The sequence below is a fragment of the Pseudomonas sp. ABFPK genome, from assembly GCF_001586765.1.
GTDB classification, from domain to species: domain Bacteria; phylum Pseudomonadota; class Gammaproteobacteria; order Pseudomonadales; family Pseudomonadaceae; genus Aquipseudomonas; species Aquipseudomonas asiatica.
In genome coordinates this window covers 56274-111748 of record NZ_LQXW01000011.1, presented here as the reverse complement: position 1 = coordinate 111748, position 55475 = coordinate 56274, and the positions used below count along the sequence as shown (strand labels likewise).

Below are 55475 nucleotides of genomic sequence, written 5' to 3'. Positions count from 1 at the left end.
GTTTCGGCACTTCCGGCTCAGTCACGGGTGGCTCGGTGACCGGATCATCGTGATCGGAACCACCACCGTCGAAGCAGCCTGTCAGGCCGGTACCGGCAATCATGGCGATGGCGGCGCCCAGGCTGCCACGCATCACGCTGCGGCGGCTCAGGTAGGCGTCCATGACGCTGGCCATCGGCAGGTTGCCGCTTTGGTTCCGGTCCAGGTTGTCGCCGGTATCTCGACTCATCAGGGTGTCCTTATGTTGGCTGAGTTGGAGGAACCGCGACTTTAGTGCGCAAATATGATGATTCATTGGCAGAAATGTTAAAGGGGTTTTAAAACAACTCGCTCTTAGAAGCGTGCTCTACAGATCAATTTGGAATGGCTGTCGGATTTCTGCCATCAAACTGTAATGCCAACGCCGCAACATCCGGGGCCCTGAATGAACATGGATAAGGATGGCGGGTTCGATGGCAAGCAGTGTGCACAGGCGCGAAGTGATCAGCTGGATGGGTATCGGTGCCTTGGCACCGTTGCTCGGCGCCTGCTCCGCCCTTCCTGGGCAGCAGGGCGGCAACGCCAGCCTCGATCTGCTGTACGTGGCCGACACCCTCGATGCCCGCCAGCCTGGCCAGGCCGTGGTGCCGGCCACCCGCCTGGGGCCGGTCAGCCACCTGGGCCGCGCCCCATGGATGACCGGCAGCAGTGCCAGCATCGCCTACCCGCAACTGGCGCCATTGCTCGATGCCAGCCAGGCTGCATCTGCCCAGCTGGGCGGCTATGCGGTGCTGGCGGCGTTGCTCGAGCAACTGCGCGGCGAGGCTGGGGCGGGCAACAGCCTGACCCTGGAAAACGGCCAGGGCTGGAATGGCAGTGGCCTGGCCTACCTGACCCAGGGCGAAAGCGGCCTGCAGGGCAGCCAGCTGCTGGGCAGCGAAGCGCGGGTCAGCAGCGACGAGCGCGTGCTGTGGCCACAGCGCAGCCCGGCGCTGTATCGCCAGGCTGGCACCGTTACCCTGGGCGCCGGGCTGGCAGACACACAACGCCGGGCTTTGGGCCTGGAAGCCTTGCACGTCTTCGAACGTGGCGGTGCACGTATTGCTGTGGTCGGCGTGACCGACCCCTACGCCCAGGACCAGAAAGCCTCTCTTAAACAGTGGTACCAGTCATTGCAGCCGGTGTTCGAACAAGCCCGGAGCGAGGCCGACCTGGTGGTGGCCATGGCCGATGTCGGTACCGGGCCGGGTCTGTGGCTGGCCGAGCGAGTGCCGCAGATCGACGTGCTGCTGTGCGCCCGCGGCCAGGACCTGTGGCCGGCGCCGGTCGAGGTTAGCCAGGCCAGCGGCCGCCGCGTGCCGGTGCTGTTCGCCGGTTGCCGGGGCAGCGGCGCCTTCCGCCTGCGCTGCCAGCGCGTGGCGGGGTTGTGGCAGTTCGATGGGCGTTTCTACCCGGCCTTTGAGCACCAGCTGGCACCCGCCGCGCAGCAGCGTATCGGGGCATTGCAGGCAGAACTGCGCCAGCAGCGCGCCGGCCACGCGGCCTGGCTCGACCAACCGCTGGCCCGCGCGCCCCAGGCGCTGTGGCGCCGCGACACCCGGGGCGGCAGCTGGGACCGTCTGCTGCATCAGGCCCTGGCCGATGACAGCAGCATGCCGGTGCTGCTGCCGGGCCTGCGCTATGACTACCCGCTGCCCGCCGGGGCGGCCATTACCCGCGAACACCTGATCAGCCTCACCGGTGGCTACCCGGCACCGGTGGTCGAAGCGCCGGCCCGGCAGGTCGAACAAGTGCTGGAAAACGCCGCGGAGCAACTGTTCGGCGACCCGCTGCTGCTGGACAACAGCCAGGACCTGCCGCGCTGGCAGGGCCAGGCCTGGCGTGTCAGCTACAGCCCGCAAGGCAAGCGCATCAGTGGCCTGGAACCGGTGCAGGGCCTGTGCCGCACCTTTGGCCTGCAATTCGAAACCCAGGCCGGCGAGCCGCTGTGGCAACGGGTCGAAGCCTGGCTCGCCCGCCAGGCGACCGACTGGCAACTGGCGCCGCTGCAACTGCCCGAAGTGCGCTATGTGCAGGGGCACCCGGGCTGGCACCCAAGGCAACTGGCCTCGTGATGCTCGCCTCGCGCCTGCTGACTGGCGCTGGCCTGACCCTGGCCGGCTGGCTGGCCGCCCAGTGCGTGCTGCAACTGTGCCGCCAGCCGCAACCGGCCACTGCGCCTGCCGTGGCCGACAAACCGTTGCCTGGCTTGATGGTCGGCCATTGGCAGGTACCTGTCGACGACGGTGCCATCGCCATCACCCGCCTGCCGTTGCAATACCTGGGCGGCCTCAAGGCCCAGCCGCTGGGCTCCAGCGTAGTGGTGCTGCGCTATGGCGAGCAGGTGCGCACCTTGGCCCGCGGCCAGCGCCTGGCGCCAGGGATCGTGCTGCAGGACATCGACAGCGATGGCCTGATTTTCAACAACCAGGGGCGGCGTGAACGCCTGCCCTGGCCGCCACGCCCCGCCGTGACCGGCTTCAAGCGGCAAGGATGAACGATGCCTGTTAGATATTGTGTGGCGGCCGCGCTGAGCCTGGCCCTGTCCATGGCTTGTGCTGAAGAGCCGGTGTTCGACGACAACGGCACGCCGATGTACGAGGTGAACTTCGTCGACACCGAACTGGGCGAGTTCATCGACAGCGTGTCGCGCATTACCGGCACCACCTTCATCGTCGACCCCCGGGTCAAGGGCAAGGTCACCGTGCGCACCGTCGACCTGCACGACGCCGATGCCATCTACGACATCTTTCTGGCCCAGCTGCGCGCCCAGGGCTACGCCACTGTCGACCTGCCCAACGGCAGCGTGAAGATCGTTCCCGACCAGGCCGCCCGCCTGGAGCCTGTGCCGGTGGAGGCGGGAGGGCAGCAGGGGGAAGGCAGCGACAGCGTGGCCACGCGGGTATTCAATGTGCGCAACGCTGCCAGCGAGCAGGTGCTGGGCATTCTCAAGCCCCTGATCGACCCACGGGTCGGTGTGATCACACCTTATCCGGCAGCGCACCAGTTGGTAGTTACCGACTGGCGCAGCAACCTGGAACGTATCGCCAGCTTGCTGCGTCAGCTCGACCGCCCCCAGGATGCACCAGGCAGTGGCAGTACCCAGGTCATCTACCTGCGCCATGCCAATGCTGGTGAAGTGGTCAAGGTGTTGCGCGGGCTCAGCCAGGAAGGCATGGCGCCCTCTGAAGGTGCGGGCGAAGGAGAGGGCAAGGAAAGGCCCGTAGTGCCTGTCGCCGGAGGCTCGGGCATCCGCCTGGAATACGAAGAAGGCACCAACGCCGTGGTCATGGTCGGCCCCGACAGCGAGCTGGCTGCCTACCGCGCCATCGTCGAGCAGCTGGACATCCGCCGTGCCCAGGTAGTAGTCGAAGCGATCATCGCCGAGGTATCCGACAGCAGCGCCCAGGAACTGGGCGTGCAGTGGCTGTTCGCTGACGAGAAGTTCGGTGCCGGCATCGTCAATTTCGGCAGCAACGGGGTAAACATCGCCAGCATCGCCGGGGCCGCTGCCAGTGGCGACAACGAGGCCCTTGGCGATTTGCTGTCCAGCACCACCGGCGCCATGGCGGGTATCGGCCATTTCGGCGGCGGCTTCAATTTCGCCATGCTGGTCAACGCGCTGAAGGGCAAGAGCGGCTTCAACCTGCTGTCCACGCCCACCCTGCTGACCCTGGACAACGCCGAGGCGTCGATCCTGGTCGGCCAGGAAGTGCCCTTCGTCACCGGATCGGTGACGCAGAACAACGCCAACCCGTACCAGACCATCGAGCGCAAGGAAGTCGGGGTGAAGCTGCGCATCAAGCCGCAGATCAACATCGACAACAGCGTGCGCCTGGACATCGTCCAGGAAGTGTCGTCGATTGCCGACACCACGGCTGCCAGCGACGTGATCACCAACAAGCGCGAGATCAAGACCAAGGTCATGGTCGAAGACAACGGCCTGGTGATCCTCGGCGGCCTGATCAGCGACGAACTGAGCACCAGCGACCAGCGTGTGCCGCTGCTTGGCGATATCCCTTACCTGGGCCGGCTGTTCCGCTCCGACGCCACGAAGAACACCAAGCAGAACCTGATGGTGTTCATCCGCCCGCGCATCCTGCGTGACGGGCCGAGCCTGGCCGGGCTCAGCGAAGACAAGTACCGCACCTTGCAGCAGACCACACCGCTGCAGTTGCCCGACCTTGCGGATGCGCAAAACGCTAAGCCGCTGTTGCAGGTGTTCCCCTCCAGCCGCGCACGGCTGGAGGGCGGTGACTGGTGATGCTGCCTTATCGCCAGGCACGGCAGAGCGGGGTGGCCATGGCACCGGCGGAGCACGGCTGGCAGCTGTGGCTGCGGCCCGACGCCGACAGCGCCCAACTGCAGGAGCTGCTGCGCGTGCACGGCCAGCCCAGCCTGCTCGAATACCTGGAGCCTGCACTGTTCGACGAACGCCTCGGCCAGCTGTACCAGGCCGGCGATGCTGCCACCGAGGCGCTGATCGAGGGCATCGGCGACCAGGTCGACCTGGACAGCCTGATGAGCGAAATGCCGCGCATCGAGGACCTGCTGGAAAGCGACGACGAAGCCCCGGTGATCCGCTTGATCAACGGCCTGTTCGGCCAGGCCCTGCGCCTGCGCGCTTCGGACATTCATATAGAAACCTTCGAGCAGAGTCTCGTGGTGCGCCTGCGGGTCGATGGCCACCTGCGCGAAGTGTTGCGCCCACCGCGTGCGTTGTCGGCCATGCTGGTGTCGCGGATCAAGGTCATGGCCCGTCTGGACATCGCCGAAAAGCGCCAGCCCCAGGATGGCCGTATCACCCTGCGTGCGGCGGGGCGCGAAGTGGATGTGCGGGTCTCGACACTGCCCGGCATCCACGGCGAACGGGTGGTGATGCGCGTGCTCGACAAGCAGGCCAGCCTGCTGGCGCTGGGCAACCTGGGCATGCCGGCGGCGGTGTTGCAGGGCCTGCGCAGTTGCCTGGCGCGGCCCAACGGCATCGTGCTGTCCACGGGGCCGACCGGTTCGGGCAAGACCACTACCCTGTATGCCAGCCTCAACAGCCTCAACGACGGCAGTCGCAATATCCTCACTGTCGAGGACCCGGTGGAATACGCTATCGCCGGCATCGGCCAGACCGCCATCAACCCGCGTGCCGGGCTGACCTTTGCCAGCGGCCTGCGCGCGATCCTGCGTCAGGACCCGGACGTGATCATGCTCGGCGAAATCCGTGACCAGGAGACCGCGCAGATCGCCGTGCAGGCCAGCCTCACCGGCCACCTGGTGTTGTCCACGCTGCACACCAACAGTGCGGTGGGCGCGGTGACCCGCCTGCGCGACATGGGTATCGAACCGTTCCTGATCGCCTCGTGCCTGCGCGGCGTACTGGCCCAGCGCCTGGTGCGGCGCCTGTGCAGTTGCGCCGTGGCGCACCCGCTGCAGCCGGCGGAACGCGACCTGTGGCCCGAGCTGGCAGCGCTGGGCAGCAGCTACCACGCGGTGGGCTGCGAGCAGTGCCAGGGCAGCGGGTATGTCGGGCGCCTGGGCCTGTATGAATTCGTCGAACTGGATGCCGGGCTGATCGGCCTGTTGTACGACGGCGCCAGCGAACTGGCCATGCAGGACTACCTGGCCGGGCGCCGGCAGAGCCTGGTGGCGATGGCCAGTGACTGCCTGGCCCGTGGCGAGACCAGCCTGGCCGAAGTACTACGCGTGGTGCAGGGCTGAGCCATGCCGACCTATCGCTACCAGGCCGTCGACCTCGCCGGCAAGACCCACAAGGCCAGCTTGCAGGCCGACAGCGAACGTCATGCCCGCCAGTTGTTGCGTGAGCAGGGCCTGTTCGCCCGCCGCTTGCAGCGTCACGAAGCCGGCACCCGGCAACCCCGGCGCCAGCGCCTGAGCCGCGTCCAGCTATGCGAACTGACTCGTCAGCTGGCCACCCTGACCGGTGCCGGTATCCCTCTGGTCGACGCCCTGGCTACCCTGGAACGGCAACTGCGCCAGCCCGCCTTGCACAGTGTGCTGGTGGCCTTGCGCGGCTCGTTGGCCGAAGGCCTGGGCCTGGCTCGCAGCCTGGCACGTCAGGGGGCACCGTTTACCGGCCTGTACTGCGCGCTGGTCGAGGCCGGCGAGCGGTCCGGCCGCCTGGCCCAGGTGCTGACCCGCCTCGCTGACCACCTGGAGCAGGTTCAACGACAGCAGCACAAGGCACGTACCGCGCTGATCTACCCCACCGTGTTGATGGGGGTGTCGCTTGCCGTGGTGGTAGGCCTGATGACCTTCGTCGTACCCAAGCTCACCGAACAATTCGCCCATGCCGGGCAGAGCCTGCCGCTCATTACCTCGTTGCTGATCGGCCTGAGCCAAGGGCTGGTGCAGGCCGGGCCCTGGCTTTTGGCGCTGGCCCTGTTGCTTGGCGCGCTCGGCGGCTGGTTGCTGCGCAAGCCGCACTGGTGCCTGCGCCGTGACCAGCTGCTGCTACGCCTGCCACATATAGGCAACCTGCTGCAGGTGCTGGAAAGCGCGCGCCTGGCACGCAGCCTGGCAATCCTCAGCGGCAGTGGCGTGGCCCTGCTCGAAGCCCTGCAAGTGGCCACCGAAACCGTCGGCAACCGCCGTATCCGCCTGGCCATGGAGCAGGTGCGCCAGCAAGTTCAGGGCGGCACCAGCCTGCATCGCGCGCTGGATGCCTGCCAGCAGTTCCCGCCGCTGCTGGTGAACATGGTCGGCAGCGGCGAGGCCAGCGGCACCCTGGCCGACATGCTCGAGCGCGTGGCCGATGACCAGGAGCGCGGCTTCGCCCGCCAGGTCGATACCGCCATGGCGCTGTTCGAACCCCTGATGATCCTGGTGATGGGCGCCGTGGTGCTGTTCATCGTGCTGGCGGTGCTGTTGCCGATCATGCAACTCAACCAGGGCCTGCAACTGTGACGACAAGGAGTACTGCCATGCAGCATCGACGTAACCGCCAGCGCGGTTTCACCCTCATGGAAATCATGGTGGTGATTTTCATCATCGGCCTGCTCATCGCCGTGGTCGCGCCCAGCGTGCTGGGCAACCAGGACAAGGCCATGAAGCAGAAGGTGATGGCCGACCTGGCCACCCTGGAGCAAGCGCTGGACATGTACCGCCTGGACAACCTGCGCTTCCCCAGTAGCGAGCAGGGCCTGGCCGCGCTGGTGAGAAAGCCGGCCCAGGAGCCGCTGCCGCGGGCCTGGCGCAGCGACGGCTACGTGCGCCGCCTGCCGGAAGACCCGTGGGGCACCCCTTACCAGTACCGCATGCCCGGCGAACATGGCCGGGTCGACGTGTACTCGCTGGGTGCCGACGGGCTGCCGGGCGGCGAAGGCCAGGATGCCGACCTGGGTAACTGGGAACTGTAACGGGTGCGTCGTCAGCGGGGCTTCAGCCTGATCGAATTGCTGGTGGTGCTGGCCATCGCTGGGCTGATGACCGGATTGGCGGTGGCCGGGTTCGGCAACAGCCAGGCCAGTGTCGACCAGGCGCTGCAACGGCTGGCGAGCGAGGCCCGGTCGCAGGCCGCGCTGGCCCGGCATGCCGGGCAGCTGCGCGGGCTGCGCTGGAATGGCCAGCGTCCGGAGTTCGTCCGGCGCGAGGGTAATGGCTGGGTGGTCGAGGCAGTCGCCCTTGGTGACTGGCCCAAGGGGCTGCGCCCGGACTGGCCGGCCAGCCCGCAGCCGCGCCTGTTGTTCACCCCACATGGCTGGGCGCAACCAGGCAAGGTGCGCTGGCGTTGGGCCGATGGCAGCCAGCAATGGGCCTGGAGCCGCGATGGCCGCATGCAGGTGGTGGTCGCCCCATGAAGCGGCATCAGCGTGGCTTCACCCTGCTGGAGGTGACCGTGGCCCTGGCGATTGCCGCGGTGCTGGCGGTGATCACCAGCCAGGTTTTGCGCCAGCGCCTGGCGGTGCAGGACAACCTGCAGCAACACCGCCTTGGCCTGCTATGCGCGCGAGAACTGCAAACCCGCTTTGCCGTCGAGCAGTACTGGCCAGCTGAAAACCAGGTTGGCGGTGAACTGAGCCAGGGCGGCCAGCGCTGCCACTGGCAACTGCAACTGCGCCGCACCCGCGTACGCGACCTGCGCCGTGGCGAGCTGCTGTTGTTCGCCGACCGCGACCAGCGCCTGCCGCTAGGCCAGTACACCGTGTTTCTGGAGCGGCCATGAGTTACAGAGATCGTGAAGCGTGCGCGGTCCCTGTAGGAGCGGGTTTACCCGCGAAGCAGGCACCGCGGTGCATGGCACCGGCTTCGCCGGTGTTCGCGGGTGAACCCGCTCCCACAGATGCCCAGTTCAACCCCCCGCGCAGATGTCTACCCACGAGGCACCGCCAGGCCGGCCTTACCCTGATCGAGCTGATGGTAGCCCTGGCACTTACCGCCGTGCTCGGCATCATGCTCGCCGCCCTGGTCAACGGCTGGCTCAAGGTTCGCGAACGCCTGCAGGTCACCAACCAGGAAACCTCGGTATTGGATTTCTGCCTGGCCCTGGAGCGTCGCTTCGACAGCCCGGTAATGCGCCGTGTCTACGACCAGCGCCTGCCCTTGGCCAGCCGCTGGCTGGACTGGCAACCGGCAAGCAACCAGTTGCTCTGGGTCGCCATCACTGGCATGCCGGAAGCCGAAGGCGGCTCGCGCCTGCAGCGCCAGCGCCTGCGCTTCGAGGCGCGTGAGCAGCGCCTGCTGCTGGAAAGCTCGGCCGATCTCTATGCCGCCGCCGCCCCACGCTGGGTCCAGCGCGAGCGGCTCGACCGGGTCAGCGCCATGAATGTTCTTTATTACCAGGGCGGCCGCTGGCTGGCCTGGCCTTCCGACCAACCTGCGCACCCCGGCCGTGGCGTGCGTCTGGAACTGCAGCGTGACGGAGCACCCTATGTCTGCACTTTCGCCCTCCCTTGGGGGCGCTCATGAAGTTTGAATGGCGGCGGCGCAGCCCGGCCCAGTCGTGGCTGTTGCTGCGACCGGGCGTTGTCTGGCACTGGGCGCTGGCCGAGGGCGGCCTTGTGCAACGCCATGGGCAGGGCGAGCCCCCGGCGAACCTGCAAGCCCGTGTGGCGTTGATCCTGCCTGCCGAGACCTGCAGCTACTTCCGCGTGCCGGCACCGCCGGGGCTCAAGCGTGAAGAATGGCCGCTGTTGCTCGAAGACCGCTTGCTGCAGGCAGTCGACGAGGTGACATGCGCCTGCCTGGCCCGCGAGCCCGGCCATCTTCGGTTACTGGTAGTGGCTCGTCAGCAACTGGAGGACTGGCGCGGGCAGTGCGCCGAATGGGGCTTGCAGGTGGCACGTTGCTGGGCAGAACTACAGCTGCTGCCGCCGCCCGAGGCGGGACGTGCCTGGCAATGGCAGCGCACATCCGGCATGTATTTGTACAAAGGGCTGGCCGAAGGCGGGCAGGAGCACTGGCTGGCCTGGCCGGATGCACTGGGCGAGGTGCCACGGCAACCGTGGGCGGAGCTGCAAAAGGTTTCGCTGAGCGGAGACTGGCCCAGTACGCTGGCACCGCTCGATTTATTGCCAGGCCTGTTCGAGCGTACCCGCAAGGTGCGTTCGCTGCCGGTGGTTTCCCGGCCACAGCAACGGCTGCTCGCGGCCTGCCTGGTACTGGCTGCCGTCTGGGGCGGGCTGTGGTTGAACAAGCAGTGGGCCCAGGCGCAACTCTGGCGCAGCCAGGTCATCGCCGTGACCGGTGAGCAGGCCAGCCCCCGGCACGCCGCGCAGGCCCTCAAGCGCCTGCGCGAAAGTGAACTACAACAGCAACTGCGTACACGACAGCTTGAAGACTTGCAGGCGGCGCTGCAGACATGGCTGCGTGACCATCCCGGCTGGCACTTGCAAGCGGTACGTTTCGACGGCCAGCGTTGGCACCTGCGGCTGGAGGGTGACGGCAGTACGCCGCCATGGAGCGACATGGCGACAGCTGCCGGGGCCTCCGTTCAGGTGCAGGACGGCCAAGTGATGTTCGACCTGGGAGCCGCCTCATGAACCGGAACTGGATACAGCGTCACCGTTTGAAGTTCGCCTGGCTACTGATTGCTGTTTTGCTGGCTTTCCTGGCCCTGCGCGCAGGCCTTGCGCAATGGCGCGAGCTCAGCCAGTGGCGCGGGCTGGCCGAACAGGCCGCCAGCCTTCAAGGCGGCCCGGGGTTGAGCCTGGAGCGGCTACACCAGTCGGCCCAGGCGCGGCAGATCGAACTGGCCGAGGTCGATGCGCAGGGCAAGACCTGGCAACTGCGTGGGCAGGTGGCCGACGAGCGAGTGCTGCAAGGCTGGTTGCAGACCCTGCGTGCAGAAGGCGTACAGCCATTGCAGTGGGGGCTGGAACAGCATGAAAAGAGATTGCGCTTCGACCTGGTGGTGCGGCCATGAGCCGAAGAAGTGTGGTGTGGGTGCTGTTGGTATTCACCGTGACATTGCTGGTGGAACTGCCGGCCAGCTGGGTGGTGCGCGGGATAGGCCTGCCAGCGCGTGAGGTCAGCGGCAGCCTGTGGCAAGGCCAGGCGCAGCAACTGGGGCCGGTCGGGCCATTGCGTTGGGCGGTGCAGCCCTGGCGCTTGCAGGCGGATGCACAGCTGGGCTTTCAGGGCCAGGCCTGGCAGTTGCGCGTCGAAGGCTGGCCATGGCGCTGGCGGTTGGAGGCGACGGCCATGGGGGCCCAGGCGACGGTGGCGACGGATTACCGTTTGGCCGGCCAGTGGCAGGGCACGTTGCGGGTGCAGGGGGCAGGGCGGCAATGCCGTGCCAGCGAAGGCCGCATGACGGTAACCGACCTTGCCCTGAGCGAGCCTTGGTCACTGGGCCTGGGGCAGGGCTGGCTGGAAATGGACTGCCGCAGCGGCTGGCACCTGCGCGGGCAGTTGGCGCAGCAGGGGCAGCATCAGTTGGCCGTGGATGCTGACCTGCCCGCGCGCCGGGCGCAGGTGGTGGTCGAGTTGCAGCCGGAGGCGGCGCTGACGCCTTTGCTGCGTGGGGTGCAGTGGCTTGGACCGCAGGCGCTGGCAGGGCAGCGGGATTTGCGCTGGTAGACAGATGTTGTCGCCGGCAAACTGGCTCGGTTCCTACAACTTATCCAATCGACTCTGACCCGTCCTTTGTAGGAGCAGCCTTGTGCTGCGAAGAGGCCGGTACGAGCAATAATCAGGCTTTGTCAGTACCAACCTCTTCGCAGCACAAGGCTGCTCCTACAAAAACTCACTGAACCAATGAGTTCCATGAGAGCGGGTTTACCCGCGAACACGGGCGAAGCCCGTGCCCTCCAGCGCGGCGCCTGCCTCAGTTTTTCTTGCCCTGCACACTCGAAGCCCACTGCTCACTGCGATTGTGCCCGCTGGTCCTCAACAACCCCAGGTCCAGTGCATTTTCCCCATCCGCCGCGCCCTTGCCCTTGGCCATTTCGGCCACCGCGGTGCCCAGGTCCACTGGCGAGTTGGACGCATCGATCGACACATCCCGGCGATAGTCGTTACCGCTCAGTGTTTCCCGGCTAACCGAGTTGGCGTCGAGTACCACATCGCCTTTGGCCGACTGCAAGCGTGCCCCCACCAGCTGAGCGTTGCCACCAACCTGCAGGTCGATGCCGTCGCTACCTTTGAGCGTGGCCTGCTGGCCTACGCTGTCGCGCTGCGCGTGCGACACGTCGAGGCTGAAAGTGGGCGACAGCCCCGGGTCTGCCTTGCTCAGGGCGGAGCCAGCTTTTTCATTCACCTTGCTCCCCAGCGGCCCTGCCATCGAAGTGGCCGCGTTGACGTAGCCCCGCGGGTTTTTCTCCTGGCTCAGGCGGGCATCGCCTTTAACGCTCAGGGTATCGACGCTGTCCTTGCGGCTGGCGATACGCAGGTCGCCATCGATCATTCCCTTGATATGCCCAGCTTCCACGGTGGCGCCTTCGAGGCGGGTATCGCCGCGGCTTTGCAAGTCGATGCGCTCGGCGCGCAGGTCGCTGGCATTCCAGGTGAGGTTGTCGCGCTTGTCGAGCTCCACCTTGAGGCGGCCATGCAGGCCGCGGGTGTCGAGCGCGCCCTTGGCCATGTCGAAGCCGGCGCCGGCGGTGATGTCGAGGTTGTCACGTCGCTCCTGGCTGGAGGACGCTTCCACCAGCATGCCGCCATTCGATGCGTCGAGGGTTATCTGTTCGGCCGAGGCCTGCAGGCCCTCAAGGTGCAGGGCGACATTCTCGCGGGCGCTGCTGCCCAGGGTCACTGTGCCGTTGCTTGCGAACAGGGCATTCACCGCCTGGCGTGCCTCTTCGTCCTGCTTGCCGTGGCTGAAGTGGCCTCCGATGGCACCGCCCTTGGTGTCGCCAGCCTTGACCGCCAGCTCCACGCCGCCGCCCATCTTGGCGCCGGTAGCGTTCTGGGTGTCGCTGGCCGCCTTGACCTGCAGCCGACCGCCGCTTTGCAGTTGAATGTCGCCGGTCTTGGCCTCACGGCTGCCAATGCGGGTGCCTTCGAGCAACAGGTCGCCGCCACTGCTCAGTTGTACCTGGCCCTTGGCGTCGATCTGCGCCACCTGGGCCTTGCGCTGTGTGCTCTGGTTCTGGCCATGGTCGAGGTAGCCCCGGCCATCGACGCCGGTGCTGCCCGGGCGGTTGCCGACCTTGGCCCAGGCATTGCCGTCGAGCTGGCGTGACTGCTGTTCGACCTGGTCGGTTGCCTGGGGCAATGTCAGCGAACCGGCACTGCTCATGACCACGCTGCCTTCACCGCCATCGATGCGCGTCCCTTCATAATGCCCTGAGCTGCCCAGTTGCACCTGGATGCCCTGTTGCCCATACAGGCTGCCGGGTACGGCGCTGCTGGTGCTGTCCTTTTTGTCCAGCGAGCCGCCTTTGCCGGCGGCGCGTACATTGAGGTCTTCGCCGGTGCTGGTGTCCAGGCGCACATCGCCGCCGTAGGCCAGGCGTTGCACGGTATTTTCCTGGGTGTTCTCGGCCGCCTGCATCTGGTGTTGTCGGGCCTCGATCTGCAGCTTGCCGGCGTTGGCGCGCCAGGCGGTACCCTGGTCGGTGATGTTGTCGGCCTTGACTTCAACCTTGGCCCCGGACAACTCGCTCACCTGGGCAAAGCCGCGGCGCTGGTTTTCCAGGCGCTTGAGGTGGTCCACGGTCATGTCGGCGCCAACGCTGGGCGGCGCCATGGCGTCTTCGGGGGAGGCTTGCTGGAAGCGTGCGGCTTCTTCGCCCAGCACCAGGCGTTCGATGGGGCGGGTAAGGTCGCGATACTCGACACTGGCGCCGAGGCTGCCCGACCAGTCGTCACGGCTTTGTTCACGTTCCTCGGTATCCTGCACCGCGCGGTTGTCGATGCGTTTGGCAGTTACCTGCAGAGTGTTGCCAGCCTTGACGCGTGCGGCCTCGGTGACCAGTTCATCGCCTTTGAGCTTCAGGTCGCCGCTGGCCTGCAATGTGCTGCGTTGCGCCTTGCTGTCGCGTTCAGTCTGCGCCTGGCGGTTGTGATGGCCTTCGAACAAGCTGCCCAGCCGGTCGATGCCGCCGGTCACCGTCAAACCGCCGCCACTGCGGGTGGTGCTGGTGGTTTTGTCGCGGTCATTGCGGGTTGCTCCCAGCGTCACCTTTTGGGCCTGCACATCGAGGTCGCCTGCGGCGGCCTTCACAGTGGAACCGTTGACCTGCAGGTGAGCCCCGCTGCCAAGGCTCACCGAAGCTCCCCCGAGCTCACTGGCGACCTGGCTGGTGGTGCGCTGCCTGCTGCTGCTGGTGGCGACGTCATAGGCAATGCCGGCCGAATACTGGCGGGACTCGGGCTTGCCATCCTCGGCCTCCTGGGTCTGCTTGGCGCTGGCGGTGAAACCACGTTGCTGGTTACGGGTTTCGCGCTCGTCAACCGCTTGCGCGCTGGTAATCAGCAGGTCGCCCTTGGCCTCTACCTGCAGGTGCTCGCCCGCTACGACCTTGGCGCCCTGGATGCGCATTTCCTCGGCGCTGGCCAGGCGCAGATTGGTGGCCGAGCTGACGTCGCTGGTAAGCACCTGTTGCGTACGCTCGGTGTTCTCGCGGTCGCTGCCAATCAGGCCGAACAGCTTGCTGTCGCTGGTACGGTCGGTAGAGGTGGTGCGACCATGGTCGGCTTCGATGGCCAGTGAACCTTTTGTGCTGTAAAGCACCGAGTCCTCCTTGCCGAACACGGTACTGCCCTTGATGGCTACCTGGTCAGCTGTCACGGTAAGCTTGCCATCCGCCGTGACACTGCTGCCGGCAACGGCCTGGCCTTTGCTGTCGTTACCCTTGCGGTCGCCAAAGAAGGTGCCGGATACCAGGTCGCCGCGATAGTCGCGCCGGGTACCGCGCTGCTGCAGGGCGGTGGTAGCGATGTTTGCCTCCTTGGCTTCGATCGCCATGTCGCCGCGGCTGTGCAGGCTGCTCCCCTTCACATCGACAGTATTCTTGGCCTTGAGCGTCATGCGCTGGGCCTGGAGCGCACTGCCTTGTGCGGTTTCCTTGTACTGGTCGGTATCACTGTCACCGCGCCACAAGTCCTTGCGGTGGCGAACCTGCTCTTCGGTGTGCTGGCTGTCGATGCCGGCAGCGATGGCCAGGTTGGCGCCGCTGTCGAGGGTCAGCTCATTGCCAGAATCCACCTTGGCAGCCACCAGGCGCATGTCGTCAGCGGATTGCAGCAGCACGCTGTCCTTGCCTTGCAAGCGGCTGCCCTGTTGCTGCTGCTGGGTAGTGGTAGTTTCGCGGTTGTAGGTTTCGCGGGTGACGAACAGGAACTTCTTGTTCCAGCTGTCGCTGTCGCGCTCGATGTTCTCGCGGGTTGTGGCATCCAGCGTGAGCTTCTTGCCCGCCTTGGCCTCGATTCGCCGAGCCTGCCCATCGACGGTTTCAAGTGTCAGATCATCGGCAGCGGTCAGCCGCAGATCGCCCTGTTCGCTGTGCAGTTCGACGGGGGTGTCGGCCTTGCCGCTGACCTGCAGGGCGCCGGCCGACTGGATGTCGACCCCGTCGATGCCAAGCAGCTGCGATGCCCCCACACGCACACCAGCACCTTCTGCGGTGCTCACCACGCGAATGCGCCCGGCGCGCATGGCACCGAACAGGCTGGCATCGATGCTGGAAGGGGTACCGGGCAGGTGCTCGACAATTTCGCCGCTGCTGCTGTCGATGCGGTTGCGACCCACGGTGATATCGATGGAGTTGCGCGCCATCAGCAGCCCTTTGCTGTCCACGCGCGGGGCAATCAGCTCGAGGGCGCCGTTGGGGTTTCGCTGGCCGCCCTCGAGCACTTGCAGGGTACCGCTGGCGTTGAGCGTGTCGAGGTACTTCAGTTGCTGGCCCTCGAACTCGGGGGTACCCACCACGAAGCCGGCGCGTGTAGTGTTGATGAAACTGCCGCCGTTGAGGGTGATGCCATTGGGGTTGGCCAGTATGTAGTCGGCCGGGCGGCCGAAGATTTCCTGCGGCCCTTCGATCAGCGAGGCGTTGCGGCTGACCACCTCGTTGAGGATGGTCGAGGCGGCCTGGCCCTGGAATTGCGGGTTGGCCGCCAGGGCACCGGCCAGTTCCGACTGCCCGGCCTGGGTGGCATTGTTCAGCACCAATCCTGAACGGTCGACGTTGTAGTCGAGGAACTGGTTGTGTGACAGCCCGTTGGCGTTTGGCGCGACAATATCGATGACCGGGACGCCGTGGCCGTCGTTGATGACCGCTGTACCGCCGGGGCCGCTGGTTGCTGCCAGGCCGCCCTGGGCCAGTGCGGCGCCGGGCCCGAGCAGGCCGAGGAAGATGGCCCAGCGCAAGATATCCGGGCGGGAAGACGACTGCGAGAGTGTTTGCATGTTCTCGTTCTCTTTGTTGTGGGTGATTCAGATGGTCAGGGCCAGTTCCACTACCCAGAAGCCGGGTTCCAGCAGCGGGCGGGGTAGGTCGCTGGCGTACAGCGCGCGTTGGTAACCCAGGCGCAGGTGGCTGCCGGGCAGGCTCAGTTCCGCACCGGCGGTGGCCCCGGCAAGGCGTTGTGAAGGCTTGCCTTCGGCAGTGCGGGTCCAGCCCAGGTCCAGGCCGATGTAGGGGCGCACCTGCAGGGGAGCCGTCCAGCGCTCCGGCAGCGGCTGACTGGCGGTGTTGCGCCAGACGGCGCTGCTGGCACCGGAGTAGGTACGCAGGCGAAACCCGCGCACGGCCGAATCGTCGCTGACCAGCAACTGCTCGACGGCGGGTAGCGGGTCACTGCTGTATTGCAGAGCCAGCTCGCTCTGCCAGCGCCATGGGTGGCTGGCCGGGCCTTGGCGCAGGTGCAGCAGGTTGGCGCGGTACTTGCGAAAATCCGGGCGCAGGCGTTCCGCTCCCAGCGGTGAACGGTCGGCGCCGAAGGCATCGACGCCCTGGGCGACACCGAGGTAGCCATTCCACAGGCCGCCCTGGAGCCACAGCAGGTTGATACCCGCTTCCACGCAGACCAGGGTGGGGCTCTGCTGGACGATCATCGCGCCCGCGCTGCGGTTGACCATCTGCTTGCGGTCCAGCCGGGCGCTGGCGCTGAGCATGCCTTGCTGGTTGCGCCACAGCACCCGCTCGACGCTCAGGCCCTGGTAGCTGCTGCTGCCGTCGGCTACCTGGCGGCTGTGGGGGAGCGGCGCCTCGTAGCGCAGCTCGCTGGCGCTGAGCGCGAAGGTCCAGGCGCCGTAGGGGATGCTGTAGTACAGCGAGATGCCTTGGCTTTGCCCGGGCGCATCGAGCACCGTGCCGTTCAGTGACAGGCGCAGGTCATCATTGAGGCCCAGCGGGCTGTCCAGGCCGAAGCCGAGGTTCAGGCGATGACGCCCGGTCAGGTCGCTGCCGCGGTTGTCGAAGCGGCTGTCCAGGTGCCCGCGCGAGGCCACCTTGCGCGGCTGCACGACAACCCGGGTGCCGCCCTGCAGTTCACCGGGCAGCAACTCTGCGGACAGGTCATAAGCGCGCAGCCGGTTGAGCTGGTCGAGGCCTTGCTCCAGGGCTGGCAGGAACAGTGGCTGCCCGAGCAGGCCGGGAAAGGCGCCGGGGAGGGACAGGGGCAGCTCGGGGCCGGCCATTTCGATGGACTCGACGAACCCCTCGACGATGACCAGGTTCAGCGGTGCGCCGTCTTGTGGAGGTTGCTGCAGGTAGGGCCGGCTGGTCGGGTATCCGGCTTGCACATAGCGCTGGGTGATGGCTTTCAGCAGCCCGTTGATTTCCGCGATACCCATGCACGGGGTAATGAACCTGCGGAGGGTTGGCGTTAGCGCCGAGTCGGAAAGCTCGCGGTTGCCGGCCACGCGTACGCCGGTGATGGCCCAGCAGTGCTGGTCGTGGGGGAGGGGTGCGGTGGCGTCGTGGCTTTCGGCAGGGGCGGGCTGGCGCTGCCAGCGTTCCAGGCGCTGTTGCTGTTCCAGCTGTCGCAGCCCGCGCTGCTGATCGCGCAGTTGATGGCTGGCCGGGTCGTCGGCCAACGCCTGTGGTGCGGCCAGCAAACCTGACAGGCAGCAGGTGAGCGCCCAGCAGGTGGCGCGATGAATGTGGAACGGCATTGAAGCACCCCGCAAATGATGTACGGATTTCGTACTCGTCTGCGTGGATGCTAAAAATTAAGGGGTTCGCCTGGATGCAGTACCCGGCCTAAGCGCTTGTAGGGCGCGTTCTTGCCTGATGGTGGGAAGCTTCCTACAGCATCAGTTGAAAGGCCCGCTATCAGGGCCGAATTTCGATCAACGTGCCATCCCGCACCAGGTCCCACACTTCCTGCATGTCGCGGTTACGCATGGCAATACACCCATCCGTCCAGTCCAGGGTGTGGAAGTACCACTCCGGATACTCGTCGTTGATCGGCGTGCCATGGATCATGATCATGCTGCCGGCACTCACCCCTTCACGAGTGGCACGGGCCGCGTCGTTGATGTTCGGGTAGTTGATGTGTATGGCCAGGTTGAAACGGTCGCTTTGCTTGCGCCAGTCCAGCCAGTAAAGGCCCTCGGGGGTTTTCTTGTCGCCTTCGCGCTCCTTGGCGCCCTTTGGCTGCTTGCCCAGCGAGATGCGGTAGGTCTTCAGCGGTTCGCCACGGCTGATCAGTTGCAGACGGCGCTCGGACTTGATCACCAGCACCTTGTCGATCAGCGGTTGCATGGCCTGCTGCGAAGGCGACGGGGTTTGCACTGCCGGCTGGGGCTTGCGGATGATGGTCTCGGTGAAGGCCGCCTGGGACACCGAGGTAACGCAAAGGCAGAAAAGGGCAAGCAACCAGCGCATGTAACGGTATCCCTGAAGGCTTCTAGGTGGTGGGCGAGACGTTCATCGGCGGCAGGTATTCATGGCCTATGGGGTAGTGCTGCCCGATGCGATCGCGATAGTAGCATTCTAGTGTGCGAGTGACGGTGCGGAAAGCCAGCTCGCCCCACGGAATCTCATGTTCCTCGAACAGCCGCACCTCCAGGCTTTCGACACCGACAGCGAAATCAAGGTCCGCAAGCTCGGCGCGGAAGAACACGTGCACCTGGTTGATGTGTGGCAGGTCGAACAGCTGGTACAGGCTCATGCTGCCGACCCGGGCGCAGGCCTCCTCGACGGTTTCGCGACGGGCGGCCTGGTCCAGGGTTTCGCCGTTTTCCATGAAACCGGCGGGCAGGGTCCAGAAGCCGCGGCGTGGCTCGATGGCGCGCCGGCACAGCAACACCTGGCTGCCCCAGGTCGGCAACACGCCGGCGACGATGTTGGGGTTTTGGTAGTGGATGGTCTGGCAAACCTCGCAGACATACCGCAGGCGGCTGTCGCCCTCGGGGATCCGCTGAGTGACCGGCTGGCCGCACGCGCTGCAGAATTTCATGTGTCGTTCCTTTTGCTCCGGGCTATCTTGGCGCGCCGGCCGTGCCGTCGCAAGCGCACGGGGCTTGGGTGCTTCGCGCCTTTGGTGCATCATGCAAGGCAGGCCTTGGATATGAGCGTGCGCAATGCTGGACGAGCTACTTCGCCGAATGAGCAACCACCAACCCGCATCACTGGAAACCGACCGGCGGTTCCCCGAAGCGGCGGTCCTCTTGCCCATTACCCGCAGCGAAGCGCCCGAGCTGGTCCTGACCCTGCGCGCCAAGGGCCTGTCCACCCACGGCGGCGAAGTGGCTTTTCCCGGTGGCCGCCGCGACCCGGAAGACCCGGACCTGGTGTTCACCGCGCTACGTGAAGCCGAAGAAGAAATCGGCCTGCCACCAGGCCTGGTGGAAGTGATCGGCCCGCTCAGCCCGCTGATTTCGCTGCACGGCCTGAAAGTGACGCCATTCGTCGGGCTCATCCCCGATTTTGTCGAATACCGTGCCAATGATGCCGAGATCGCGGCAGTATTCACCGTGCCGCTGGAATTCTTCCGCCAGGACCCGCGCGACCATACCCACCGTATCGATTACCAGGGGCGCAGCTGGTATGTGCCCAGCTATCGCTATGGCGAATACAAGATCTGGGGGTTGTCGGCGATCATGATCGTCGAACTGGTCAACCTGCTGTTCGATGCCGGCATCAGCCTGCACCAGCCCCCGGAGCGTTACATCGAAAACTGAGCGGGGCCAACCCCGTCGTCTGCGTTGCAGCCTGAGGAGCAAGCATGAAATACCGCCTGGGCGACCTGCGGGTCGAGAGCCACCCCACCAGTTGGGCCGCACCCAACGCCACGCTGATCGGCAAGGTGCGCCTGCAGGCCGATGCCAGCGTGTGGTTTGGCGCGGTGCTGCGCGGGGACAACGAGCTGATCGACATTGGCGAAGGCAGCAACGTGCAGGATGGCACGGTGATGCACACCGACATGGGCTCGCCGTTGACCCTGGGCAAGGGCGTGACCGTTGGCCACAACGCCATGCTGCATGGCTGCACGGTGGGCGACTACAGCCTGGTCGGTATAAACGCGGTCATCCTCAATGGCGCGCGCATCGGCAAGCATTGCATCATTGGCGCCAATGCGCTGATTGCAGAAGGCAAGGAGATCCCCGACGGTTCGCTGGTGATGGGCTCGCCGGGCAAGGTGGTGCGCGAGCTGACCGAACAGCAGAAGCGCATGCTTGAGGCCAGTGCCGCGCATTATGTGCACAATGCCCAGCGTTATGCACGGGAGTTGGTGGTTGATGATGAGTGATGTAGTGGAGCGACCGGTGGCCTCGCCGTGCGTGAGTATCTGTGCACTGGACGAGCAGGATATCTGCACAGGTTGCCAGCGAACCGTGGCGGAAATCAGCCGCTGGGGGCGGATGGACAACGACGAGCGCCGGGCTGTGCTCAAGCGTTGCCATGAAAGGGCCGTGGAGGCCGGCCTCATCCTGTAGGCTGACGCGCCCCCTGTAGGAGCAGCCTTGTGCTGCGAAGAGGCCAGCAAGGCAAAAGGTGATCGTTTGCAGATATGGCCTCTTCGCAGCGCAAGGCTGCTCCTACATGTCCTGTGCATGGCTTGAGGTCGGTGCCTGCGGGTTTACCCGCGAACCAGCCAGCGGTAATCTGTGCGGCTTGCCCACAGACTACCCGCCATGTTCTATCTGATTGCCTACATCAGCAGCGTAGTGCTGATCAACTACGCCTTCTCCAGCGCGCCACACCTGGACATCATCTGGTCCGCCTGGGGCGGCCTGGTGTTCATCCTGCGCGACATGGTGCAAACCCGCTTCGGCCATGGCGCCCTGGTCGCCATGCTGGCGGCGCTGGTGCTGTCCTACGTCACCTCGGAACCGGCCATCGCTCTGGCCAGCGCCACCGCCTTCTTCATTTCCGAACTGATCGACTGGCTGGTGTTCAGCGTCACCCGCCGACCGCTGCGCGACCGCCTGTGGCTGAGCTCGGCGCTGAGCATCCCGGTGGACACCTTCATCTTCTTCGGCATGATCGGTGCCCTGACCCCAGCCGTGATCGGCACCGCCATGGCCTCGAAATTCGCCGGGGTCACCGCCGTATGGCTGGCCATGGCATTTCGCGCCCGGCGGGCCGCCGTGGCGGGTTGATGGTGTAGAATAGCGGTCCTTTTTCAGCGGGCGGCGCCAAGCCTGGTGCGGCCCCGGACGCCTTCGAGGACCTGAAATGACCCGTATCGGAACCCCTTTGTCGCCCACCGCGACCCGTGTACTGCTCTGCGGCTGTGGCGAGCTGGGCAAGGAAGTGGTGATCGAGCTGCAGCGCCTGGGCGTCGAAGTGATCGCCGTCGATCGCTACGCCAATGCCCCGGCAATGCAGGTGGCGCACCGCAGCCACGTGGTCAACATGCTCGATGGCGTGGCCCTGCGCGCAGTGATCGAGGCCGAGAAGCCGCACTACATCGTCCCTGAAATCGAAGCCATCGCCACCGCCACCTTGGTCGAGCTGGAAAACGAAGGTTTCAACGTGGTGCCGACCGCCCGCGCCACCCAGCTCACCATGAACCGTGAAGGCATCCGCCGCCTGGCCGCCGAAGAGCTGGACCTGCCAACCTCGCCGTACCACTTCGCCGACACCTACGAAGACTACGCCAAGGCCGTGGCCGATGTCGGCTACCCGTGCGTGGTCAAGCCGGTGATGAGCTCGTCGGGCAAGGGCCAGAGCCTGCTGCGCAGCGATGCCGACCTGCAGAAGTCGTGGGACTACGCCCAGGAAGGCGGCCGCGCCGGCAAAGGCCGGGTCATCGTCGAGGGCTTCATCGACTTCGAATACGAAATCACCTTGCTGACCGTGCGCCACGTCGGTGGCACCACCTTCCTCGAGCCTGTCGGCCACCGCCAGGAGAAGGGCGACTACCAGGAATCGTGGCAGCCGCAGGCCATGAGCCCGAAGGCGCTGGCCGAGTCGCAGCGGGTGGCCAAGGCGGTCACCGATGCCCTGGGTGGTCGTGGCCTGTTTGGCGTGGAACTGTTCGTGAAGGGCGACCAGGTGTGGTTCAGCGAAGTCTCGCCGCGCCCGCATGACACTGGCCTGGTGACCCTGATTTCCCAGGACCTGTCGCAGTTTGCCCTGCATGCCCGTGCCATTCTTGGCCTGCCGATTCCGGTAGTGCGCCAGTTCGGCCCTTCTGCTTCGGCGGTGATCTTGCCCGAGGGGCAGTCGCAGCAGACCAGCTTTGCCAACCTGGGTGCGGCGCTGAGCGAGCCGGATACCGCCATTCGCCTGTTCGGCAAGCCGGAAATCAACGGTACCCGCCGCATGGGCGTGTGCCTGGCGCGTGATGAGTCGGTCGAAGCGGCGCGTGCCAAGGCGACCCGTGCTTCGCAGGCGGTCAAGGTCGAGTTCTGATCCGATTGGGGCTGCGTTGCAGCCCATTCGCAGCACAAGGCTGCTCCTACAAGGGCAACGCATCCCCCTGTAGGAGCAGCCTTGTGCTGCGAATGGGGCGCAGGGCGCCCCCAACTGTTCAAAGTTCGGTATTGCGGGTCTCTTTCAGGCACAGCACGGCAATCAAGCTGATCACCGCCGCCACCGACACATAACCCCCCACCCAGCTCAACCCACCCATGCTCACCAGCTTCTGGGCAAAGAACGGTGCCGCCGAGGCGCCGACGATGCCGCCCAGGTTATAGGCCGCCGAAGCGCCGGTATAACGCACGTGGGTCGGGAACAGTTCAGGCAGCAGTGCCCCCATCGGCGCAAAAGTCACGCCCATCAGGAACAGTTCGATGGCCAGGAACAGCGCCACACCTGCGGTCGACCCCGAAGTCAGCAGCGGCTCCATGGTAAAGCCCGAGGCCACTGCCAGCAGGCCGCCGACGATCAGCACCGGTTTGCGCCCGTAGCGGTCGCTGAGCCAGGCCGACAGTGGTGTGGCCAGGGCCATGAACACCACCGCGAAGCACAGCAGGCCAAGGAACGTTTCGCGGCTGTAGCCCAGCGTGGTCACGCCATAGCTCAGCGAGAACACCGTGGAGATGTAGAACAGCGCGTAGCACACCACCATCGCCGCTGCGCCCAGCAGGGTCGGCAGCCAGTATCTGGAAAACAGGTCGACCACCGGCATTTTCACCCGCTCGTGGCGGGCGACAGCCTTGGCGAATACCGGGCTTTCTTCCAGCTTCAGGCGCACATACAGGCCCACCAGTACCAGCGCGGCGCTGAGCAGGAACGGAATGCGCCAGCCCCACTCGCGGAACTGCTCATCGCTGAGCACCAGGGCCAGGGTCAGGAACAGGCCGTTGGCGGCCAAAAAGCCGATCGACGGGCCCAGCTGCGGGAACATGCCGAACCAGGCGCGCTTGCCTTCGGGCGCGTTCTCGGTGGCCAGCAAGGCCGCGCCACCCCATTCGCCACCCAGCCCCAGGCCTTGGCCAAAGCGCAGCAGGCAGAGGATGATCGGCGCCCATACACCAATGCTTTCATATCCTGGCAGCACACCGATGGCCGTGGTGGACACGCCCATCAGCAGCAGCGAGGCGACCAGGGTCGACTTGCGGCCGATACGGTCGCCAAAGTGGCCGAACAGTGCCGAACCCAGCGGGCGCGCCAGGAAGGCGATACCGAAGGTGAGAAAGGCCGCCAGCATCTGCGCGGTGCCCGACCCGGACGGGAAGAACACCGGGCCGATCACCAGGGCGGCGGCAGTGGCGTAGACGTAGAAATCGTAGAACTCGATGGCGGTGCCGATAAAGCTGGCGGTGGCTACCCGCGCGGGCGAGTTGACCGGCGCGGCAGGCGCTTCGGCATAGGTGCTGCTGGTTGTCATTGAATAGGTCCCTGACAGTCTGGTCCGGCTCCATTGGGATAAGCCCCGCGGCGTGCAATGCAAAAGGGCAGGCACGGTGGCGCGGGCGCCGGAGCGTTTTGTTGTTGTGTGCGCCCGACTGACGATAGCCCAAGGGGGATAGGGGCGGGGGCGGGCACTGTTCGGGGTGTTGAAGCAGGACCGCGGGGCGTGTCAGTGGAGCGGACTGGCCGTGGAGCGCCGGGTGCGGGTAGCAGGCGGGACGGCGGGGCTGGGTAAGCGTGACCCGAGTATAGCTATCGGGTCACGGTCCACACCAGTACCTTGCTGGCACAATTGTCCTCTGTTTCGAGGATTTCCAGGCGATAGCGGCCGATCTTCAGGCAAACGGCGCTTTCCGGGATACTTTCCAGCGCTTCGGTGACCAGCCCGTTGAGGGTTTTCGGCCCGCCGTCGCAGGGCAGGTGCCAGCCCAGACTGCGGTTGATTTCACGCAGCGAAGCGGTGCCGTCAATGACGAAAGTGCCATCGGGCTGTGGGTGCACGTGGGGGTTGTCCAGGCTGTGTTCATCCTCGAACTCGCCAACGATCTCTTCGAGGATGTCTTCCAGGGTGACGATGCCCAGCACCTCGCCGTACTCGTCCACCACCACGCCCAGGCGGCGCTGCTGCTTGTGGAAGTTCAGCAGCTGCATTTGCAGGGGCGTGCTCTCGGGTACGAAATAGGGCTCGTAGCAGGCGCCGAGCAGCATCTCCAGGGTCAGCTCGGCCTTGGGCAGCAGGTGACTGATCAGCTTGGTATTGAGGATTGCTTCAACCTGGTTGATGTCGCTGTGGTACACCGGCAGGCGGGTGTGGCGGCTGACGATCAGTTGCTCGATGATGCGTTCGATCGGCTCGTCGAGGCTGATGCCATCCACTTCGTTGCGCGGTACCAGGATGTCGTTGACGGTCATCTTGTCCAGTGACTGCAGGCCGTCGAGCAGGCCGTGGCGCGGTGCTTCGTGTTCCTCATCCTCGTCGAATTCGTCGGCTTCCTGCGGGTGCAGGGCCACGGCCGTGGGTTGCACGCGGAACGGACGCAGGATCAGCTTGGCAATGCCATCCAGCAGGCAGGCTAGCGGTTGCAGCAGGGCGAGGGGTACTTTCAGCAGGCTGGTGCCGAGGCTGACGAACGCCTGCGGGTTGCGCCGGGCCAGGCGCCGCGGCAGGTATTCGGCAAATACCAGCAGGACGAGGGTGGCGGCCAACCCGGCCAGCCAGAAGCCGTGCTCGCCGCTATGGCGCTGGCCGAGCAGGCAGGCCAGGCCCAGCACCAGCAGCTTGCCCAGGCTGGCGCACAGCACCAGGGCCTGGGCCGGCAGCACGGGCTGGCCGTCCTCGCCGGTGCGCAGCGTGCCATTGAGTTGCAGGCGGGCGGCATCCACCGCGGTGAACAGCGCCGACCACAACAGGGCCAGTGCCAGGGTGCCGAATAGCGGTGCGTACGGCAGGGTATCCATGGGCGGCCGTCAGATATGCAGGATGAATTCGCGAACCAGCTTGCTGCCGAAATAGGCCAGCATCAGCAGGCAGAAACCGGCCAGCGTCCAGCGGATGGCCTTGTGGCCACGCCAGCCCAGGCGGGTGCGGCCCCACAGCAGCACGCTGAACACCACCCAGGCGATACAGGCCAGCAGGGTCTTGTGTACCAGGTGCTGGGCGAACAGGTTGTCGAGGAACAGCCAGCCGGAGATCAGCGACAGCGACAGCAGGCACCAGCCAGCCCAGAGGAAGCCGAACAGCAGGCTTTCCATGGTTTGCAGCGGCGGGAAGTTGCGGATCAGCCCGGACGGGTGCTTGTTCTTCAGTTGGCGGTCTTGCAGCAGCAACAGCAGGGCCTGGAACACCGCAATGGTGAACAGCCCATAGGCCAGGATCGACAGCAGGATATGCGCGAGGATACCCGGCTCTTCGTTGACCAGCGGCACCGTGCCGGGGGGCGCGAACTGGGCCAGCAGCGCTGTCACCGCGCCCAGCGGGAACAGCAGCACCAGCAGGTTTTCCACGGGTATGCGCAAGCAGGCCAGCAGGGTCAGGGCGATGACGGCCACGGCGATCAGGCTGGCGGCACTGAAGAAGTCCAGGCTCAGGCCCAGCGGGGTGATCAGCTGGAAGAACAGCGCACCGGCCTGGGCGAATACCGCGAAGGTACCCAGCAGGGCAAGCAGGCGCTTGTCGGCCTTGCGGTTCTGGGCAAGGTAAGAGCCCTGGTAGATGGCCGCTGCTATATATAGGCCGGCGGCGATCAGGTTGGGGATGAGGCTGGGTGAGGAGAACATAAGTCCTGGTTGGCGAGCCTTAAAGAGACGGAGTTTGGCATAGATCGCGCTGGTCTAGGAAGACTGGCAGACTGCGGTGCGGCATTCGCGGGTGAACCCGCTCCCACAGGTACGGCGCCGGTTTCGAATGTGGTGCAGGCCCTGTGGGAGCGGGTTCACCCGCGAAGAGGCCGGCACAGCCACCGAATATCTACCAGGCCGCCAGCAAGGTGTGCGCCGCCGCCGCACTTCGCTATAATCGCCGCCTTGCTGTGCCCGGCGGGTATGCATTCCCCCCTGGGCGCCTGACAAACCTCGGCTTTTACTGGGCCTGAAAGGATCACCATGTTCGAAAACCTGACCGACCGCCTGTCACAGACGCTGCGCCATGTCACCGGCAAGGCCAAGCTGACCGAAGACAACATCAAGGACACGCTGCGCGAAGTGCGCATGGCCCTGCTCGAGGCCGACGTTGCCCTGCCGGTGGTCAAGGATTTCGTCAACAGCGTCAAGGACCGTGCAGTCGGCACCGAGGTGTCGCGCAGCCTGACCCCGGGCCAGGCGTTCGTGAAGATCGTCCAGGCCGAGCTGGAAAGCCTGATGGGCGCGGCCAACGAAGACCTCGCACTGAACGCCGCTCCGCCAGCCGTGGTGCTGATGGCCGGCTTGCAGGGCGCCGGTAAGACCACCACCGCCGGCAAGCTGGCGCGCTTCCTCAAGGAGCGCAAGAAAAAGAGCGTGATGGTGGTGTCCGCCGACGTCTACCGCCCGGCGGCGATCAAGCAGCTGGAAACCCTGGCCAACGACATCGGCGTCACCTTCTTCCCGTCCGACATCAGCCAGAAGCCGGTGGCCATCGCTGAAGCGGCCATCCGCGAAGCCAAGCTGAAGTTCATCGACGTGGTCATCGTCGACACCGCCGGCCGTCTGCACATCGACGCCGACATGATGGACGAGATCAAGGCGTTGCATGCCGCGGTCAAGCCGATCGAGACCCTGTTCGTGGTCGACGCCATGACCGGCCAGGACGCCGCCAACACCGCCAAGGCCTTTGGCGAGGCGCTGCCGCTGACCGGCGTGGTGCTGACCAAGGTCGACGGTGACGCCCGTGGCGGTGCCGCGCTGTCGGTGCGTGCCATCACCGGCAAGCCGATCAAGTTCATCGGTATGGGCGAGAAGACCGAAGCCCTCGAACCGTTCCACCCCGACCGCGTCGCCTCGCGCATCCTCGGCATGGGTGATGTGCTCAGCCTGATCGAGCAGGCCGAGCAGAACATCGACAAGGCCAAGGCCGACAAGCTGGCCAAGAAGCTGAAGAAGGGCAAGGGCTTCGACCTCGAAGACTTCCGTGACCAGCTGCAGCAGATGAAGAACATGGGCGGCCTCGGCGGCCTGATGGACAAGCTGCCGAGCATCGGTGGGGTCAACCTGTCGCAGATGGGCAACGCCCAGGGCGCCGCCGAGAAGCAGTTCAAGCAGATGGAAGCGATCATCAACTCCATGACCCCGGCCGAGCGCCGTGATCCGGAGCTGATCAGCGGCTCGCGCAAGCGCCGCATTGCCATCGGTTCCGGCACCCAGGTGCAGGACGTCGGCCGCCTGATCAAGCAGCACAAGCAAATGCAGAAGATGATGAAGAAATTCTCCGCCAAGGGCGGCATGGCCAAGATGATGCGCGGCCTTGGCGGGATGCTGCCGGGCGGCGGCATGCCGAAGCTGTAACCCCTATTCCGGGGGCCTGCCGTTTGTCCGGCAGGCGCCCAGAACCCCCGCCGTGGCGGGGCAATGGCCGCGGATTTCGCGGCTCAACCGGCAGATCTGGACGGCAGGGCAGGGCCTTGCCGAAAAAGTCATTTGCAAATGTCCGTGTATTCCCCGAGAATATGCGGCCTTTTGGGCACCCGTGTGCCTATTTGGCATTCAGATTTGCAGTACCAGCTGCTGTATCAACTGCAGCACCGACTATAGGAACGATGTTCACATGGTAACCATTCGTCTGGCCCGTGGCGGCTCGAAAAAGCGCCCATTCTACCACCTGACCGTGACCAACTCGCGTAACGCCCGTGACGGCCGTTTCGTTGAGCGCGTAGGTTTCTTCAACCCGATCGCTGCTGGCGCCGAAGTCAAGCTGTCGGTCAACCAAGAGCGCGTCAACTACTGGCTGAGCCAGGGTGCACAGCCGTCTGAGCGCGTTGCTCAGCTGCTGAAGGACGCTGCCAAGGCTGCTGCCTGAGAAGTATGAACGCGACGCCAGAAAAGGCTGACGACCTCATCGTCGTTGGCAAGATTTTTTCGGTTCACGGCGTTCGCGGCGAGGTGAAGGTGTATTCCTTTACCGATCCGATTGAAAACCTGTTGGATTATCCGCGCTGGACGCTTCGGCACGAAGGCAAGGTAAAGCAGGTCGAGCTGGTCAACGGTCGTGGCTCCCAGAAGGGCCTGGTCGTGAAGCTGAAAGGCCTCGATGATCGCGATGAAGCCCGTCTTCTGAGCGGTTACGAAATCTGCATTCCGCGGAGCCTTTTGCCCAACCTGGCTGCTGACGAGTACTACTGGTACCAGTTGGTCGGCCTGAAGGTCATCAACCAGGACGAACAACTGTTCGGCAAGGTCGATCACCTGTTGGAGACCGGTGCGAACGATGTAATGGTGGTCAAGCCCTGCGCAGGCAGCCTGGATGATCGCGAGCGTCTGTTGCCCTATACGGCGCAATGCGTGCTCGACGTCGACCTGGAAGCTGGCGTGATGCGGGTTGAATGGGACGCGGACTTCTAAACGATGGGTAACCTTCGCGTAGACGTCATCACGTTGTTCCCCGAGATGTTCTCGGCCATCACGGAGTACGGCATTACCAGCCGCGCGGTGAAACAGGGGTTGCTTCAGGTGACTTGCTGGAACCCGCGGGACTACACCACAGATCGTCACCACACGGTGGATGATCGGCCGTTTGGCGGTGGTCCGGGCATGGTGATGAAAATCAAGCCTCTGGAAGACGCCCTGGTTAGCGCCAGGCAAGCGACCGGAGCAGCGGCGAAGGTGATCTACCTTTCGCCACAAGGCCGCAAGCTGACTCAGCAGGCGGTCAAAGGCCTGGCCGAACAGGAATCGTTGATCCTGATCGCCGGTCGTTATGAAGGCATCGACGAGCGCTTTATCGAGGCTCATGTCGATGAGGAGTGGTCGATTGGCGACTATGTGCTTTCCGGTGGCGAGCTGCCGGCCATGGTACTGATCGATGCGGTTACACGGCTGCTGCCCGGAGCTTTAGGGCATGTGGACTCGGCGGAAGAAGATTCCTTCACCGACGGTCTGCTCGATTGCCCGCACTACACCCGGCCTGAGGTGTATGCGGATCAGCGTGTTCCCGACGTGTTGCTAAGTGGCAACCATGCACACATCCGGCGTTGGAGAATGAAGCAGTCCCTTGGTAGGACCTTCGAACGACGCGCCGATCTTCTGGAAAGTCGCTCGCTTTCTGGAGAAGAGAAGAAGCTGCTCGAGGAATATCTCCGCGAGCGGGACGATAGTTAAACGTATCGATGGTGGATCACGTATCCATCTTAGGAGCACAGCATGACCAACAAGATCATCCAGCAGCTCGAAGCCGAGCAGATGAGCAAGGAAATCCCGACCTTCGCACCAGGCGACACCGTTGTCGTTCAGGTTAAAGTGAAGGAAGGTGAGCGTTCCCGTCTGCAGGCGTTCGAAGGCGTCGTTATCGCCAAGCGTAACCGCGGTCTGAACAGCGCCTTCACCGTGCGCAAGATCTCCAGCGGCGTTGGCGTAGAGCGTACCTTCCAGACCTACAGCCCGCAAATCGACAGCCTGGCCGTGAAACGTCGTGGTGACGTGCGTAAAGCCAAGCTGTACTACCTGCGCGACCTGTCCGGCAAAGCCGCTCGCATCAAGGAAAAACTGTCCTGAGTGCAGTTTGCCCGGTGGCCGAGGCCGCCTAGCGAGAAAAAAGCAGCCTTCGGGCTGCTTTTTTGCGTTTTGACCCCCGAAGATGTGATTGCCATGACTACCCGAGAGCAGGAAATCCTGCGCCGCACCGAACTGTCGGTGACCCGCGTGACCAAGGCGGTGTTCCCCAACACCACCAACCACCACAACACCCTGTTCGGCGGCACCGCCCTGGCCTGGATGGACGAAGTGTCGTTCATTGCTGCCACGCGCTTCTGCCGCCTGCCACTGGTGACCGTGTCCACTGACCGCATCGACTTCAAGCACCCGATCCCGGCGGGCTCGATCGTCGAGTTGGTGGGGACGGTCATCAAGGTGGGTAATACCAGTTTGCAGGTGCAGGTGGATGTGTTCGTCGAGAACATGTACCTGGATGGGCGCGAGCGAGCGATTCACGGGGTGTTCAGCTTCGTCGCCATCGACGAGGACAAGCGGCCGGTGCCGGTTTTGCCCCAGGCCTGAGTTCTCCTGCACTGGCCCTTTCGCGGCTAAAGCCGCTCCCACAGGGATCGCACATACCTCAAGGGCGGTGATATCTCTGTGGGAGCGGCTTTAGCCGCGAAGAGGCCAGTACAGACAACAATTATGCTGCTGTGAAACACTAAGCCACCTCCAACACCCAGCAGCCCCGAATGCCCGCCCTAGACCACCCCCTGATCGACCAGTTCCTCGACGCCCTGTGGCTTGAAAAGGGCCTGTCCGACAACACCCGCATGTCCTACCGCAGCGACCTGGCCCTGTTCAACGGTTGGCTGCAGGAACACGGCTTCAGCTTGCCCGATGCCGGCCGCGACCTGATTCTCGACCACCTGGCCTGGCGCCTCGACCAAGGCTACAAGCCGCGCTCCACGGCACGCTTCCTGTCCGGCCTGCGCGGTTTCTTCCGCTACCTGCTGCGGGAAAAGCTGGTGGCCATCGACCCGACCCTGCAAGTCGACATGCCGCAACTGGGCAAGCCGCTGCCCAAGTCGTTGTCCGAAGCCGACGTCGAAGCCTTGCTGCAGGCCCCGGACCTGGGCGAAGCCATTGGCCAGCGTGACCGCGCCATGCTCGAAGTGCTTTACGCCTGCGGCCTGCGGGTCACCGAACTGGTCAGCCTGGCCCTCGACCAGGTCAACTTGCGCCAAGGCGTGCTGCGGGTGATGGGCAAGGGCAGCAAGGAGCGCCTGGTGCCCATGGGCGAAGAGGCGGTGATTTGGTTGCAGCGCTACCTGCGCGATGGCCGCGCCGAACTGCTCAATGGCCGCCCCAGCGATGTCTTGTTCCCCAGCCAGCGTGGCGAGCAGATGACCCGCCAGACCTTCTGGCATCGCATCAAGCACCATGCCCGGGTCGCCGGTATCGACAAACCGCTGTCGCCGCATACCCTGCGCCATGCCTTCGCTACTCATCTGCTCAACCATGGTGCCGACCTGCGCGTGGTGCAGATGCTGCTGGGCCACAGTGACCTTTCGACCACGCAGATCTACACCCATGTCGCCAAGGCCCGCCTGCAGCAATTGCATGCCCAGCACCACCCGCGTGGATGAATGTTTTTCATGTTCCGCCGACCGGTCCTTGCAAGGCCCTTCACCGGCGGTGTGATGTGGTAGGCTTGAGCGGTTTGCACCAAGGGCCGCACGGTCACCGCGTATTTTCCGCAGGTGGCGCCCTCCGGCCCCTGTCCGCCTTCAGGAGTTCCCATGCGCGTGACCCAGTTTTTCGCCGCCGCCGCGTTGGCGCTGGCCAGTACCTTTGCCGCTGCCGCGGCAACCGATAGCAATGCTGCTGCCGAGCAGGCCATCCGTAAGTCATTGCAGAACCTCGAGCTGGAAGTGCCCGTCGAAAGCGTGGCCAGCAGCCCGGTCAGCGGCCTCTATGAAGTCAAGCTGCAGGGCGGCCGCGTGCTGTATGCCAGCGGCGACGGCCAGTTCGTGATGCAGGGCTACCTGTTCCAGATCCAGGACGGCAAGCCGGTCAACCTCACCGAGAAGACCGAGCGCCTGGGCATTGCCAAGCTCATCAACGGCATTCCAGCCGCCGAGATGGTGGTTTATCCTGCCAAAGGCGAGACCAAGTCGCACATCACCGTGTTCACCGACACCACCTGCCCGTACTGCCACAAGCTGCACGCCGAGGTGCCCGAGCTCAACCGCCGCGGTATCGAAGTGCGCTATGTCGCCTTCCCGCGTCAGGGCCTCGGTTCGTCGGGTGACCAGCAGTTGCAGGCCGTCTGGTGTTCCAGCGACCGCCGTGCGGCGATGGACAAGATGGTCGAGGGTGAGGAAATCAAGGCCGCCAAGTGCGCCAACCCGGTCAGCAAGCAGTTCCAGCTGGGCCAGTCGATCGGCGTCAATGGCACGCCGGCGATCGTCCTTGAAAGCGGCCAGGTCATTCCGGGCTACCAGCCGGCACCGCAGGTCGCCAAGCTGGCACTGGCCAAGTAATCCAATTCAGTACGCCGTCGTCATGGGGTGACGGCATGTTTCACGGTCGGCATAGGTGCCGGCCGTTCAATGGGGAGTTCACAGTGAAACCGGTCAAAGTAGGCATCTGTGGGTTGGGGACCGTCGGTGGCGGAACCTTCAATGTACTTCAGCGCAACGCCGAGGAGATCGCCCGCCGTGCCGGGCGCGGTATTGAAGTGGCACAGATTGCCATGCGCTCGCAGAACCCGAACTGCCAGATTACCGGTACCCCCATTACCGCTGATGTGTTCGAAGTTGCGAGCAACCCGGAGATCGACATTGTCATCGAGCTGATCGGTGGCTACACCGTGGCCCGCGAACTGGTGCTCAAGGCCATCGAGAACGGCAAGCACGTGGTCACCGCCAACAAGGCGCTGATTGCCGTGCACGGCAATGAAATCTTCGCCAAGGCCCGCGAGAAGGGCGTGATCGTCGCCTTCGAAGCGGCCGTGGCCGGTGGCATCCCGGTGATCAAGGCCATCCGCGAAGGCCTGTCGGCCAACCACATCAACTGGCTGGCCGGCATCATCAACGGCACCGGCAACTTCATCCTCACCGAAATGCGTGAGAAGGGCCGCGCCTTCCCGGACGTGCTGGCCGAAGCCCAGGCGCTGGGTTACGCCGAAGCCGACCCGACTTTCGACGTTGAAGGCATCGATGCCGCGCACAAGCTGACCATCCTGGCTTCGATCGCTTTCGGCATCCCGCTGCAATTCGACAAGGCCTACACCGAAGGCATCACCCAGCTGACCACTGCTGACGTGAATTATGCCGAGGCCCTGGGCTACCGCATCAAGCACCTGGGTGTGGCCCGCCGCACTGCCGAAGGTATCGAGCTGCGCGTACACCCGACGCTGATCCCGGCCGACCGCCTGATCGCCAACGTCAACGGCGTGATGAACGCCGTCATGGTCAACGGCGACGCCGCCGGTTCCACGCTGTACTACGGCGCCGGTGCCGGCATGGAGCCTACCGCTTCGTCGGTAGTCGGCGATCTGGTGGATGTGGTCCGTGCCATGACCTCCGACCCGGAAAACCGCGTGCCGCACCTGGCCTTCCAGCCGGATTCGCTGTCGGCCCACCCGATCCTGCCGATCGAAGCCTGCGAAAGTGCCTACTACCTGCGCATCCAGGCCAAGGATCACCCTGGCGTACTGGCCCAGGTGGCCAGCATCCTCTCGGAGCGTGGCATCAACATCGAGTCGATCATGCAGAAGGAAGCCGAGGAACAGGACGGCCTGGTGCCGATGATCCTGCTGACCCATCGCGTGGTCGAGCAGCGCATCAACGACGCCATCGTCGCCCTGGAAGCCCTGCAGGACGTCATCGGCAAGGTCGTGCGCATTCGCGTCGAGCAGCTCAACTAACAATAGTGCCGTGGGGCCGCCAGCGCGGCCCCGGCCCCAGTATCGAAGGTTTGCACCCATGCGCTATATCAGTACCCGCGGCCAGGCTCCGGCCCTCAATTTCGAAGACGTCCTGCTGGCTGGCCTGGCCAGCGACGGCGGCCTGTACGTCCCGGAAAACCTGCCACGCTTCACCCAGGAAGAAATCGCCTCGTGGGCTGGCCTGCCGTACCACGAACTTGCTTTCCGGGTGATGCGCCCGTTCGTCGAAGGCAGCATCGCCGACGCCGACTTCAAGAAGATCCTCGAGGAAACCTACGGCGAGTTCGCCCACGCTGCGGTTGCCCCGCTGCGTCAGTTGAACAGCAACGAGTGGGTGCTGGAGCTGTTCCACGGCCCGACCCTGGCGTTCAAGGACTTCGCCCTGCAACTGCTCGGCCGCCTGCTGGACCACGTGCTGGCCAAGCGCAACGAGCGCGTGGTGATCATCGGCGCCACCAGCGGTGACACCGGTTCCGCCGCCATCGAAGGCTGCCGCCGTTGCGACAACGTCGACATCTTCATCCTGCACCCGCACCAGCGCGTGTCGGAAGTGCAGCGCCGGCAGATGACCACCATCTTCGGCGACAACATCCACAACATCGCCATCGAAGGCAACTTCGACGACTGCCAGGAAATGGTCAAGGCCAGCTTCGCCGACCAGTCGTTCCTCAAGGGCACCCGCCTGGTTGCGGTCAACTCGATCAACTGGGCGCGGATCATGGCCCAGATCGTCTACTACTTCCACGCTGCCCTGCAGCTGGGTGGCCCGGCGCGTTCCGTGGCGTTCTCGGTGCCGACCGGCAACTTCGGCGACATCTTCGCCGGCTACCTGGCACGTAACATGGGCCTGCCGGTCAGCCAGCTGATCGTCGCCACCAACCGCAACGACATCCTGCACCGCTTCATGAGCGGCAACCAGTACGTCAAGGAAACCCTGCACGCGACCCTGTCGCCGTCGATGGACATCATGGTCTCGTCCAACTTCGAGCGCCTGCTGTTCGACCTGCACGGCCGCAACGGCGGCGCCATTGCCGAGCTGATGGCCAACTTCAAGCAAGGTGGCGGCTTCAGCGTCGAGCAAGACCGCTGGACCGAAGCGCGCAAGCTGTTCGACTCGCTGGCAGTGAGCGACGAGCAGACCTGCGAAACCATCGCCGAAGTGTTCGCCGCTACCGGCGAAGTGCTCGACCCGCACACCGCTATCGGCGTCAAGGCTGCCCGCGAGTGCCGCCGCAGCCTGGACACGCCGATGGTGGTGCTGGGCACCGCGCACCCGGTCAAGTTCCCGGAAGCGGTGGAGAAGGCTGGTGTTGGCAAGGCGCTGGAGCTGCCGGCGCACCTCAGCGACCTGTTCAGCCGTGAAGAGCGTTGCACGGTGCTGGCCAATGACCTGAAGGCCGTGCAGGGCTTTGTCAGCCAGCATGGTAACCGCGGCAAGCCTTTGTAAGCATCGGGGCCGCACTGCGGCCCATCGCCGGCAAGCCAGCGCCCACCCCGACCGCATAGACCCAAGGTCATGTGCAATCCCTGTGGGAGCTGGCTTGCCGGCGATGGGCTGCGGAGCAGCCCTAATTATCCGAATTTTCCCACTGCTCCATCAGAAACATCCTATTCAGGCCGCCCAGCGGCAACGCCTAAATTAGCCGGTCCTCCCATCAGGAGCGGCTCATGCACCAGCCCTACGTGTTGATCCACCAGGCTCGCCCATCCCATCAGATCCTCCTGCACCAGGCCCTCAACGCTCAGGGCATGTTCCATGTGCGCATCAGCGAAACCAGTGCAGACCTCGACGCCTGCCTGAACGCCGATCACCGCCCCGATCTGCTGATCCTTGACCACGCCATGCCAACCCGGGCCGGCCTTGCCTTGCTCGAACAGCAGCACCGAACCCGCGCTTTGCTGTTCGTCGGCCAGGCTACCCCCAAGCGCCGCAACCTTGCCCAAGAGGCCAGAAACCGGGGCCTGTGGGTGCTCGCCGAACTGTCCTGGCCACTGTCGATGCCATGCCTGCAGCGCGCTCTGCAGGCACTGCAGGTGCGCCCGTGGCGGTGTATTCAAACTGTCACGTCCGCCCCGCATGCTCACTGAAGCAGCCGCGGTGTAACGAACTTTCCGCTGCGTCTGTTGGTCAGTTCCTCTATATCCCACCACGCAGCGAGTGATCCGGATGGAAAGAATCTGCAGACTGCTCAACGAAGCCCTGACCCCCTATCAGACCCACCTCGGCGTCGCCGATGCCCAGGGTAATCGCCAACTGACCGTTCATGACCGCCTCGCCGGCATCACCTTGCGGCGCACGGTGAGCGAACGCCAGTTGCAGGAACAACGCCTGTTGGTCGACCTGGTGGATGGCCTTCACCGTGACCTGCAGATCGCCGAAGGGCGTTTGCAGCCCTGTGTGATCGCGGCATTGCAGCAGCGTCAGCAACCCCATGGAACCTTTGCCTGAGTGGTTTATCAGACACTGTAGGGGCAGCCGGGCCAGTGCTTTGCTCCGGCGCTGGCAAGGCTGTCACGGGAAGCCCCCAAGGGCTTTCGCTTGGCCCCGGGCGTGTTTCCCCAGCGCCCGGGGTTTCTTTTTTTGGGGGGGCAGGCACATATCCTTGTAGGAGCGGCCTTGTGTCGCGATGGGCCGCGAAGCGGCCCCGGCAATCTTTGCGGCGAAGCTGAAAATGTGGGGCCGCTACGCGCCCCATCGCGACACAAGGCCGCTCCTACAGGGGCCGATCGGGCAGCTAGTGGTCTTCGAAGAAGCGCTTGCTCTCTTCCAGATAGTCTTCCTGCAACGCCGGGTCCAGCCAGCGTGCATACAACCCCGGCAACACATCCCGGCGCAAGGCAGGCAGCAGGTGGTCGATGTGCGCAATCGCTTCACGCCCAAGCTCGCTGTTCGAACAACCTACATGCAGAAACTGGTAGCGGTTCACCCCTTGCACAGGATGAAACCGGTAGTCAGCCAGTGCCCCGCCTTGCTGCTCCACCAGGTAGCGCACTTCGGGCCAGTAACCGAGTACCATGCGCAGGCGCCCGAGCTGTTGCATCTGCAGCAGGTTGGCGGTGGCGTCGTTGCCGTAGTGGCGGCTGAACGCGGTGTCGGGCAACTGGCGCAGGATGGCGTCGATCTGCGTGCCATAGCTGCGCTCGGCGACAACACCCAGCTTCAGTGGGGTCTTGCTCAGCAGGTTGAGCAGGTCTACCTCCTGGCCGTCGAGGTAAGGCGCCACCAGCGCCTCGCTTTCCTTGCGCAGCACCAGGCCGCCACTGAGCACGCCCAGGGAGGGCACGGAAAACCTCACATATTCAGCGCGTTCCGGCGTCCACAGCAGGGTCGGGTCGCAGGTGAAGCTATTCGGGTCCTGCAGCATCTGGATGCCGCGGGCGCGGTTGACCCGCAGGATGCTGTGGTCGTACTCGGGCATCTGCCTGATCAGCAGGGGCAGCAACTGGTCGATCACCCCTTGGCCTTTTTCCGGCCCTTCCAGAATGGTAAACGGCGGCAGGTCGCGCACCAGCCAGAAGAGGCGCTCCTTGGCGCTGGCAGGCTGCAACAGCAATGCGGGCAGCAGCCCGCACAGCAGGGCCAGGTGGCGTAGGCAACGGGCAGCGCGCATGGACCAGGGCCGCGCCAGTGTCAGACCGTGCCTGCTGCGCGCAGGTTGGCGATGGCCGCCGCGTCGTAGCCCAGGGTGCCGAGCAGTGCCTCGGTGTGTTCGCCCAGCGCCGGGCCTACCCACTCGGTGGAGCCGGGGGTGTCCGACAGCTTGGGCACGATCCCCGGCATGCGGAATGGCTTGCCGTCCGGCAGCTTGGCCTGCAGGAACATTTCGCGTGCCAGGTACTGCGGGTCATTGAACATGTCCTCGGCCGAATAGATGCGGCTGGCCGGCACTTCGGCGGTGTTCAGCACCTGTATCAGCTGCTCCAGCGGCAGGCTGTTGGCCCAGCGGTCGATTACCCCGTACAGCTCGTCACGGCGCAGGTCGCGGCCATCGTTGGTGGCCAGGGTCGGGTCGTCGGCCAGGTCGGTGCGGCCAATGGCCTGCATGAAGCGCTTGAAGATCGCATCGCCGTTGGCGCCGATCTGTACATGCTTGCCGTCAGCGCTGGTGTGAATGGAGGAGGGCGTGATGCCTGGCATGATGTTGCCGGTGCGTTCGCGGATAAAGCCGAACACGTCGAACTCCGGGACCATGCTTTCCATCATGGCGAAGATCGCTTCGTACAGGGCCACGTCCACCACCTGGCCCTGGCCGCCGTTGACTTCCCGGTGTCGCAGCGCCATCAGTGCACCGATCACCCCCCACAAGGCAGCAATCGAGTCACCGATGGAAATGCCCGTGCGCACCGGTGGGCGGTCGTCGAAGCCGGTGATGTAGCGCAGGCCGCCCATCGACTCGCCCACGGCGCCGAAGCCCGGCTGGTCCTTCATCGGCCCGGTCTGGCCGAAGCCCGACAGGCGCACCATTACCAGGCGCGGGTTGAGCGCGTGCAGCACGTCCCAGCCCAGGCCGAGTTTTTCCAGCACACCCGGTCGGAAGTTCTCGATCAGGATGTCGGCCTCGGCCAGCAGGCGCTTGAGAATCTCGCGGCCCTCTGGGTGTTTGAGGTTGAGGGTGAGCGACTGCTTGTTGCGGGCCTGCACGAACCACCACAGCGAGGTGCCCTCGTACAGCTTGCGCCATTTGCGCAACGGGTCGCCGCCATCGGGCGATTCGACCTTGATCACCTCGGCGCCGAATTCGGCACAGATGCGCGAGGCGAACGGGCCAGCGATGAGGGTGCCGAGTTCGACAACCTTGAGACCGGCGAGGGGTTTGCTGGGCGTAGTCATGGGGCATCCGTGGCAGCTGGGCAGATGCGTGGTTTTATCATAGGTCCGAAGCGGCAGATACTGCTGCGGGGCAACGAAGGGCAGTATCGGTTAGACTGTGTCACTTTTTCTCTGCGCAAGAAGCCCGTCGACCATGGCCCAGCCGTCCACCACCTACAAATTCGAACTGAACCTGACCGACCTCGACCGCGGCGTGTACGAAAACGTCCGTCAGACCATTGCCCGCCACCCTTCGGAAACCGAAGAACGCATGGCCGTACGCCTGCTGGCCTACGCCCTCTGGTACAACGAAAACCTGTCGTTCGGCCGTGGCCTGTCCGACGTGGACGAGGCGGCGCTGTGGGAAAAGAGCCTGGACGATCGCATCCTGCACTGGATCGAAGTGGGCCAGCCGGACGCCGACCGACTGACCTGGTGCTCGCGCCGCACCGAGCGTACCAGCCTGCTGGCCTACGGCAGCCTGCGCGTATGGCAGAACAAGGTGGTAGACGCGGTCAAGGGGCTGAAGAACCTGAGCATCGCCGCTGTGCCGCAGGAGGTGCTGGAAACCCTCGCCACCGACATGCCCCGCACCATCAAGTGGGACGTGATGATCAGTGAAGGCACCTTGTTCGTCACCGACGACCGTGGCCAGCACGAAGTGCAGCTGGAGTGGCTGCTTGGTGAGCGCGGCTGAAGCACCCCATGCGTATCGAACCTCGCCCGCTGCCGCCGACCCTGCCATTCCTGGGTAACCTGCCACCCTTGCTGACCCGCCTGTACGCCGCGCGCGGCGTGCAGAGCGAGGCCGAGCTGGACAAAAGCCTCGCGCGCCTGCTGCCGTACCAGCAGCTCAAGGGCATCGAGGCTGGCGTGGATCTGCTGGTCGAGGCTATCGACCAGCGCCAGCGCATCCTCATCGTCGGCGACTTCGATGCCGACGGCGCCACTGCCAGTACTGTCGGCGTGCTGGGCCTGCGCCTGCTGGGCGCGGCCCATGTCGACTACCTTGTGCCCAACCGCTTCGAATACGGTTACGGCCTGACCCCGGAAATCGTCGAGGTGGCGCTGCAACGCCAGCCGCAGCTGCTGATCACCGTGGACAATGGGATTTCCAGCGTCGACGGTGTGGCTGCCGCCAAGGCCGCCGGGCTCAAGGTGCTGGTCACCGACCACCACCTGCCGGGCGCGGAGTTGCCCGACGCTGACGCCATCATCAACCCCAACCAGCCGGGCTGCAGTTTCCCGAGCAAGGCGCTGGCCGGGGTAGGGGTGATCTTCTACGTGCTGATGGCCCTGCGTGCGCGCCTGCGCAGCCTGGGGCGCTACGAAACGCAGCCGCAGCCGAACATCGGCGAATTGCTCGACCTGGTTGCCCTGGGCAGCGTCGCCGACGTGGTGCCATTGGATGCCAACAACCGCATCCTGGTGCACCAGGGCCTCGAGCGCATTCGCGCCGGCCGTGCCCGGCCGGGGCTCAAGGCCATTCTTGAAGTGGCCCGTCGCGATCACCGGCGCATCACCTCGACCGACCTCGGCTTCATCCTTGGCCCGCGGCTGAACGCTGCCGGGCGCCTGGACGACATGAGCCTGGGCATCGAATGCCTGCTGTGTGAAGACGCGGCCCTGGCCCAGGACATGGCCCAGCAGCTGGACGACCTGAACCAGGACCGCAAGTCCATCGAACAGGGCATGCAGCGCGAGGCCCTGGCCCAGCTCAAGGACCTGCCTGTCGAGTCGATGCCATATGGCCTGTGCCTGTTCGATGCCGACTGGCACCAGGGGGTAATCGGTATTCTGGCTTCGCGCCTGAAGGAGCGTTACCACCGGCCGACCATCGCTTTTGCCGACGCTGGCGAGGGCATGCTCAAAGGGTCGGCGCGTTCGGTGCCGGGGTTCCATATTCGCGATGCGCTGGATGCGGTGGCGGCGCGCCACCCGCACCTGATCAGCAAATTCGGCGGCCACGCGATGGCGGCGGGGTTGTCGTTGCCCGAGGCTAATTTCCCGGCATTTGCCGAGGCGTTCGATGAAGAAGTGCGACGCCAGCTGCGCGAAGAGGACCTGACCGGTCGGCTGTTGTCCGACGGCAGCCTGGCGGTGGAGGAGTTCCACCTCGACCTAGCCAAGGCCCTGCGGCATGCCGGGCCTTGGGGGCAGCACTTCCCCGAGCCGCTGTTCCATGGCGTGTTCCAGCTGGTGGAGCAACGCGTGGTGGGCGAGCGGCACCTGAAGGTGGTGCTCAAGAGCGAGTGCGGCTCGGTGCGGTTGGACGGCATTGCCTTTGGCATTGACCGCGAAGTGTGGCCGAACCCGACGGTGCGTTGGGTCGAGCTGGCGTACAAGCTGGATGTGAACGAGTTTCGTGGCAATGAAAGTGTGCAGTTGATGATTGCCCACATGGAGCCGCGTTGAGGGTAGATACCGCCGCTGCTGACGGCCTGGCGCAGGCCCGTTGTGGGAGCGGGTTCACCCGCGAACACCGGCGAAGCCGGTGCCATCCACTGCGTCGCCTGCTTCGCGGGTAAACCCGCTCCCACAGGGCCTGCGGCGGGCTTGAGACTTGCGCTGTACCTGTGGGAGCTGGCTTGCCGGCGATCACCGGCGAAGCCGGTGCCATCCATCGCGTCGCATTCTTTGCGGGTAAAAGCTATCAGCTGAGCTCAGATAGCTTTTTTCGCTGCCGGTTTTGCCAGTGCATCACACCTGCTGCGCCAAACGAGGCCAGGCTAAGCAGTGAGAAAAACACAGTTCCCTCCAAAAGTGCGAGATTGTATATTTCGATCACATACTGCTTGAGGGATGGCTCATACAGGACTTCGTTATCGGTCGATAGCCGCCTGACGATTGGTCCGGACAAAGCATCCTCGATCTCGACGAAGAGTGGTGTTTTCTTATTGATGTTGGCAGCATCATAACGCGTTTTTTGAGCATATATCCGACGTCTGGTAACTTGTCCGCTTGGCTCTTTGTAGGTGATCTGAAAGGTGTAAAGCGATTTGTCGTAATCCCAAGTATCAGGTGCGGATGCAAGAGTTGCTCTGACGCTTACCCATGGCGCGGTTATCGGTTCTGGGTCTTCCGTTCTCATGGTAAGCTGTGCGAGTACAAAACAAAAAAATATAGAGCCTGCAAATAACAGGCAGGTAACCCGTTTACCCGGCTCCAATGCTCGCATCATTTGCATCCACGACTGCCAAGTCAACATCGGAAACAATCCTCGGCCCTATTCTATTCAACGATACTTGTCTTGCTGCGGTGCTGAGCAGCAGGCATATTTGTCTTGGCCTCCACCCACTACAGTTGTAATAGAGGGGATTGGCCCGGCCGGTGATTGCCCGTTAATGCTTTCAATTCCTACTGTTATCGTAGCTCCCCCTCCAGTGGCGGGAGGTGTGGGTGGTGCAATAGGTGGGTTGATGCCGCCATGTTGTATTATCGGTGGGGTGATAGTGAATGACTCTAGCGTTCTAGTGTCTAGTTTGATTTCCAAGGTGTTCGGGTTCCATGTGATGACTTGTATTAGTCCTCCGAAATGGTCGCGTATGGATTGTGGGTCTGTAATAACTAGGCTAGGCGCTAGCACCGGTGTTGCGCTCTCTTTTGTTATGTCGTGTTTAATGAGTGCGTCCATTATTGGGGTGATTGCCTTTTGAATTTGTTTTGCAAGTTCTGAATTATACGTCCCAAATAAGCTCGTTCCCAATGATATGGCGGTAAAGGTGCCTGCGACCCAAGGTGCACCTACCAGTATTGCAAAACCCGCAACGACGCCCGCTACATTACCTACAAGGCTGACATAGTCCCCTACATTCGGCTCGTCGTTGGGCTGGTACTCGGCAACAATCTTCAGAAAGGTTACCGTGCCCGCCAAGGTGTTGGTAACGATATTTATAAACGGAACCGCGCCCGCAGTCATTTGCGTAACTGACAATACAGAAGCAATCGCGCTGCTTGTCTGGGCGCTCTGTACTACAAGTGCGAAGCCCTGGTTGTCAGTCTTGAACTGATCGTGAACCGCAGCGGCCGCGCCAGCTTGGAACCCAGGCCTCCCGACCCTGTCGACCATGGCGACAAATATCTCTACTCGATTAGTCATAGTTGAAGTCCTTGTTGATTGTCTTGAATGCAATGGTGATGCGCAGGCGGTCGCAGTCTGTGGCTGGAGATTTAGCACGGTGCGGTATTTCACCATTGAAGATTGTGATGCGCCTTGGTTTGGGTAACGCCGCGGCGATAACGTCCGTCTTGGCGTCATTGCAGAATAAAAGCTCACCTCCCCACGTCGTAGCCCAGTAGTCGTTACAGAAGAGCACTGCGGTATACCCCGGCTCGCCTGGCAGGTTATCTCGGTGAATCGGGCTGTCTTGCCCAGAGGTTTGGCCGTTTGCATACACGCCGATCAGTCTGGAGTTTTTCATATGCACAGCACATAGACGTTTCCAGATGTTGATGAGGAATCCCCAGCGCTCGTTTGCAACCAGTTCTTGCTCACAACATTCCAGTGATTCACGCTTGCTTCCTGCAATGAAAAAATGCCAGCAGGGGCGAGCGAAGGGCGTGGAGTTTATTGGCCAGTCGTATCTCCATAGGGTATGTGAGAATGCGTTGTTGAGTTTGGCTTGTTCATCAGGTGTAATAGCATCGTCTAGAATGCTTACATCTCTAGATGTAAATTCTCTCGACATTTTCTATGTCTCAAATTTTGTACATGCCTTAAAGGCTCTTGCCCAAGTAGTGCTGGCTGGCGCAGTGAGACATTAGTGATTTGGTGTCGAGGGGGCGATAGGAAGTGGGACTTACCGATTGAGAAGATTTTCCGACCCGGATGTGGCTTTTGAGGAAATTGGCTGTGGGAAATTTCTCATTGCCCCGGCGCACCGGGGCGACAAGGTATACATGGGTGTGGCAACCCATTTATGTTTGGAGTAATTACTGGTCTCTAGCAAATAACAGTAACGTCAACGAGCCATACCTAACTCGGCATCATCCATCAGTGCCTTGGCCATCGCACATAGATAGTGCGCAGCCCAGATCATCATGGGTTTCTCATCCATTAGCCCGACGATGGTCAACTCCCGCACATAGCCCATCAATTCCGAAGCCTGATCACGGGCGTCTCGGCACGGAATGCCCGCTTCGATGCGAAATAATGGGTGGGTCTGGTTTTCACCCTGAAAGAAAGTGGTCTTGCCGACGGTGAACTGGGTGTCGTCTGTGTTCATTGATCCCTCTCCTGATCATTCTGAGCGTTTTGTCGAAGGAGAAGAAATGAGGGAGGTTCAGGGACTGTCATTTTCATATCAATCACTCGTATGGTTGCTGATTGACCGCCTCTCCGATTCCACACGAAGGGTGGCAGTTGTACGCGGTGTGGAATCCAGGCTACGAGTAAACCCGGTAGGCTTTGCGGCCTTACGCGCACAACTGCCATGACGACAGCTACTCGGTAATTGATCGGGATTCCACCCCCGGCCGCTGAATGCCAGCGACCAGCAAAGGCTAGAGAGTCGGGATTCCAGTAACAATCAGACGCGAGTCGACAGGACTTGTAGGTTATTTCCTCAGCCTAGGCTTCACCAGATCTGGGCCGTAAGGGATATCTGAAACTCTGATCAGACATGGCGCTGGTAACGCAGAGCCGTTCAACCTCTACCAAATCCCATGGAACCTCCCCCCCAACCATTCTGGTCTAGTCTGAAGTTATGACCGGACCTGGGCCAGGGACGTGCAATTGAGTGTCCGGGCCGGATCACCATTGGAGTCCTTGGGAGGTGCCCTCATGAGCCTGCTGCTCGAGCCTTACACCCTGCGTCAGCTGACCCTGCCCAACCGCATCGCCGTTTCGCCGATGTGCCAGTATTCCGCCGTCGATGGTCTGGCCAACGATTGGCACCTTGTCCATTTAGGCAGCCGCGCCGTGGGCGGCGCTGGCCTGGTAATCACTGAAGCCGTGGCGGTGACCGCCGATGGCCGCATCACCGCTGAAGACCTCGGCCTGTGGGACGACGCTCAGATCGCCCCGCTGCAACGCATCACCCGTTTCATCACCGCCCAGGGGAGCGTGCCCGGCATCCAGCTGGCTCACGCCGGGCGCAAGGCCAGCACCTATCGCCCATGGCTGGGCAAGCAAGGCAGCGTCAAGCTCGAGGAGGGCGGCTGGCAACCGGTGGGCCCGTCGAAAATCGCCTTCGACCCGCAACACACGACGCCGCACGAGTTGAACCACAATGAGATTCAGGCTGTGATCGCCGCCTTTGTCGCCTCTACCGAGCGCGCCCTGAAGGCCGGTTTCAAGGTGGTCGAAATCCATGCCGCCCACGGCTACCTGTTGCACCAGTTCCTGTCGCCGCTGAGCAACCAGCGTCGCGACGAATACGGCAGTTGCTTCGAAAACCGCATCCGCCTGACCCTGCAGGTGGTCGAGGCCGTGCGCAAAGTCTGGCCCGCCGAGTTACCGCTGTTCGTGCGGGTGTCGGCGACCGACTGGGTCGAGGACGGCTGGAACCCGGATGAAACCGTCGAACTGGCCCGCCGTCTGCGTGGTTTGGGCGTCGACCTGATCGACGTGTCCTCCGGCGGCACCTCGGTCAACGCCGAAATCCCCACCGGCCCGGGCTACCAGACGCGCTTCGCCGAGCGTGTGCGCAAGGAATCGGAAATCGCCACCGGCACTGTGGGCATGATCACCGAACCGGCCCAGGCCGAGCACATTCTGCGCACTGGCCAGGCCGACATCATCTTCCTCGCCCGCGAACTGCTGCGCGACCCGTACTGGCCGCTGCACGCCGACGACGACCTGGGCGGCAACAAAGCTACCTGGCCTGCGCAGTACCAGCGCGCCACCAGCCGGGCCAACCCGATTCACGAGTCGGACCTGCGGGATTGACCTGACCCAAGCATTACACGGTCGTTATAGGAGCGGCCTTGTGTCGCGAAAGGGCTGCGAAGCGGCCCCAGGTTTCCAGCTCCGCCGCTGATATTGCCGGGGCCGCTTTGCGGCCCTTTCGCGACACAAGGTCGCTTCTACAACGACCGCGTCGGCATCTCAATTCAGCTATAGGCAGCCTTGCTGAGGATATCGCTTACCCACTGGTTGATACTTTTCTCGGCCAACTCGGCCTTGGCCGCCACACTGGCATGAAGGGTAGGCTCCAGGCGCAGGCTGAGCTTGCCGGAGTAGGTTTTCTGTGGCTCACGGCCCAGGCGTTGGCAAGTCTCAAGATAATCGTCCACGGCGTCTTCGAATGCCTGGCGCAGCTCACTGATCGATTCGCCATGGAAACCGATCACATCGCGAATACCTGCGACATGGCCGATCAGTAACTGGTCTTCGTCGCTGTATTCGATACGAGCGGCGTAGCCGCGGTAGGTCATGACATTCATGGTATTACTCCTGCCTGCTTGAGGAACTGGCGGGCGTCTCTTAGTTGATAGGGCTTGGCGTGCCTGTCCGGATGAGGGCGATGGAAGGTTGCTACTGCGCCATTGAGTTCAAAGCGAACCCGTGACCCTCTTCCTTCGATGACCCGGGCACCCAGTGATACCAACATTGACTCCAGTCGCACCCATTCCAGCGTCCTGGGAACCGGCTTTTTCAGTACTGCTTCAAGTGTGGCTTGCTGATGGTTATTCATGGTATCAGATTATGATACCAATGAGAGGGGCTCAATGGATGCGTAGTAGGATGGAGGGGATCGTGCTTGAAGGAAATGTCTGAGATGTTGATCGAGGGGATGCAAAAGCCCCTCGATCAACACGACCGCTCAATGCTTGATCATCACATGCCGCACACAGGTGTAGTCCTCCAGCCCATACATCGACATGTCCTTGCCATACCCCGAATGCTTCTGCCCGCCATGGGGCATTTCGCTGACCAGCATGAAGTGGGTGTTCACCCAGGTGCAGCCATACTGCAGGCGCGCCGCCAGGCGGTGGGCGCGGCCGGTGTCGCGGGTCCATACCGATGAGGCCAGGCCGTAGTTGGAGTCGTTGGCCCATTCCAGCGCCTGCGCTTCGTCGTTGAAGCGGGTCACCGACACTACCGGGCCGAACACTTCGTTGCGCACGATTTCGTCGTCCTGCAGGGCGTCGGCCAGCACGGTCGGTTCGAAGAAGAAACCGTCGCCCTCGATCGCCTTGCCACCCGTCACCAGGCGAATGTGTGGCTGGGCAATGGCCCGTTGCACCAGCCCTGCGACCTTGTCGCGGTGCTGGGCACTGATCAGTGGCCCCAGTTCGGTGTCCTCGGCTTCCTGCAGGCCCGGTTTGAGGCTGGCCACCGCGGCCCCCAGGCGTTCGACGAAACGCTCGTAGATGCCATCCTGCACGTACAGCCGACAGGCGGCGGTGCAGTCCTGGCCGGCGTTGTAGAAGCCGAAGGTACGGATGCCGTCGATGGCGGCATCGATGTCGGCATCGTCGAACACCAGCACCGGGGCCTTGCCGCCCAGTTCCATGTGCATGCGTTTCACGCTGTCGGCGGTGGCGCTGATGATGTGCGCACCGGTGGGGATCGAGCCGGTCAGCGACACCATGCGCACCTTGGGGTGGTTGACCAGCGGGTTGCCGACCGTCTGGCCACGGCCGAAGATTATGTTCAGCACCCCCGGTGGCAGCAGGTCCCGGGTCAGTTCGCCAAGGCGCAGGGCGGTCAGCGGGGTCAGCTCGGAGGGCTTGATCACCACCGTGTTGCCGGCAGCCAGGGCCGGGGCGATCTTCCACGCCAGCATCATCAACGGGTAGTTCCACGGCGCGATCGAGGCCACCACGCCCAGCGGGTCGCGGCGGATCATCGAAGTATGCCCCGGCAGGTACTCGCCGGCTGCCGAGCCGCCCAGGCAGCGCGCCGCACCGGCGAAGTAGCGGAACACGTCGGCAATTGCCGGGATCTCGTCATTCAGCGCGGCGCTCAGCGGCTTGCCGCAGTTCTGCGATTCCAGTCGAGCCAGTTCATCGCCATGGGCTTCGATAGCGTCGGCCAGTGCCAGCAAGGCTTGCGAGCGCTCCTTTGGGCTGGTTTGCGACCAGCTGTCGAAGGCCTGGTCGGCGGCGCGCACGGCGCTGTCCACCTGGGCCTCGCTGGCTTCGTTGATCTGCGCCAGGGCACTGCCCAGCGCCGGGTTGAGCACGGTCCAGGCCGGGCCTTCGCCAGCGACCAGTTGGCCATTGATCAGCATCTGCGTTTGCATCGGGGACTCCTCCAGGGTCATTTGCCGCTGCCCGCGACGCTTTCACCGCCACGGGTCAGGTAATAGGCGCCAAGGATCGGCAGCATGGTCACCAGCATCACCAGCATGGCGACCACGTTGGTCACCGGCACGTCGCGCGGGCGGCTGAGCTGGTTGAGCAGCCAGATCGGCAGGGTGCGTTCGTGGCCGGCAGTGAAGGTGGTGACGATGATTTCGTCGAACGACAGGGCAAAGGCCAGCATGCCACCGGCCAGCAGCGCCGAACCGAGGTTGGGCAGGATGATGTAGCGGAAGGTTTGCCAACCGTCGGCACCGAGGTCCATCGAAGCTTCGATCAGGCTCTGCGAAGTGCGCCGCAGGCGGGCGATCACGTTGTTGTAGACGATAACCACACAGAACGTAGCATGGCCGACCACGATGGTGAACACGCCGGGCTCGATCCCCAGGCTCTTGAACGCCGAGAGCAGGGCGATGCCGGTAATGATGCCAGGCAGGGCAATAGGCAGTATCAGCATCAGCGAAATGCTCTCCTTGCCGAAAAAGCTGCGCCTGTACAGCGCCGCCGAGGCCAGCGTGCCGAGCACCAGGGCGATCAGCGTGGCCAGGCAGGCCACCTGCAGCGACAGCTTTATCGCTTCCAGCACATCGGGCCGGGCAAAGGCCACGGCGAACCACTTCAGGGTAAAGCCCTTGGGCGGGAAGCTGAACGCCGCGTCTTCGGTGTTGAAGGCATACAGGAAGATGATCAGGATCGGGAAGTGCAGGAACAGTAACCCGCCCCAGGCCGCCATGCGCAGCCCGGTCGAGGCTTTTTCAGAGTGCATCGAAGGCCCCCAGTCGCTTGACGATGGACAGGTACACCGCGATCAGCACGATCGGCACCAGGGTGAACGCGGCGGCCATCGGCATGTTGCCGATCGCCCCTTGCTGGGCATAGACCATGCTGCCGATGAAATAGCCGGGCGGGCCGATCAGCTGCGGCACGATGAAGTCGCCCAGGGTCAGCGAGAAGGTGAAGATCGAGCCGGCGGCAATGCCCGGGATCGACAGCGGCAGTATCACCTGCACGAAGGTTTGCCCGGGCCGGGCGCCGAGGTCTGCAGAGGCTTGCAGCAGCGACGGCGGCAAGCGTTCCAGCGAGGCCTGGATCGGCAGGATCATGAACGGCAGCCAGATGTACACGAACACCATGAAGCGCCCCAGGTGCGAAGTCGACAGCGTGCTGCCGCCCACGCCCGGCACCGTCAGCACCGTTTGCAGCAGGGCATCCAGGTGCAGCTGCTGGACGAACCACTGGGCCACGCCGCCCTTGGCCAGCAGCAGGGTCCAGGCGTAGGTCTTGACGATGTAGCTGGCCCACATCGGCATCATCACTGCGATGTAGAAAAATGCCTTGGTCTTGCCGCTGGTGTAGCGCGCCATGTAGTAGGCGATGGGGAAGGCCAGCACCGCGCTGGCCAGCGACACCGCCAGCGCCATTCCCAGGGTGCGCAGGATGATGTCGAGGTTCGACGGGTTGAACAGCGCGGCGAAATTGCCCAGGGTCAGGTCCGGGGTCACCGCCATGGTGAAGTCGTCGAAGGTATAGAAGCCCTGCCACAGCAAGTTCAGCAGCGAGCCCAGGTAGATGGCGCCGAACCAGGTCAGCGGTGGGATAAGCAGCAGGGCCAGGTACAGGTTGGGGCGCCGGTACAGCAGGTTGGACAGGCCGCGCAGTGTGCTCATGTCAGCGGCCCTCCGTTTCCTGCAGCACCGTCATGGCTTCGCGGGGCCAGTGCGCCTGTACCCGTTGCCCTGTTTGCCATGCCTGTGCCTGCGCCTGCCAGCGGTCGTTGGCCTGGCTCACCGCCAGCAACTGGCCGCTGTCCAGTTGCAGCTCGTAGCGGGTGGCACTGCCCTGGTACTGGATATCGCGCAGCTGGCCGCTGACCTGGACGTGCTGGCCGGCTGTGGCCGGGTCGCCGAGGCGGATGTGTTCGGGGCGGATGGAGAAGGGGGCCGGGCTGCCATTGAGCGCCATGGCCAGTTCGCCACGCAGCACATTGGAGGTGCCGACGAATTCCGCCACGAAGGTGGTGGCCGGCTGCATGTACAGGTTGCGCGGGGTGTCGACCTGCTCGATACGGCCGCGGTTGAACACTGCGACGCGATCGGACATCGACAGCGCCTCGGTCTGGTCGTGGGTGACGAAGATGAAAGTGATGCCCAACTGGCGTTGAAGTTTTTTCAGCTCGCCCTGCATCTGTTCGCGCAACTTCAGGTCCAGCGCGCCAAGCGGCTCGTCCAGCAGCAGTACCCGTGGCCGGTTGACCAGCGCGCGGGCAAGGGCCACGCGTTGGCGTTGGCCGCCGGACAACTGCGCCGGTTTGCGCGCGCCGTAGCCGGCCAGGGCCACCATCGCCAGGGCTTCTTCGGCGCGGCTGTGGCGTTCGGCCTTGGCCACGCCTTTTACCTTCAGGCCGTAGGCGATGTTGTCCAGTACGTTCATGTGCGGGAACAGGGCGTAGTCCTGGAATACGGTGTTGACGTCGCGCTGGTAGGGCGGTACGCCCGTAGCCTCGACACCGTGGATGCGGATCGAACCGCTGGTGGGTTGCTCGAAGCCGGCGATCAGGCGCAGGCAGGTGGTCTTGCCCGAGCCAGAGGGGCCGAGCATGGAGAAGAATTCGCCATCGATGATGTCGATGCTGACCTGGTCGACGGCCTTGACCTCGCCGAAGGTGCGGGAAACCTGGGTGAACTGGACGGCTAGGGGCATGCGTGTGCTCCGGACAACTGGCTTACTCCTGTGCCTGCCTCTTCGCGGGTGAACCCGCTCCTACAGGTTCATCACCGCCTGTAAGGGTGGTGCTCTACCTGTGGGAGCGGGTTCACCCGCGAAGAGGCAGGCACAGGCATTCAGGCAACCTCAGCGCCCGCCCATGATCGCAATGTAATCCTGGGTCCAGCGGCTATAAGGCACGAACTTGCCGCCCTGGGCCTGCGGGGTTTTCCAGAAGGCGATCTTGTCGAAGTTGTCGAAACCGTTGGTCTTGCAGCCCTCGGCCCCCAACAGCTCGTTGCCGGTGCAGGCCGCCGGCACCGCCGGCAACGAACCGAACCAGGCCGCCACGTCACCCTGTACCTTCGGTTGCAGCGACCAGTCCATCCATTTGTAGGCACAGTTGAGGTGCTTGGCCTCGCTGTGCAGCATGGTGGTGTCGGCCCAGCCGGTCGCGCCTTCTTTGGGAATGGTCGAGGCCACGGGCTGCTTTTCGGCTTTGAGGCCATTGACCATGTAGCCCCAGGAGCTGGAGGCAACCACGCCTTCGTTCTTCACGTCGCTCATCTGCACCGTGGCATCATGCCAATAGCGGTGGATCAGCGGTTGTTGCTGGCGCAGCAGTTCCAGCACGGCCTTGTATTGTGTTTCGCTCAGCTCGTACGGGTCCTGGATGCCCAGTTCCGGTTTGGCCGTCTTCAGGTACAACGCCGCATCGGCGATGTAGATCGGCCCATCGTAGGCCTGCACGCGGCCCTTGTTCGGCTTGCCGTCGGGCAGGTTCTGCGGCTCGAACAGCACACCCCAGGTGGTGGGCGCCTGCTTGAAAACGTCGGTGTTGTACAGCAGCACGTTCGGGCCCCATTGGTACGGGGTGCCGTAGACCCGCTTGTCGACCACGTACCAGCCACCGTTCTGCAGCCGTGGGTCGATGTTCTTCCAGTTGGGGATCAAGTCGGTGTTGATCGGCTGTACCCGCTTGCCCGCGATCAGCCGCAGCGAGGCATCGCCCGAGGCGGTGACCAGGTCGTAGCCGCCCTTGGTCATCAGGCTGACCATCTCGTCGGAGGTGGCGGCGGTCTTGACGCTGACCTTGCAGCCGGTTTCCTTCTCGAAGCCGGTCACCCAGTCGTAGGCCTTGTCGCTTTCACCGCGCTCGATGTAGCCGGGCCAGGCGACGATGTCCAGGCGGCCCTCGCCGGGCCCCAGGGCCTTGGGCGGTTCGGCAGCCTGCAGGCTGGCGCTGGCCAGCACGGCGCAGGCGGTTGCGCCGAGCAATGCGGTCTTGTGCACTGACATGGTGTTCCCTCTTCTTGGAGATTTTGGTCGGGGCAGTCATCAAGCAAGCCGTGAAGCGATCGTCATGAACGTGGTGCGGTTAGCGCGGTATTGGCGATATCGAGTCTAGTTGGCTTTTTGCCAGCCAATGCAACATCCGGAAGCAAATCCCCCCATGGCGATCTGGCGGGCAGGGCTTAACCTGACGGCTCCCTTGGCCAACGTGGAGACCGTTTGATGAATACCCGGGGATTGCTCGACCAGTTGCTCAAGTCCGGCCAGGACTTGCTCGCCAGCCAGGCCGGCAAGGGCAGCGCTGGCAAGCCAGGCGCCAGTGCCGGCGGCCTTGGCAGCCTGCTTTCCGGTGCCGGTGGCGGCGCCCTGGCGGCGGGCGCCATGGGTTTGCTGCTGGGCAACAAGAAGGCCCGCAAATATGGCGGCAAGGCCCTCACCTATGGCGGCCTGGCCGCGCTCGGCGTGCTGGCCTACAAGGCCTACGGCAACTGGCAGGCGCGCCAGCAGGTGGCCGCCACCGAGCCACAGACCGTCGACCGCCTGCCGCCGGCCCAGGCCGAGCTGCACAGCCAGGCGGTACTGCGGGCGCTGGTGGCGGCGGCCAAGTCAGATGGCCATATCGACGAACGCGAACGTGCGCTTATCGAGGGCGAATTTACCCGCCTGGACAACGACCGCGAGTTGCAGCACTGGCTGCATGCCGAGCTGAACAAGCCGCTGGATCCGGCCGAAGTGGCCCGTGCCGCGCAAACGCCGGAAATGGCCGCCGAGATGTACCTGGCCAGCGTGATGATGGTCGACCAGGAAAACTTCATGGAGCGCGCCTACCTGGACGAACTGGCCCGCCAGCTGCGCCTGGACCCGGCCCTGCGCCAGGAGCTGGAAAGCCAGGCAAGGCTTGCCGCCGGCCAGTGATGGGGCCTGCGTTGCAGCCCATCGCCGGCAAGCCGGCTCCCACAGGGATCACACATGGCCTGAGGTCATGCGGTCGAGGTGGGAGCCTGGCTTGCCGGCGATGGGCCGCACAGCGGCCCCAATGGCGTTGGGCACAAATGACCGGTCTGTCGGCAAGGTTACCTGGTCACCCCACATTTCAGCCGCATGAGCACTGGGCGCCTGGGCTATACTTCGGCGATTTTTCCCGCTCGTTGTGAATTCCTGAGGGCTGAATGTGAAGAACTGGACCTTGCGCCAACGGATCCTGGCAAGTTTCGCCGTGATCATCGCCATCATGCTGCTGATGATCGTGGCCGCCTACTCGCGGTTGGTGACCATCGCATCCGCCGAACAGGCAGTGGGGACCGACAGCATTCCCGGCCTCTACTACAGCTCGATGATCCGCAGTGCCTGGGTCGACGGTTACGTGGCTAGCCAGCAGTTGGTAGGCCTGTCCAACCAGCGTGAATTCACCTCGGCCGATGCGGAACTGTTCAAGAGCTTCCAGGACCGCCTGAAAGAGCACATGGCCAGCTACCAGAGCACCATTCAGGATGATGACGACCAGGCGCGGTTCGACGCCTTCATCCAGATGGAGGTTGCCTACCTCAAGATCATCGAGCAGGTGCTGGAAGCCTACCGAAAGCACGACTATGCCGAAGCCCAGCGGTTGATCACCGATGTGCTGACCCCGGCCTGGGTAGAAGGCCGCAAGCTTCTGAACGAAGTGATCGAGCACAACCGTGCCGCTGCTGACGCCGACACCAACGAGATTGTCGGTGCCGTGAGTACCGCCAAGGGCAGCATGATGGTTTCGCTGCTGCTGGCGATCATCGCCGCCGGTATCTGCGGCCTGTTGCTGATGCGCGCCATCACCGCGCCCATGCAACGCATTGTCCATGCCCTCGACAAACTGCGCTCCGGCGACCTGAGCATGCGCCTGAGCCTGGACCGCAAGGACGAGTTCGGCGCCATTGAAAGCGGCTTCAACGAAATGGCCGAGGCCCTGGCCAACCTGGTGGCCCAGGCCCAGCGTTCGTCGGTGCAGGTGACCACCTCGGTGACCGAAATCGCCGCAACCTCCAAGCAACAGCAGGCCACCGCCACCGAAACGGCTGCCACCACCACCGAAATCGGCGCCACCTCGCGGGAAATCGCCGCCACCTCGCGTGACCTGGTGCGTACCATGACCGAAGTCACCTCGGCCGCCGACCAGGCCTCCAGCCTGGCCGGCTCCGGCCAACAGGGCCTGGCACGCATGGAAGAAACCATGCACCAGGTGATGGGCGCCGCCGACCTGGTCAACGCCAAGCTGGGCATCCTCAACGAAAAGGCCAGCAACATCACCCAGATGGTGGTGACCATCGTCAAGGTTGCCGACCAGACCAACCTGCTGTCACTCAATGCTGCCATCGAAGCGGAAAAGGCCGGCGAGTACGGCCGCGGCTTTGCCGTGGTGGCCACCGAAGTGCGCCGCCTGGCCGACCAGACCGCCGTTGCCACCTACGACATCGAGCAGATGGTGCGCGAGATCCAGTCGGCGGTGTCGGCCGGGGTCATGGGCATGGACAAGTTTTCCGAAGAAGTGCGCCGCGGCATGTTCGAGGTGCAGCAGGTGGGCGAACAGCTCAGCCAGATCATCCACCAGGTGCAGGCTCTGGCGCCGCGCGTGCTGATGGTCAACGAAGGCATGCAGGCCCAGGCCACCGGTGCCGAGCAGATCAACCAGGCGCTGGCCCAGCTCAGCGATGCCAGCACCCAGACCGTCGAGTCGCTGCGCCAGGCCAGTTTCGCCATCGATGAGCTGAGCCAGGTGGCCGCAGGCCTGCGTGGCGGCGTATCGCGCTTCAAAGTCTGACCGCGATGAACGACTTGCAATCGCGCGCCGCGCGGGCGGGCAACGCCAAGGGGGCGTTGTACCTGCAGTTTCGCATTCGGGAGCAACGCTTTGCCCTGAGCGTGCACGAGGTGATCGAGGTGCTGCCGCGCCAGCCGTTGAAACCGATCGCCAAGGCACCTGCCTGGGTCGCAGGTATCCTTGCGCACCGAGGCCTGTTGGTACCAGTGGTCGACCTGGCGGCATTGAGCTTCGGCCAACCGGCAGCGCAGCGCACCAGTACCCGCCTGGTTCTGGTGCACTACCGAGTCGGCCTGCAGCTTGGCCTGATACTGGAGCAGGCCACCGAAACCCTGCGTTGCCACCCCGACGAGTTCCAGCCGTATGGCGTGGACAGCGGCGAGGCCCCGTATCTGGGCCCGGTGCGTCAGGATGAGCAGGGCTTGTTGCAGCGCATCGAAGTCAACGACCTGCTCCCCGATGCCGTGCACGAGTTGCTGTATGCGGGTGATCCGACAGGGATGCCGACATGAACGAACAGCATTTCTTCCGCTACTTGCGCGAGCGCATAGGCCTGGACGTGGAGTCGGTGGGCGCGCCCATGGTCGAGCGTGCGCTGCGCCAGCGTTGCGTGGCCGTGGACGCCGCGGACCTGGATGATTACTGGCTGCATCTGCAGCAGTCGACGGATGAGCAACAGGCGCTGATCGAAGCGGTCATCGTCCCGGAAACCTGGTTCTTCCGTTACCCCGAATCCTTCACCGCCTTGGCCAGCCTGGCGCACAAGCGCCTGGCCGAGCTGGCCGGGGCGCGCCCGCTGCGCTTGCTCAGCCTGCCTTGCTCGACCGGCGAGGAGCCCTATTCGCTGGCCATGGCCTTGCTCGATGCCGGTATCGCGCCGGGGGCGTTCATGATCGACGGCATGGA

The 55475-nt window shown here is 63.9% G+C and carries 57 protein-coding genes (2 of these 57 cut by a window edge); 36 read left to right on the top strand and 21 right to left on the bottom strand.

The genetic code is table 11. The features are described 5' to 3' along the window. Positions 1-229 carry the 5' end (the start) of a PhoX family phosphatase gene (locus WM94_RS09210; protein ID WP_061551025.1) on the bottom strand. Its footprint begins 1832 nt before the window's first position, so only the first 229 of its 2061 coding nucleotides appear in the window; the start codon lies at positions 227-229; its stop codon lies off the left edge, out of view. Positions 230-452: 223 nt separating this feature from the next. Here WM94_RS09210 and WM94_RS09205 point away from each other — a divergent pair, with 223 nt between their 5' ends. The 12 genes from WM94_RS09205 to WM94_RS09150 all read left to right on the top strand — a co-directional run bounded on the left by WM94_RS09205 (position 453) and on the right by WM94_RS09150 (position 11049). Beyond that, positions 453-2093, top strand: a complete 1641-nt coding sequence (locus WM94_RS09205; protein WP_061551035.1) for a hypothetical protein — start codon at positions 453-455, stop codon at positions 2091-2093. Next, positions 2090-2515: a pilus assembly protein PilZ gene (locus WM94_RS09200; protein WP_177342373.1), complete on the top strand. Its 426-nt coding sequence runs from the start codon at positions 2090-2092 to the stop codon at positions 2513-2515. The genes WM94_RS09205 and WM94_RS09200 overlap by 4 nt, the downstream gene beginning before the upstream one ends. A 3-nt stretch (positions 2516-2518) precedes the next feature. Then, a complete protein-coding gene (gspD, locus tag WM94_RS09195) occupies positions 2519-4282 on the top strand; it encodes a type II secretion system secretin GspD (RefSeq protein WP_177342372.1) in 1764 nt (587 codons plus the stop codon). After that, complete coding sequence (locus WM94_RS09190) at positions 4282-5730, top strand: GspE/PulE family protein (protein ID WP_061551022.1); 1449 nt, start codon at positions 4282-4284, stop codon at positions 5728-5730. The genes gspD and WM94_RS09190 overlap by 1 nt, the downstream gene beginning before the upstream one ends. 3 nt (positions 5731-5733) lie before the next feature. After that, positions 5734-6936 carry a type II secretion system inner membrane protein GspF gene (gene gspF / locus WM94_RS09185; protein ID WP_061551021.1) on the top strand — a complete coding sequence of 401 codons (1203 nt, stop codon included), beginning with the start codon at positions 5734-5736 and terminating at the stop codon, positions 6934-6936. Positions 6937-6953: 17 nt separating this feature from the next. Beyond that, positions 6954-7388, top strand: a complete 435-nt coding sequence (gspG, locus tag WM94_RS09180) for a type II secretion system major pseudopilin GspG (protein WP_061551020.1) — start codon at positions 6954-6956, stop codon at positions 7386-7388. A 3-nt stretch (positions 7389-7391) separates the two neighbouring features. Continuing rightward, a complete protein-coding gene (gene gspH / locus WM94_RS09175; protein ID WP_015269125.1) occupies positions 7392-7829 on the top strand; it encodes a type II secretion system minor pseudopilin GspH in 438 nt (145 codons plus the stop codon). Next, positions 7826-8194, top strand: a complete 369-nt coding sequence (locus WM94_RS09170) for a type II secretion system protein GspI (protein WP_061551019.1) — start codon at positions 7826-7828, stop codon at positions 8192-8194. Before gspH ends, WM94_RS09170 begins: the two co-directional genes overlap by 4 nt. Positions 8195-8265: 71 nt before the next feature. After that, positions 8266-8937, top strand: a complete 672-nt coding sequence (locus tag WM94_RS09165; RefSeq protein WP_082810542.1) for a prepilin-type N-terminal cleavage/methylation domain-containing protein — start codon at positions 8266-8268, stop codon at positions 8935-8937. Next, positions 8934-10010 (top strand): type II secretion system protein GspL, encoded by a 1077-nt coding sequence (gene gspL / locus WM94_RS09160; protein ID WP_061551018.1) that lies wholly within the window; start codon positions 8934-8936, stop codon positions 10008-10010. The genes WM94_RS09165 and gspL overlap by 4 nt, the downstream gene beginning before the upstream one ends. Continuing rightward, complete coding sequence (gene gspM, locus WM94_RS09155) at positions 10007-10393, top strand: type II secretion system protein GspM (protein WP_015269129.1); 387 nt, start codon at positions 10007-10009, stop codon at positions 10391-10393. The genes gspL and gspM overlap by 4 nt, the downstream gene beginning before the upstream one ends. Next, complete coding sequence (locus WM94_RS09150; protein WP_061551017.1) at positions 10390-11049, top strand: hypothetical protein; 660 nt, start codon at positions 10390-10392, stop codon at positions 11047-11049. Before gspM ends, WM94_RS09150 begins: the two co-directional genes overlap by 4 nt. Positions 11050-11296: 247 nt before the next feature. Here the strand turns inward: WM94_RS09150 and WM94_RS09145 are convergent, their stop codons facing one another. The 4 genes from WM94_RS09145 to WM94_RS09130 all read right to left on the bottom strand — a co-directional run bounded on the left by WM94_RS09145 (position 11297) and on the right by WM94_RS09130 (position 18819). Further along, positions 11297-15820 (bottom strand): hemagglutinin repeat-containing protein, encoded by a 4524-nt coding sequence (locus WM94_RS09145; RefSeq protein WP_061551016.1) that lies wholly within the window; start codon positions 15818-15820, stop codon positions 11297-11299. A gap of 27 nt (positions 15821-15847) precedes the next feature. Continuing rightward, a complete protein-coding gene (locus WM94_RS09140; protein WP_061551015.1) occupies positions 15848-17530 on the bottom strand; it encodes a ShlB/FhaC/HecB family hemolysin secretion/activation protein in 1683 nt (560 codons plus the stop codon). Between the two features lie 160 nt (positions 17531-17690). Then, on the bottom strand, positions 17691-18245 hold the full coding sequence (locus WM94_RS09135; RefSeq protein ID WP_013971179.1) for a murein L,D-transpeptidase family protein: 555 nt from the start codon (positions 18243-18245) through the stop codon (positions 17691-17693). Between the two features lie 22 nt (positions 18246-18267). After that, a complete protein-coding gene (locus WM94_RS09130; protein ID WP_039612785.1) occupies positions 18268-18819 on the bottom strand; it encodes an NUDIX hydrolase in 552 nt (183 codons plus the stop codon). 124 nt (positions 18820-18943) lie between these two features. On the opposite strand from WM94_RS09130, the gene WM94_RS09125 reads away from it, so the two are divergent. The 5 genes from WM94_RS09125 (at position 18944) to purT (ending at position 22223) form a co-directional block, all read left to right on the top strand. After that, complete coding sequence (locus tag WM94_RS09125; RefSeq protein ID WP_003252125.1) at positions 18944-19543, top strand: CoA pyrophosphatase; 600 nt, start codon at positions 18944-18946, stop codon at positions 19541-19543. 44 nt (positions 19544-19587) lie between these two features. Further along, positions 19588-20112, top strand: a complete 525-nt coding sequence (locus WM94_RS09120; RefSeq protein WP_015269134.1) for a gamma carbonic anhydrase family protein — start codon at positions 19588-19590, stop codon at positions 20110-20112. Continuing rightward, positions 20102-20299: a DUF1289 domain-containing protein gene (locus WM94_RS09115; RefSeq protein ID WP_061303200.1), complete on the top strand. Its 198-nt coding sequence runs from the start codon at positions 20102-20104 to the stop codon at positions 20297-20299. Before WM94_RS09120 ends, WM94_RS09115 begins: the two co-directional genes overlap by 11 nt. A 198-nt stretch (positions 20300-20497) precedes the next feature. Continuing rightward, positions 20498-20965, top strand: coding sequence for a VUT family protein (locus WM94_RS09110; protein WP_039612787.1), 468 nt, complete (start codon positions 20498-20500; stop codon positions 20963-20965). A gap of 76 nt (positions 20966-21041) precedes the next feature. Further along, complete coding sequence (gene purT, locus WM94_RS09105) at positions 21042-22223, top strand: formate-dependent phosphoribosylglycinamide formyltransferase (protein ID WP_025337909.1); 1182 nt, start codon at positions 21042-21044, stop codon at positions 22221-22223. 118 nt (positions 22224-22341) lie between these two features. Here the strand turns inward: purT and WM94_RS09100 are convergent, their stop codons facing one another. The 3 genes from WM94_RS09100 to WM94_RS09090 all read right to left on the bottom strand — a co-directional run bounded on the left by WM94_RS09100 (position 22342) and on the right by WM94_RS09090 (position 25943). Continuing rightward, positions 22342-23643, bottom strand: a complete 1302-nt coding sequence (locus tag WM94_RS09100) for an MFS transporter (RefSeq protein WP_061551014.1) — start codon at positions 23641-23643, stop codon at positions 22342-22344. A 275-nt stretch (positions 23644-23918) separates the two neighbouring features. Next, on the bottom strand, positions 23919-25124 hold the full coding sequence (locus WM94_RS09095; protein WP_015269138.1) for a transporter associated domain-containing protein: 1206 nt from the start codon (positions 25122-25124) through the stop codon (positions 23919-23921). Between the two features lie 9 nt (positions 25125-25133). Then, positions 25134-25943, bottom strand: a complete 810-nt coding sequence (locus WM94_RS09090; RefSeq protein WP_003259422.1) for an inner membrane protein YpjD — start codon at positions 25941-25943, stop codon at positions 25134-25136. A gap of 324 nt (positions 25944-26267) precedes the next feature. Here WM94_RS09090 and ffh point away from each other — a divergent pair, with 324 nt between their 5' ends. The 12 genes from ffh (at position 26268) to WM94_RS09030 (ending at position 36169) form a co-directional block, all read left to right on the top strand. Continuing rightward, a complete protein-coding gene (ffh, locus tag WM94_RS09085; protein ID WP_013971189.1) occupies positions 26268-27644 on the top strand; it encodes a signal recognition particle protein in 1377 nt (458 codons plus the stop codon). 259 nt (positions 27645-27903) lie between these two features. Further along, positions 27904-28155 carry a 30S ribosomal protein S16 gene (rpsP, locus tag WM94_RS09080; protein ID WP_003259424.1) on the top strand — a complete coding sequence of 84 codons (252 nt, stop codon included), beginning with the start codon at positions 27904-27906 and terminating at the stop codon, positions 28153-28155. A 5-nt stretch (positions 28156-28160) separates the two neighbouring features. After that, positions 28161-28697 (top strand): ribosome maturation factor RimM, encoded by a 537-nt coding sequence (gene rimM / locus WM94_RS09075; protein WP_013971190.1) that lies wholly within the window; start codon positions 28161-28163, stop codon positions 28695-28697. A gap of 3 nt (positions 28698-28700) precedes the next feature. Further along, positions 28701-29453, top strand: a complete 753-nt coding sequence (trmD, locus tag WM94_RS09070; RefSeq protein ID WP_003252146.1) for a tRNA (guanosine(37)-N1)-methyltransferase TrmD — start codon at positions 28701-28703, stop codon at positions 29451-29453. 42 nt (positions 29454-29495) lie between these two features. Then, the gene (rplS, locus tag WM94_RS09065; RefSeq protein WP_003252148.1) at positions 29496-29846 is read left to right on the top strand and encodes a 50S ribosomal protein L19; all 351 of its coding nucleotides are present in this window, start codon (positions 29496-29498) and stop codon (positions 29844-29846) included. Between the two features lie 93 nt (positions 29847-29939). Continuing rightward, the gene (locus tag WM94_RS09060) at positions 29940-30347 is read left to right on the top strand and encodes an acyl-CoA thioesterase (protein ID WP_054573223.1); all 408 of its coding nucleotides are present in this window, start codon (positions 29940-29942) and stop codon (positions 30345-30347) included. Between the two features lie 170 nt (positions 30348-30517). Continuing rightward, on the top strand, positions 30518-31414 hold the full coding sequence (gene xerD, locus WM94_RS09055) for a site-specific tyrosine recombinase XerD (RefSeq protein WP_061551013.1): 897 nt from the start codon (positions 30518-30520) through the stop codon (positions 31412-31414). 153 nt (positions 31415-31567) lie between these two features. Continuing rightward, positions 31568-32311, top strand: a complete 744-nt coding sequence (locus tag WM94_RS09050) for a DsbC family protein (RefSeq protein WP_003259432.1) — start codon at positions 31568-31570, stop codon at positions 32309-32311. 83 nt (positions 32312-32394) lie between these two features. Then, complete coding sequence (locus WM94_RS09045) at positions 32395-33699, top strand: homoserine dehydrogenase (RefSeq protein ID WP_003259434.1); 1305 nt, start codon at positions 32395-32397, stop codon at positions 33697-33699. 58 nt (positions 33700-33757) lie between these two features. Continuing rightward, positions 33758-35167, top strand: a complete 1410-nt coding sequence (thrC, locus tag WM94_RS09040) for a threonine synthase (protein ID WP_010952565.1) — start codon at positions 33758-33760, stop codon at positions 35165-35167. 221 nt (positions 35168-35388) lie between these two features. Further along, positions 35389-35808: a response regulator gene (locus WM94_RS09035; RefSeq protein WP_061551012.1), complete on the top strand. Its 420-nt coding sequence runs from the start codon at positions 35389-35391 to the stop codon at positions 35806-35808. 79 nt (positions 35809-35887) lie between these two features. Then, on the top strand, positions 35888-36169 hold the full coding sequence (locus tag WM94_RS09030) for a DUF3509 domain-containing protein (protein ID WP_015269143.1): 282 nt from the start codon (positions 35888-35890) through the stop codon (positions 36167-36169). A gap of 286 nt (positions 36170-36455) precedes the next feature. Here the strand turns inward: WM94_RS09030 and WM94_RS09025 are convergent, their stop codons facing one another. Together WM94_RS09025 and WM94_RS09020 are read right to left on the bottom strand one after the other, a co-directional pair. Then, entirely contained in the window at positions 36456-37331 is an 876-nt protein-coding gene (locus WM94_RS09025) for a TIGR02285 family protein (protein ID WP_061551011.1), read from the bottom strand. Between the two features lie 20 nt (positions 37332-37351). Then, the gene (locus tag WM94_RS09020; RefSeq protein ID WP_039612793.1) at positions 37352-38551 is read right to left on the bottom strand and encodes a CaiB/BaiF CoA-transferase family protein; all 1200 of its coding nucleotides are present in this window, start codon (positions 38549-38551) and stop codon (positions 37352-37354) included. A gap of 133 nt (positions 38552-38684) precedes the next feature. Here WM94_RS09020 and WM94_RS09015 point away from each other — a divergent pair, with 133 nt between their 5' ends. Together WM94_RS09015 and recJ are read left to right on the top strand one after the other, a co-directional pair. After that, positions 38685-39227, top strand: coding sequence for a YaeQ family protein (locus WM94_RS09015; protein WP_013971198.1), 543 nt, complete (start codon positions 38685-38687; stop codon positions 39225-39227). An 8-nt stretch (positions 39228-39235) separates the two neighbouring features. Next, a complete protein-coding gene (recJ, locus tag WM94_RS09010; RefSeq protein WP_013971199.1) occupies positions 39236-40945 on the top strand; it encodes a single-stranded-DNA-specific exonuclease RecJ in 1710 nt (569 codons plus the stop codon). Between the two features lie 238 nt (positions 40946-41183). On the opposite strand, the gene WM94_RS09005 is transcribed toward recJ, so the two are convergent. From WM94_RS09005 to WM94_RS08990, 4 genes are all read right to left on the bottom strand, one after another. After that, a complete protein-coding gene (locus WM94_RS09005; protein WP_061551010.1) occupies positions 41184-41738 on the bottom strand; it encodes a hypothetical protein in 555 nt (184 codons plus the stop codon). Positions 41739-41765: 27 nt separating this feature from the next. After that, positions 41766-42629: a hypothetical protein gene (locus WM94_RS09000; protein ID WP_061551009.1), complete on the bottom strand. Its 864-nt coding sequence runs from the start codon at positions 42627-42629 to the stop codon at positions 41766-41768. Then, the gene (locus WM94_RS28890) at positions 42622-43218 is read right to left on the bottom strand and encodes a 2OG-Fe(II) oxygenase (protein WP_082810541.1); all 597 of its coding nucleotides are present in this window, start codon (positions 43216-43218) and stop codon (positions 42622-42624) included. Before WM94_RS28890 ends, WM94_RS09000 begins: the two co-directional genes overlap by 8 nt. A gap of 273 nt (positions 43219-43491) precedes the next feature. Continuing rightward, positions 43492-43755, bottom strand: a complete 264-nt coding sequence (locus WM94_RS08990) for a DUF3077 domain-containing protein (RefSeq protein WP_061551008.1) — start codon at positions 43753-43755, stop codon at positions 43492-43494. A gap of 557 nt (positions 43756-44312) precedes the next feature. On the opposite strand from WM94_RS08990, the gene WM94_RS08985 reads away from it, so the two are divergent. Next, positions 44313-45419 (top strand): NADH:flavin oxidoreductase/NADH oxidase, encoded by a 1107-nt coding sequence (locus tag WM94_RS08985; protein ID WP_039612794.1) that lies wholly within the window; start codon positions 44313-44315, stop codon positions 45417-45419. Positions 45420-45583: 164 nt separating this feature from the next. On the opposite strand, the gene WM94_RS08980 is transcribed toward WM94_RS08985, so the two are convergent. The 7 genes from WM94_RS08980 to ydcS form a co-directional block, all read right to left on the bottom strand. After that, positions 45584-45916, bottom strand: coding sequence for a type II toxin-antitoxin system HicB family antitoxin (locus tag WM94_RS08980; protein WP_013971202.1), 333 nt, complete (start codon positions 45914-45916; stop codon positions 45584-45586). After that, positions 45913-46167, bottom strand: a complete 255-nt coding sequence (locus WM94_RS28885; protein ID WP_082810540.1) for a type II toxin-antitoxin system HicA family toxin — start codon at positions 46165-46167, stop codon at positions 45913-45915. Before WM94_RS28885 ends, WM94_RS08980 begins: the two co-directional genes overlap by 4 nt. A gap of 129 nt (positions 46168-46296) precedes the next feature. Beyond that, the gene (locus WM94_RS08975; RefSeq protein ID WP_061551007.1) at positions 46297-47721 is read right to left on the bottom strand and encodes a gamma-aminobutyraldehyde dehydrogenase; all 1425 of its coding nucleotides are present in this window, start codon (positions 47719-47721) and stop codon (positions 46297-46299) included. A gap of 17 nt (positions 47722-47738) precedes the next feature. Next, a complete protein-coding gene (locus WM94_RS08970) occupies positions 47739-48545 on the bottom strand; it encodes an ABC transporter permease (protein ID WP_061551006.1) in 807 nt (268 codons plus the stop codon). After that, positions 48535-49446 (bottom strand): ABC transporter permease, encoded by a 912-nt coding sequence (locus tag WM94_RS08965; protein WP_061551005.1) that lies wholly within the window; start codon positions 49444-49446, stop codon positions 48535-48537. The genes WM94_RS08970 and WM94_RS08965 overlap by 11 nt, the downstream gene beginning before the upstream one ends. Position 49447: 1 nt before the next feature. Further along, on the bottom strand, positions 49448-50479 hold the full coding sequence (locus WM94_RS08960; RefSeq protein ID WP_061551004.1) for an ABC transporter ATP-binding protein: 1032 nt from the start codon (positions 50477-50479) through the stop codon (positions 49448-49450). Positions 50480-50629: 150 nt separating this feature from the next. Beyond that, positions 50630-51781: a putative ABC transporter substrate-binding protein YdcS gene (gene ydcS, locus WM94_RS08955; protein WP_061551003.1), complete on the bottom strand. Its 1152-nt coding sequence runs from the start codon at positions 51779-51781 to the stop codon at positions 50630-50632. Positions 51782-51997: 216 nt separating this feature from the next. On the opposite strand from ydcS, the gene WM94_RS08950 reads away from it, so the two are divergent. The 4 genes from WM94_RS08950 to WM94_RS08935 form a co-directional block, all read left to right on the top strand. After that, the gene (locus WM94_RS08950; RefSeq protein WP_061551002.1) at positions 51998-52690 is read left to right on the top strand and encodes a tellurite resistance TerB family protein; all 693 of its coding nucleotides are present in this window, start codon (positions 51998-52000) and stop codon (positions 52688-52690) included. A gap of 256 nt (positions 52691-52946) precedes the next feature. Next, a complete protein-coding gene (locus tag WM94_RS08945) occupies positions 52947-54569 on the top strand; it encodes a methyl-accepting chemotaxis protein (RefSeq protein ID WP_061551001.1) in 1623 nt (540 codons plus the stop codon). A 5-nt stretch (positions 54570-54574) separates the two neighbouring features. Next, positions 54575-55081, top strand: a complete 507-nt coding sequence (locus WM94_RS08940) for a chemotaxis protein CheW (RefSeq protein ID WP_039612801.1) — start codon at positions 54575-54577, stop codon at positions 55079-55081. After that, a protein-coding gene (locus WM94_RS08935) for a protein-glutamate O-methyltransferase CheR (protein ID WP_061551000.1) crosses the window boundary here: on the top strand, positions 55078-55475 show its 5' end (the start). 880 nt of this gene lie beyond the right edge of the window; only the first 398 of its 1278 coding nucleotides appear in the window; the start codon lies at positions 55078-55080; its stop codon lies beyond the right edge, outside the window. The genes WM94_RS08940 and WM94_RS08935 overlap by 4 nt, the downstream gene beginning before the upstream one ends.

Excerpts from the sequence above, each read along its gene's own strand:
- WM94_RS09005 (WP_061551010.1), bottom strand. The coding sequence starts at position 41,738 with ATGTTGACTTGGCAGTCGTGGATGCAAATGATGCGAGCATTGGAGCCG.
- WM94_RS08985 (WP_039612794.1), top strand. The coding sequence starts at position 44,313 with ATGAGCCTGCTGCTCGAGCCTTACACCCTGCGTCAGCTGACCCTGCCC.
- WM94_RS09120 (WP_015269134.1), top strand. The coding sequence starts at position 19,588 with ATGAAATACCGCCTGGGCGACCTGCGGGTCGAGAGCCACCCCACCAGT.
- WM94_RS09130 (WP_039612785.1), bottom strand. The coding sequence starts at position 18,819 with ATGAAATTCTGCAGCGCGTGCGGCCAGCCGGTCACTCAGCGGATCCCC.
- WM94_RS28890 (WP_082810541.1), bottom strand. The coding sequence starts at position 43,218 with ATGTCGAGAGAATTTACATCTAGAGATGTAAGCATTCTAGACGATGCT.
- recJ (WP_013971199.1), top strand. The coding sequence starts at position 39,236 with ATGCGTATCGAACCTCGCCCGCTGCCGCCGACCCTGCCATTCCTGGGT.
- WM94_RS09145 (WP_061551016.1), bottom strand. The coding sequence starts at position 15,820 with ATGCAAACACTCTCGCAGTCGTCTTCCCGCCCGGATATCTTGCGCTGG.
- WM94_RS09050 (WP_003259432.1), top strand. The coding sequence starts at position 31,568 with ATGCGCGTGACCCAGTTTTTCGCCGCCGCCGCGTTGGCGCTGGCCAGT.
- WM94_RS08975 (WP_061551007.1), bottom strand. The coding sequence starts at position 47,721 with ATGCAAACGCAGATGCTGATCAATGGCCAACTGGTCGCTGGCGAAGGC.
- WM94_RS09060 (WP_054573223.1), top strand. The coding sequence starts at position 29,940 with ATGACTACCCGAGAGCAGGAAATCCTGCGCCGCACCGAACTGTCGGTG.
- WM94_RS09035 (WP_061551012.1), top strand. The coding sequence starts at position 35,389 with ATGCACCAGCCCTACGTGTTGATCCACCAGGCTCGCCCATCCCATCAG.
- ydcS (WP_061551003.1), bottom strand. The coding sequence starts at position 51,781 with ATGTCAGTGCACAAGACCGCATTGCTCGGCGCAACCGCCTGCGCCGTG.
- WM94_RS09030 (WP_015269143.1), top strand. The coding sequence starts at position 35,888 with ATGGAAAGAATCTGCAGACTGCTCAACGAAGCCCTGACCCCCTATCAG.
- WM94_RS09170 (WP_061551019.1), top strand. The coding sequence starts at position 7,826 with ATGAAGCGGCATCAGCGTGGCTTCACCCTGCTGGAGGTGACCGTGGCC.
- gspF (WP_061551021.1), top strand. The coding sequence starts at position 5,734 with ATGCCGACCTATCGCTACCAGGCCGTCGACCTCGCCGGCAAGACCCAC.
- WM94_RS09150 (WP_061551017.1), top strand. The coding sequence starts at position 10,390 with ATGAGCCGAAGAAGTGTGGTGTGGGTGCTGTTGGTATTCACCGTGACA.
- purT (WP_025337909.1), top strand. The coding sequence starts at position 21,042 with ATGACCCGTATCGGAACCCCTTTGTCGCCCACCGCGACCCGTGTACTG.
- WM94_RS09095 (WP_015269138.1), bottom strand. The coding sequence starts at position 25,124 with ATGGATACCCTGCCGTACGCACCGCTATTCGGCACCCTGGCACTGGCC.
- trmD (WP_003252146.1), top strand. The coding sequence starts at position 28,701 with ATGGGTAACCTTCGCGTAGACGTCATCACGTTGTTCCCCGAGATGTTC.
- WM94_RS08965 (WP_061551005.1), bottom strand. The coding sequence starts at position 49,446 with ATGAGCACACTGCGCGGCCTGTCCAACCTGCTGTACCGGCGCCCCAAC.
- WM94_RS09140 (WP_061551015.1), bottom strand. The coding sequence starts at position 17,530 with ATGCCGTTCCACATTCATCGCGCCACCTGCTGGGCGCTCACCTGCTGC.
- WM94_RS08990 (WP_061551008.1), bottom strand. The coding sequence starts at position 43,755 with ATGAACACAGACGACACCCAGTTCACCGTCGGCAAGACCACTTTCTTT.
- xerD (WP_061551013.1), top strand. The coding sequence starts at position 30,518 with ATGCCCGCCCTAGACCACCCCCTGATCGACCAGTTCCTCGACGCCCTG.
- gspL (WP_061551018.1), top strand. The coding sequence starts at position 8,934 with ATGAAGTTTGAATGGCGGCGGCGCAGCCCGGCCCAGTCGTGGCTGTTG.
- WM94_RS09190 (WP_061551022.1), top strand. The coding sequence starts at position 4,282 with ATGCTGCCTTATCGCCAGGCACGGCAGAGCGGGGTGGCCATGGCACCG.
- WM94_RS09090 (WP_003259422.1), bottom strand. The coding sequence starts at position 25,943 with ATGTTCTCCTCACCCAGCCTCATCCCCAACCTGATCGCCGCCGGCCTA.
- WM94_RS09135 (WP_013971179.1), bottom strand. The coding sequence starts at position 18,245 with ATGCGCTGGTTGCTTGCCCTTTTCTGCCTTTGCGTTACCTCGGTGTCC.
- WM94_RS08960 (WP_061551004.1), bottom strand. The coding sequence starts at position 50,479 with ATGCCCCTAGCCGTCCAGTTCACCCAGGTTTCCCGCACCTTCGGCGAG.
- gspM (WP_015269129.1), top strand. The coding sequence starts at position 10,007 with ATGAACCGGAACTGGATACAGCGTCACCGTTTGAAGTTCGCCTGGCTA.
- WM94_RS09110 (WP_039612787.1), top strand. The coding sequence starts at position 20,498 with ATGTTCTATCTGATTGCCTACATCAGCAGCGTAGTGCTGATCAACTAC.
- WM94_RS09165 (WP_082810542.1), top strand. The coding sequence starts at position 8,266 with ATGGCACCGGCTTCGCCGGTGTTCGCGGGTGAACCCGCTCCCACAGAT.
- thrC (WP_010952565.1), top strand. The coding sequence starts at position 33,758 with ATGCGCTATATCAGTACCCGCGGCCAGGCTCCGGCCCTCAATTTCGAA.
- WM94_RS09000 (WP_061551009.1), bottom strand. The coding sequence starts at position 42,629 with ATGACTAATCGAGTAGAGATATTTGTCGCCATGGTCGACAGGGTCGGG.
- WM94_RS08970 (WP_061551006.1), bottom strand. The coding sequence starts at position 48,545 with ATGCACTCTGAAAAAGCCTCGACCGGGCTGCGCATGGCGGCCTGGGGC.
- WM94_RS28885 (WP_082810540.1), bottom strand. The coding sequence starts at position 46,167 with ATGAATAACCATCAGCAAGCCACACTTGAAGCAGTACTGAAAAAGCCG.
- WM94_RS08950 (WP_061551002.1), top strand. The coding sequence starts at position 51,998 with ATGAATACCCGGGGATTGCTCGACCAGTTGCTCAAGTCCGGCCAGGAC.
- rimM (WP_013971190.1), top strand. The coding sequence starts at position 28,161 with ATGAACGCGACGCCAGAAAAGGCTGACGACCTCATCGTCGTTGGCAAG.
- WM94_RS09205 (WP_061551035.1), top strand. The coding sequence starts at position 453 with ATGGCAAGCAGTGTGCACAGGCGCGAAGTGATCAGCTGGATGGGTATC.
- gspD (WP_177342372.1), top strand. The coding sequence starts at position 2,519 with ATGCCTGTTAGATATTGTGTGGCGGCCGCGCTGAGCCTGGCCCTGTCC.
- WM94_RS09125 (WP_003252125.1), top strand. The coding sequence starts at position 18,944 with ATGCTGGACGAGCTACTTCGCCGAATGAGCAACCACCAACCCGCATCA.
- gspG (WP_061551020.1), top strand. The coding sequence starts at position 6,954 with ATGCAGCATCGACGTAACCGCCAGCGCGGTTTCACCCTCATGGAAATC.
- ffh (WP_013971189.1), top strand. The coding sequence starts at position 26,268 with ATGTTCGAAAACCTGACCGACCGCCTGTCACAGACGCTGCGCCATGTC.
- rplS (WP_003252148.1), top strand. The coding sequence starts at position 29,496 with ATGACCAACAAGATCATCCAGCAGCTCGAAGCCGAGCAGATGAGCAAG.
- WM94_RS09025 (WP_061551011.1), bottom strand. The coding sequence starts at position 37,331 with ATGCGCGCTGCCCGTTGCCTACGCCACCTGGCCCTGCTGTGCGGGCTG.
- WM94_RS09100 (WP_061551014.1), bottom strand. The coding sequence starts at position 23,643 with ATGACAACCAGCAGCACCTATGCCGAAGCGCCTGCCGCGCCGGTCAAC.
- rpsP (WP_003259424.1), top strand. The coding sequence starts at position 27,904 with ATGGTAACCATTCGTCTGGCCCGTGGCGGCTCGAAAAAGCGCCCATTC.
- WM94_RS08980 (WP_013971202.1), bottom strand. The coding sequence starts at position 45,916 with ATGAATGTCATGACCTACCGCGGCTACGCCGCTCGTATCGAATACAGC.
- WM94_RS09020 (WP_039612793.1), bottom strand. The coding sequence starts at position 38,551 with ATGACTACGCCCAGCAAACCCCTCGCCGGTCTCAAGGTTGTCGAACTC.
- WM94_RS09015 (WP_013971198.1), top strand. The coding sequence starts at position 38,685 with ATGGCCCAGCCGTCCACCACCTACAAATTCGAACTGAACCTGACCGAC.
- WM94_RS08940 (WP_039612801.1), top strand. The coding sequence starts at position 54,575 with ATGAACGACTTGCAATCGCGCGCCGCGCGGGCGGGCAACGCCAAGGGG.
- WM94_RS09115 (WP_061303200.1), top strand. The coding sequence starts at position 20,102 with ATGATGAGTGATGTAGTGGAGCGACCGGTGGCCTCGCCGTGCGTGAGT.